64 protein-coding genes (1 of these 64 only partly in view) are annotated in these 57343 nt (G+C 38.9%); 50 read left to right on the top strand and 14 right to left on the bottom strand.

All coding sequences use genetic code 11. The annotated features are described in order from the left end of the window. Positions 1-113, top strand: the end of a protein-coding gene (locus tag IQ283_RS07510; RefSeq protein ID WP_194219465.1) for a hypothetical protein. The gene continues 334 nt to the left of window position 1, outside the view; the window shows 113 of its 447 coding nt (coding positions 335-447); its start codon lies beyond the left edge, outside the window; its stop codon occupies positions 111-113. 42 nt (positions 114-155) lie between these two features. On the opposite strand, the gene hmpA is transcribed toward IQ283_RS07510, so the two are convergent. Further along, positions 156-1370 (bottom strand): NO-inducible flavohemoprotein, encoded by a 1215-nt coding sequence (gene hmpA, locus IQ283_RS07515; RefSeq protein WP_194219466.1) that lies wholly within the window; start codon positions 1368-1370, stop codon positions 156-158. 197 nt (positions 1371-1567) lie between these two features. Between hmpA and IQ283_RS07520 the strand changes: the two genes are divergently transcribed. The 3 genes from IQ283_RS07520 (at position 1568) to sigK (ending at position 3057) form a co-directional block, all read left to right on the top strand. After that, positions 1568-2008, top strand: coding sequence for an Rrf2 family transcriptional regulator (locus IQ283_RS07520; protein ID WP_194219467.1), 441 nt, complete (start codon positions 1568-1570; stop codon positions 2006-2008). Positions 2009-2061: 53 nt separating this feature from the next. Continuing rightward, positions 2062-2220 (top strand): hypothetical protein, encoded by a 159-nt coding sequence (locus IQ283_RS07525; protein WP_194219468.1) that lies wholly within the window; start codon positions 2062-2064, stop codon positions 2218-2220. A gap of 123 nt (positions 2221-2343) precedes the next feature. Beyond that, positions 2344-3057 (top strand): RNA polymerase sporulation sigma factor SigK, encoded by a 714-nt coding sequence (gene sigK, locus IQ283_RS07530; RefSeq protein WP_194219469.1) that lies wholly within the window; start codon positions 2344-2346, stop codon positions 3055-3057. Positions 3058-3539: 482 nt separating this feature from the next. On the opposite strand, the gene IQ283_RS07535 is transcribed toward sigK, so the two are convergent. After that, positions 3540-4283, bottom strand: coding sequence for a GDSL-type esterase/lipase family protein (locus IQ283_RS07535; RefSeq protein WP_194219470.1), 744 nt, complete (start codon positions 4281-4283; stop codon positions 3540-3542). A 113-nt stretch (positions 4284-4396) separates the two neighbouring features. Beyond that, positions 4397-5515 carry a radical SAM/CxCxxxxC motif protein YfkAB gene (yfkAB, locus tag IQ283_RS07540; protein ID WP_194219471.1) on the bottom strand — a complete coding sequence of 373 codons (1119 nt, stop codon included), beginning with the start codon at positions 5513-5515 and terminating at the stop codon, positions 4397-4399. A 187-nt stretch (positions 5516-5702) separates the two neighbouring features. Between yfkAB and IQ283_RS07545 the strand changes: the two genes are divergently transcribed. Then, positions 5703-5870 (top strand): hypothetical protein, encoded by a 168-nt coding sequence (locus IQ283_RS07545; protein ID WP_194219472.1) that lies wholly within the window; start codon positions 5703-5705, stop codon positions 5868-5870. A gap of 67 nt (positions 5871-5937) precedes the next feature. Here IQ283_RS07545 and mnhG read toward each other — a convergent pair whose 3' ends face one another. The 6 genes from mnhG to IQ283_RS07575 are packed head-to-tail and all read right to left on the bottom strand — an operon-like array spanning position 5938 to position 11198. Beyond that, complete coding sequence (gene mnhG, locus IQ283_RS07550) at positions 5938-6303, bottom strand: monovalent cation/H(+) antiporter subunit G (protein WP_194219473.1); 366 nt, start codon at positions 6301-6303, stop codon at positions 5938-5940. Beyond that, a complete protein-coding gene (locus IQ283_RS07555; protein WP_194219474.1) occupies positions 6275-6565 on the bottom strand; it encodes a Na(+)/H(+) antiporter subunit F1 in 291 nt (96 codons plus the stop codon). The genes mnhG and IQ283_RS07555 overlap by 29 nt, the downstream gene beginning before the upstream one ends. Next, positions 6562-7038 carry a Na+/H+ antiporter subunit E gene (locus IQ283_RS07560; protein ID WP_194219475.1) on the bottom strand — a complete coding sequence of 159 codons (477 nt, stop codon included), beginning with the start codon at positions 7036-7038 and terminating at the stop codon, positions 6562-6564. The genes IQ283_RS07555 and IQ283_RS07560 overlap by 4 nt, the downstream gene beginning before the upstream one ends. A gap of 5 nt (positions 7039-7043) precedes the next feature. Further along, positions 7044-8525: a Na+/H+ antiporter subunit D gene (locus IQ283_RS07565; RefSeq protein WP_194219476.1), complete on the bottom strand. Its 1482-nt coding sequence runs from the start codon at positions 8523-8525 to the stop codon at positions 7044-7046. Continuing rightward, positions 8518-8856 (bottom strand): Na(+)/H(+) antiporter subunit C, encoded by a 339-nt coding sequence (locus IQ283_RS07570; RefSeq protein WP_194219477.1) that lies wholly within the window; start codon positions 8854-8856, stop codon positions 8518-8520. The genes IQ283_RS07565 and IQ283_RS07570 overlap by 8 nt, the downstream gene beginning before the upstream one ends. Next, positions 8856-11198, bottom strand: a complete 2343-nt coding sequence (locus IQ283_RS07575) for a Na+/H+ antiporter subunit A (RefSeq protein ID WP_194219478.1) — start codon at positions 11196-11198, stop codon at positions 8856-8858. The genes IQ283_RS07570 and IQ283_RS07575 overlap by 1 nt, the downstream gene beginning before the upstream one ends. 178 nt (positions 11199-11376) lie before the next feature. Between IQ283_RS07575 and IQ283_RS07580 the strand changes: the two genes are divergently transcribed. Further along, positions 11377-11835, top strand: a complete 459-nt coding sequence (locus IQ283_RS07580; protein ID WP_194219479.1) for a hypothetical protein — start codon at positions 11377-11379, stop codon at positions 11833-11835. A 42-nt stretch (positions 11836-11877) separates the two neighbouring features. On the opposite strand, the gene IQ283_RS07585 is transcribed toward IQ283_RS07580, so the two are convergent. Continuing rightward, positions 11878-12021 (bottom strand): sporulation histidine kinase inhibitor Sda, encoded by a 144-nt coding sequence (locus IQ283_RS07585; protein ID WP_194219480.1) that lies wholly within the window; start codon positions 12019-12021, stop codon positions 11878-11880. Positions 12022-12375: 354 nt separating this feature from the next. On the opposite strand from IQ283_RS07585, the gene IQ283_RS07590 reads away from it, so the two are divergent. Genes IQ283_RS07590 through IQ283_RS07625 form a run of 8 tightly spaced genes read left to right on the top strand, consistent with a single transcriptional unit; the run spans position 12376 to position 17390 of the window. Further along, complete coding sequence (locus IQ283_RS07590) at positions 12376-12891, top strand: YqeG family HAD IIIA-type phosphatase (RefSeq protein WP_194219481.1); 516 nt, start codon at positions 12376-12378, stop codon at positions 12889-12891. A gap of 2 nt (positions 12892-12893) precedes the next feature. Then, positions 12894-14003 (top strand): ribosome biogenesis GTPase YqeH, encoded by a 1110-nt coding sequence (yqeH, locus tag IQ283_RS07595; protein WP_194219482.1) that lies wholly within the window; start codon positions 12894-12896, stop codon positions 14001-14003. Between the two features lie 10 nt (positions 14004-14013). Then, on the top strand, positions 14014-14859 hold the full coding sequence (gene aroE / locus IQ283_RS07600; protein ID WP_194219483.1) for a shikimate dehydrogenase: 846 nt from the start codon (positions 14014-14016) through the stop codon (positions 14857-14859). Then, positions 14853-15143 (top strand): ribosome assembly RNA-binding protein YhbY, encoded by a 291-nt coding sequence (gene yhbY / locus IQ283_RS07605; RefSeq protein ID WP_194219484.1) that lies wholly within the window; start codon positions 14853-14855, stop codon positions 15141-15143. Before aroE ends, yhbY begins: the two co-directional genes overlap by 7 nt. Next, positions 15143-15733, top strand: coding sequence for a nicotinate-nucleotide adenylyltransferase (locus IQ283_RS07610; RefSeq protein ID WP_194219485.1), 591 nt, complete (start codon positions 15143-15145; stop codon positions 15731-15733). Before yhbY ends, IQ283_RS07610 begins: the two co-directional genes overlap by 1 nt. Further along, the gene (gene yqeK / locus IQ283_RS07615) at positions 15720-16286 is read left to right on the top strand and encodes a bis(5'-nucleosyl)-tetraphosphatase (symmetrical) YqeK (RefSeq protein WP_194219486.1); all 567 of its coding nucleotides are present in this window, start codon (positions 15720-15722) and stop codon (positions 16284-16286) included. The genes IQ283_RS07610 and yqeK overlap by 14 nt, the downstream gene beginning before the upstream one ends. A 20-nt stretch (positions 16287-16306) precedes the next feature. Further along, entirely contained in the window at positions 16307-16660 is a 354-nt protein-coding gene (gene rsfS, locus IQ283_RS07620; RefSeq protein ID WP_194219487.1) for a ribosome silencing factor, read from the top strand. Between the two features lies 1 nt (position 16661). After that, positions 16662-17390 carry a class I SAM-dependent DNA methyltransferase gene (locus tag IQ283_RS07625; protein ID WP_194219488.1) on the top strand — a complete coding sequence of 243 codons (729 nt, stop codon included), beginning with the start codon at positions 16662-16664 and terminating at the stop codon, positions 17388-17390. Positions 17391-17478: 88 nt separating this feature from the next. Here IQ283_RS07625 and comER read toward each other — a convergent pair whose 3' ends face one another. Next, the gene (gene comER, locus IQ283_RS07630) at positions 17479-18315 is read right to left on the bottom strand and encodes a late competence protein ComER (protein WP_194219489.1); all 837 of its coding nucleotides are present in this window, start codon (positions 18313-18315) and stop codon (positions 17479-17481) included. 101 nt (positions 18316-18416) lie between these two features. Here comER and IQ283_RS07635 point away from each other — a divergent pair, with 101 nt between their 5' ends. From IQ283_RS07635 to IQ283_RS07645, 3 genes are all read left to right on the top strand, one after another. After that, complete coding sequence (locus IQ283_RS07635; RefSeq protein ID WP_194219490.1) at positions 18417-19049, top strand: helix-hairpin-helix domain-containing protein; 633 nt, start codon at positions 18417-18419, stop codon at positions 19047-19049. 67 nt (positions 19050-19116) lie between these two features. Then, on the top strand, positions 19117-19680 hold the full coding sequence (locus IQ283_RS07640; protein ID WP_194219491.1) for a ComE operon protein 2: 564 nt from the start codon (positions 19117-19119) through the stop codon (positions 19678-19680). Positions 19681-19727: 47 nt separating this feature from the next. Then, positions 19728-21962, top strand: a complete 2235-nt coding sequence (locus tag IQ283_RS07645; protein ID WP_242057291.1) for a DNA internalization-related competence protein ComEC/Rec2 — start codon at positions 19728-19730, stop codon at positions 21960-21962. Positions 21963-21987: 25 nt separating this feature from the next. Here the strand turns inward: IQ283_RS07645 and IQ283_RS07650 are convergent, their stop codons facing one another. Continuing rightward, positions 21988-22119 (bottom strand): YqzM family protein, encoded by a 132-nt coding sequence (locus IQ283_RS07650; protein ID WP_194219493.1) that lies wholly within the window; start codon positions 22117-22119, stop codon positions 21988-21990. A 403-nt stretch (positions 22120-22522) separates the two neighbouring features. Here IQ283_RS07650 and holA point away from each other — a divergent pair, with 403 nt between their 5' ends. Further along, complete coding sequence (gene holA, locus IQ283_RS07655; protein ID WP_194219494.1) at positions 22523-23545, top strand: DNA polymerase III subunit delta; 1023 nt, start codon at positions 22523-22525, stop codon at positions 23543-23545. A gap of 46 nt (positions 23546-23591) precedes the next feature. Here holA and rpsT read toward each other — a convergent pair whose 3' ends face one another. Next, positions 23592-23858, bottom strand: coding sequence for a 30S ribosomal protein S20 (gene rpsT / locus IQ283_RS07660; RefSeq protein WP_194219495.1), 267 nt, complete (start codon positions 23856-23858; stop codon positions 23592-23594). 156 nt (positions 23859-24014) lie between these two features. On the opposite strand from rpsT, the gene gpr reads away from it, so the two are divergent. The 12 genes from gpr (at position 24015) to deoC (ending at position 38037) form a co-directional block, all read left to right on the top strand. After that, complete coding sequence (gene gpr / locus IQ283_RS07665; protein WP_408962571.1) at positions 24015-25133, top strand: GPR endopeptidase; 1119 nt, start codon at positions 24015-24017, stop codon at positions 25131-25133. A 67-nt stretch (positions 25134-25200) separates the two neighbouring features. Continuing rightward, positions 25201-25551 carry a DUF3679 domain-containing protein gene (locus tag IQ283_RS07670; protein ID WP_194219496.1) on the top strand — a complete coding sequence of 117 codons (351 nt, stop codon included), beginning with the start codon at positions 25201-25203 and terminating at the stop codon, positions 25549-25551. Positions 25552-25811: 260 nt separating this feature from the next. After that, positions 25812-27644 (top strand): translation elongation factor 4, encoded by a 1833-nt coding sequence (gene lepA / locus IQ283_RS07675; RefSeq protein ID WP_194219497.1) that lies wholly within the window; start codon positions 25812-25814, stop codon positions 27642-27644. 103 nt (positions 27645-27747) lie between these two features. After that, positions 27748-28890, top strand: a complete 1143-nt coding sequence (hemW, locus tag IQ283_RS07680) for a radical SAM family heme chaperone HemW (protein ID WP_194219650.1) — start codon at positions 27748-27750, stop codon at positions 28888-28890. Positions 28891-29110: 220 nt separating this feature from the next. After that, a complete protein-coding gene (hrcA, locus tag IQ283_RS07685) occupies positions 29111-30151 on the top strand; it encodes a heat-inducible transcriptional repressor HrcA (RefSeq protein ID WP_194219498.1) in 1041 nt (346 codons plus the stop codon). A gap of 92 nt (positions 30152-30243) precedes the next feature. Next, positions 30244-30816 carry a nucleotide exchange factor GrpE gene (gene grpE / locus IQ283_RS07690; protein ID WP_194219499.1) on the top strand — a complete coding sequence of 191 codons (573 nt, stop codon included), beginning with the start codon at positions 30244-30246 and terminating at the stop codon, positions 30814-30816. Positions 30817-30847: 31 nt separating this feature from the next. Beyond that, positions 30848-32680, top strand: coding sequence for a molecular chaperone DnaK (gene dnaK, locus IQ283_RS07695; protein WP_194219500.1), 1833 nt, complete (start codon positions 30848-30850; stop codon positions 32678-32680). 348 nt (positions 32681-33028) lie between these two features. Next, positions 33029-34138 (top strand): molecular chaperone DnaJ, encoded by a 1110-nt coding sequence (dnaJ, locus tag IQ283_RS07700; protein ID WP_194219501.1) that lies wholly within the window; start codon positions 33029-33031, stop codon positions 34136-34138. A gap of 98 nt (positions 34139-34236) precedes the next feature. Further along, the gene (gene prmA / locus IQ283_RS07705; RefSeq protein ID WP_194219502.1) at positions 34237-35181 is read left to right on the top strand and encodes a 50S ribosomal protein L11 methyltransferase; all 945 of its coding nucleotides are present in this window, start codon (positions 34237-34239) and stop codon (positions 35179-35181) included. Between the two features lie 12 nt (positions 35182-35193). After that, positions 35194-35946 (top strand): 16S rRNA (uracil(1498)-N(3))-methyltransferase, encoded by a 753-nt coding sequence (locus tag IQ283_RS07710; RefSeq protein ID WP_194219503.1) that lies wholly within the window; start codon positions 35194-35196, stop codon positions 35944-35946. 4 nt (positions 35947-35950) lie between these two features. Next, the gene (gene mtaB, locus IQ283_RS07715) at positions 35951-37306 is read left to right on the top strand and encodes a tRNA (N(6)-L-threonylcarbamoyladenosine(37)-C(2))-methylthiotransferase MtaB (protein WP_194219504.1); all 1356 of its coding nucleotides are present in this window, start codon (positions 35951-35953) and stop codon (positions 37304-37306) included. 59 nt (positions 37307-37365) lie between these two features. Then, a complete protein-coding gene (gene deoC / locus IQ283_RS07720; RefSeq protein ID WP_194219505.1) occupies positions 37366-38037 on the top strand; it encodes a deoxyribose-phosphate aldolase in 672 nt (223 codons plus the stop codon). Between the two features lie 143 nt (positions 38038-38180). Here deoC and IQ283_RS07725 read toward each other — a convergent pair whose 3' ends face one another. Further along, positions 38181-39116, bottom strand: coding sequence for a Na/Pi symporter (locus IQ283_RS07725; protein ID WP_242057265.1), 936 nt, complete (start codon positions 39114-39116; stop codon positions 38181-38183). Positions 39117-39426: 310 nt separating this feature from the next. Between IQ283_RS07725 and rpsU the strand changes: the two genes are divergently transcribed. The 20 genes from rpsU to rpoD all read left to right on the top strand — a co-directional run bounded on the left by rpsU (position 39427) and on the right by rpoD (position 57007). Beyond that, the gene (rpsU, locus tag IQ283_RS07730) at positions 39427-39603 is read left to right on the top strand and encodes a 30S ribosomal protein S21 (RefSeq protein WP_048312787.1); all 177 of its coding nucleotides are present in this window, start codon (positions 39427-39429) and stop codon (positions 39601-39603) included. A 17-nt stretch (positions 39604-39620) separates the two neighbouring features. After that, entirely contained in the window at positions 39621-40064 is a 444-nt protein-coding gene (locus IQ283_RS07735) for a GatB/YqeY domain-containing protein (protein WP_194219507.1), read from the top strand. Between the two features lie 410 nt (positions 40065-40474). Beyond that, positions 40475-41776 (top strand): NfeD family protein, encoded by a 1302-nt coding sequence (locus IQ283_RS07740; RefSeq protein WP_194219508.1) that lies wholly within the window; start codon positions 40475-40477, stop codon positions 41774-41776. 21 nt (positions 41777-41797) lie between these two features. Next, complete coding sequence (gene floA, locus IQ283_RS07745) at positions 41798-42787, top strand: flotillin-like protein FloA (RefSeq protein WP_194219509.1); 990 nt, start codon at positions 41798-41800, stop codon at positions 42785-42787. Between the two features lie 35 nt (positions 42788-42822). Next, positions 42823-43287, top strand: coding sequence for a hypothetical protein (locus tag IQ283_RS07750; RefSeq protein ID WP_194219510.1), 465 nt, complete (start codon positions 42823-42825; stop codon positions 43285-43287). 154 nt (positions 43288-43441) lie between these two features. Then, complete coding sequence (gene yqfC / locus IQ283_RS07755; RefSeq protein ID WP_194219511.1) at positions 43442-43732, top strand: sporulation protein YqfC; 291 nt, start codon at positions 43442-43444, stop codon at positions 43730-43732. Positions 43733-43778: 46 nt separating this feature from the next. Continuing rightward, the gene (gene yqfD / locus IQ283_RS07760) at positions 43779-44966 is read left to right on the top strand and encodes a sporulation protein YqfD (RefSeq protein ID WP_194219512.1); all 1188 of its coding nucleotides are present in this window, start codon (positions 43779-43781) and stop codon (positions 44964-44966) included. Between the two features lie 6 nt (positions 44967-44972). Beyond that, positions 44973-45935 carry a PhoH family protein gene (locus IQ283_RS07765; RefSeq protein WP_194219513.1) on the top strand — a complete coding sequence of 321 codons (963 nt, stop codon included), beginning with the start codon at positions 44973-44975 and terminating at the stop codon, positions 45933-45935. 201 nt (positions 45936-46136) lie between these two features. Then, positions 46137-48266, top strand: coding sequence for an HD family phosphohydrolase (locus IQ283_RS07770; RefSeq protein WP_194219651.1), 2130 nt, complete (start codon positions 46137-46139; stop codon positions 48264-48266). After that, entirely contained in the window at positions 48263-48736 is a 474-nt protein-coding gene (ybeY, locus tag IQ283_RS07775; protein ID WP_194219514.1) for an rRNA maturation RNase YbeY, read from the top strand. Before IQ283_RS07770 ends, ybeY begins: the two co-directional genes overlap by 4 nt. Further along, a complete protein-coding gene (locus IQ283_RS07780; protein ID WP_194219515.1) occupies positions 48720-49109 on the top strand; it encodes a diacylglycerol kinase family protein in 390 nt (129 codons plus the stop codon). The genes ybeY and IQ283_RS07780 overlap by 17 nt, the downstream gene beginning before the upstream one ends. Positions 49110-49121: 12 nt before the next feature. Then, a complete protein-coding gene (locus IQ283_RS07785) occupies positions 49122-49520 on the top strand; it encodes a cytidine deaminase (RefSeq protein WP_194219516.1) in 399 nt (132 codons plus the stop codon). Further along, entirely contained in the window at positions 49513-50421 is a 909-nt protein-coding gene (gene era / locus IQ283_RS07790) for a GTPase Era (protein ID WP_194219517.1), read from the top strand. The genes IQ283_RS07785 and era overlap by 8 nt, the downstream gene beginning before the upstream one ends. A 100-nt stretch (positions 50422-50521) precedes the next feature. Then, positions 50522-50659: a YqzL family protein gene (locus IQ283_RS07795; protein WP_194219518.1), complete on the top strand. Its 138-nt coding sequence runs from the start codon at positions 50522-50524 to the stop codon at positions 50657-50659. Between the two features lie 39 nt (positions 50660-50698). Beyond that, the gene (gene recO, locus IQ283_RS07800; RefSeq protein WP_194219652.1) at positions 50699-51448 is read left to right on the top strand and encodes a DNA repair protein RecO; all 750 of its coding nucleotides are present in this window, start codon (positions 50699-50701) and stop codon (positions 51446-51448) included. 205 nt (positions 51449-51653) lie between these two features. Continuing rightward, the gene (locus IQ283_RS07805; protein WP_276511807.1) at positions 51654-52295 is read left to right on the top strand and encodes a helix-turn-helix transcriptional regulator; all 642 of its coding nucleotides are present in this window, start codon (positions 51654-51656) and stop codon (positions 52293-52295) included. Between the two features lie 14 nt (positions 52296-52309). After that, positions 52310-53134 (top strand): pyruvate, water dikinase regulatory protein, encoded by an 825-nt coding sequence (locus IQ283_RS07810; RefSeq protein ID WP_194219519.1) that lies wholly within the window; start codon positions 52310-52312, stop codon positions 53132-53134. Between the two features lie 378 nt (positions 53135-53512). Beyond that, the gene (locus tag IQ283_RS07815) at positions 53513-54004 is read left to right on the top strand and encodes a YaiI/YqxD family protein (protein ID WP_194219520.1); all 492 of its coding nucleotides are present in this window, start codon (positions 53513-53515) and stop codon (positions 54002-54004) included. Positions 54005-54023: 19 nt separating this feature from the next. Continuing rightward, positions 54024-55844 (top strand): DNA primase, encoded by a 1821-nt coding sequence (gene dnaG, locus IQ283_RS07820; RefSeq protein WP_194219521.1) that lies wholly within the window; start codon positions 54024-54026, stop codon positions 55842-55844. A 47-nt stretch (positions 55845-55891) separates the two neighbouring features. Further along, positions 55892-57007: an RNA polymerase sigma factor RpoD gene (gene rpoD / locus IQ283_RS07825; RefSeq protein WP_194219522.1), complete on the top strand. Its 1116-nt coding sequence runs from the start codon at positions 55892-55894 to the stop codon at positions 57005-57007. The last annotated feature ends 336 nt before the right edge of the window (positions 57008-57343 follow it).

Raw genomic sequence — 57343 nt, forward strand, 5'->3', positions numbered from 1 at the left:
ACGAAAATACTCAAAAGCCTATCTTTGTCCCTTATATTCCATTTGAAAAGGACTGGGATGAAATTAGTTCTTTCATAAAGGAACGAAATCACACGGTTATTATAACAATTTAAAGAAGCGCCTATTTGGCGCTTCTTTAACGTTTAGAAGTTCGGTTATGGCATTGATGGTTCTAGAGCGACGGCTGGACCGAAAAACTCGAAATGCATTTTATCTTCATCGACTCCGAGCTTTGTTAATGCTTCTTTAACAGCCTTCATAAATGGAAGTGGTCCACAGAAATAATAATGCGTATTGCGTTCTAATGGAAGAATTTCTTTTAACCATTCGCTCGTTACAAATCCTTCTTTTTGATAACTGTTTTTCATAGAATCCTCTTTCGTAGGGGATTCGTAACATACGAAATAGTCCATAGATGGATGATTGAGAGTCTTAAGTTCCTCGTCAAAAGCATGGACATTTCCATTAAGTGCTGCATGAACAAAAGTCGTTTTTCTATTTTGATCTGCGCTGGTCTTCAGCATACTTAGCATAGGTGTTATACCTACCCCACCACTTAAGAGAACGATTGGAGATTGATCTTCCTCCAAATAAAAGTCGCCTGCAGGAGCGGTTAAGCTTAACTCATCATTTTCTTTAACATTGTCGTGTAAATAGTTGGAAACGATTCCGTCAGGTTTTGAAGGATTTTCTTCTTTTTTCACAGATATACGATAGTAAGGTTTACCAGGAACGTCAGATAAACTGTATTGACGAATATGAGTGAATTGATCTCCTGGAATATGAACTTTGACACTAATATATTGACCAGGTTTAAATGAAGCAATTGGCTCCCCGTCAGCTGGTTTTAAATAGAATGAGGTAATTACATCACTTTCTTTCTGTTTCCTGTCGACAACAAAAGTGCGTTCAAGGTCCCAACCACCCTGTTGTTTTGCTGCGTCTTCATACATCTCTTCTTCCACCTCGATGAAAACGCTAGCTATGACGCCATAGGCCTCTTCCCATGCAAGTAAAATTTCTTCTGTTGCATCTTCTTTAAGAACTTCTTTAATAGCCTTAAGCAAATATTCTCCTACAATTGGGTAATGTTCTGGTTTAACACCAAGGCTACGGTGTTTATGAGCAACTTGTTTAACAACAGGAAGAATAGTTTCTAATTGATCAATATGTTTGGCAGCTGCATAAACTGCATTTGCAAGAGCTTGTTGTTGTCTTCCTTGTTTTTGATTAGCGTGGTTAAAAATATTTAATAGTTCAGGATGGTTCTCAAATAGCATTTCATAAAAACGCTTTGTAATTTCAGTACCGTGAACTTCGAGGACAGGTACTGTTGATTTAATTGTAGTAATGGTTTTAGGTGATAACATAGATAAAACCTCCAATATTTTAAAGATGCATTTTTAATACATCTTTATAGTATCGAATTGTTATTTGAAAAGCAATATAAAATATACATCTTTAAAGAAACGTTCACATCTTATAGAAAGCATTGTAGAACACTATGTTTTAGGAGGTATGATAAAATAGACCCATGAACAATGGAGCGAAAAGAGGTTGAAGGAACATGCGTTTAACTAATTACACGGATTACTCGTTAAGAATGCTGATTTATCTTGGTAGTATGAAAGAGGATAAGTTAGCTAGCATACAAGAAATCGCTAATGCCTATCAAATTTCAAAAAATCATCTCATGAAAGTAGCACATGAGCTTGGGAAAAATGGATATATCGAAACGATTAGAGGGCGAAATGGAGGATTGCGACTCGCTCATCTCCCAGAAGATATTAATGTAGGAAAAGTTGTAAGAAGCACTGAAGAAGACTTCAATTTAGTGGAGTGCTTTGATAAGGAAAATAATAGTTGTGTGATTAGTCCTGCTTGTCGATTAAAACATGTCCTACATGATGCCTTATCAGCTTATTTTGAAGTTTTGGATGGTTATCAGCTGTCTGATTTAATTATAAACGATGAGATGCTCGTTAAACTATTCAACACTAATCTATAGCGTAGCAATCTAATTATTTATGAATATACTGTCATTAGAGGAGAGTGGCAGGTATGGAATGGTTAGAGCTGACAGGTCTTGGCGGAATCGTTGCTATCCTAACAGTTATACGTTTGAAGTATGGACGTTACTCCACCCATCATCGGTATTTAAGGGAAGAAGTTATGTCTGAGAAGTGGGCAAGAGAAAAGAATAGAGATTATAACGGTTGATAAGACGTTCCAGTCAGGGGCGTCTTATTTTTTTAATTAGAATTCCATAAGGACAGACACGTAGGGGTAGGCATTCACATAAACATAAGATATAGTAAAAGCCCATCTTTGGGAGGTGAGTATGTGTCATTACTGGCAGCACTTGCTTACGTATGTAAGGAAGTTCTTTTCTTTGTCTCGTTTGTGAAGAACAATGCTTTTCCTCAGCCTCTCTCAAGAAAGGACGAAAGAAAGTATTTAGAACTGATGGCAAAAGGTGATGAAGATGCACGAAATCGTCTGATCGAGCATAACCTCCGTCTTGTCGCTCATATTGTGAAGAAGTTTGAAAATACAGGTGAAGACCCTGAAGATCTCATTTCGATAGGGACAATCGGATTAATTAAAGCAATTGAAAGCTACTCTACTGACAAGGGTACTAAGCTAGCAACCTATGCTGCAAGATGCATTGAGAACGAAATTCTGATGCATCTCCGCGCTTTGAAGAAAACGAAAAAAGACGTATCTCTTCATGACCCGATAGGTCAGGATAAGGAAGGGAACGAAATTTCTCTGATCGATGTCTTAAAAGCAGAAACGGAAGATATTGTTGAATTAATTCAGTTAAACATGGAGAAAAAGAAGATATATGAGTACATTCATATTTTAGATGACAGAGAAAAGGAAGTTATTGTTGGGCGATTTGGTCTGAATCTTGAGAAGGAATTAACACAGCGAGAAATAGCCCGACAGCTTGGGATCTCACGAAGTTACGTATCTAGAATTGAAAAGCGAGCACTAATGAAACTGTTTCATGAATTCTATCGTAATCGAAAGGAAAGAGAGAGTGGAGCCTAAACCTGCCAACTGGCAGGTTTTTTATGTTTGTTTCATCAATTGGTCATAACGCTAATGGAAAATAACTTCTCTCTTCTCGTAAGAAGTAGTAGCGAAGAACATTTGTTCGTAATGCAATAGGGACAAACGATCGTGAATGAGGGGATGCATTATGTATCAAAAATTAAAAGGGTATCTAACTCATCATCAGTCGGTCGAAATAGTCTATTTATCTAAAGAAAATCAGATCTCTCAAAGAGTTGTAACGTTATATGTTGTAAATGAAGAAGAAACAATTGGGTTTTGTCATTTAAGAAAGAGAGTTCGAGTGCAAACCTTAGTTGTCTAACCATGTCAATTTGCCTGTAGCAAGGCATTAATGAATGACAAGCTAAAAAGAGCAAAAAAAGGACTCCGGAGGTTTTCCTCCGAAGCATTTTAAGGTTGGTCTCTTATAGTTTAACACACAAAAGCAAAAAAGCAATAACGCATTGAAGAGTTTATTATTTCTCCTCTGCGTTAGTGTTATATGTTGAGAGAACTTTTCGTGTCCATATTTTATATCCTTCTCCATTAAGATGAAGCCCATCAAATGTGAAATCTTTATTTAACTGACCAAACTCTACTAGCTCTGGATAAATATCAATAAATTGATAATCATACAGATTTGAAAGATCTTCTAGACGTTTATTTAAATCCTTAATGATTGAATTATTTAGTGGATGACCAGTTAATGCTGTGTTCACTGGAAATAAACTTTGCACATAAACTTTTGTGTTAGGTGATTGCGTTTTGAGCGTATCTAGAATTTGCTTATAATTTGTTTCAATTTTGTTTACTGACTGCCCAGCAATCATATCGTTTATACCAATTAACAAATAAATCCGGTCTGGCTTAGCTTTTACGACTTCTTCAATCCTGTTTAGAACTCCTGTAGTCGTATCGCCAGCAATACCGCGATTTAATACTTCATGGTCACTAAGAGCTTCCCCCCACTCATAATAATCAGTCAAACTATCACCAAGGAAAATGGTTTCACTTTCCTCATGTTTATAAGAGTCATAAATGCTCTTTTTAGTCTGATAATATTTAGTATAATACGTAATGTTTTTCTTCTTTGATTCTGAATCGTTCTCGGGCATTTCATTTGCATTGGTTCTTAGAAAATCTGTTTGGTTCTCAGCCAATGCAAGCAAAATAACAAGAGATCCCGCAACTAGAATCAGAATCCATGCCTTTTTCTTCACAACTATCACACTCCTATAGATTACGATAGGTATTATACCCTATCTATGTTAATGCGAAAGCTGAAAATGGTTTTTAATTTAAAAATGAGTAAAAAAACCCCCAAAATTGGAGGTTAAAGCGAGATATTTGTCTTTTTTTGTAAGAAATCAACATCCTGATAGTAAGCATCCTTTACAAGAAGGTTAGGTCCTAGACACTTTACTGCAGGGCAATGACAACTTATGCTTTGAGCCATTTTACTTTCTTGCCATTTTTCGTAAGCATCATTTAGATTAGTATCTTTAATATTTCCAAGTGGTGGCGTATCTCCAAAATCAGTTACGATAATATCGCCATCGAAAATATTCATATTTAATCTAGAACGTCCATCTGGGTCATTTCTAACAGTGACATTAGGTTCTGAATATAATCTTTCGAGAAGTCTAAGGTCTTCTTGATTGGAACTGCATGGGTAAAATGGAAGGGTACCGAATAAGAGCCAAACATCTGGATCTCGATTATCTAATAAACGGTGAATTCCTTCTCGAATTTCATCCAAAGAGGCAATATCAAGACCTGAAGCGAAGTCCGAAGGATACATCGGATGAACTTCATGACGCTGGCACCCCATGTCTGCTATTTGTTGATGAATGCTCACGATATTTGGAAGAGTTCTACGATTAATCATTGTCTCCGCTGATACGATGACACCTTTAGATGTTAAATCTTTTGCATTCTCAACCATACGATGGAAATAAGCTTCCCGCTGTTTGAGAGATGGCTTCCTTTCCATAACAGCGAATCCAATGTCAGTGAAATCGTCTATGCTTCCATAATTATGTGAAATATGTAAAACATCAAGATAGGGTATGATCAGATCATATCGCTTACGATCAAGCGTTAAATTTGAATTGATTTGTGTTCTCGCTCCGCGTTCATGAGCGTATTTAAGAAGTGGAGCTACATATTGCTTAACCGATTTCATGGAAAGCATTGGTTCACCACCCGTAATACTTAACGCCCTAAGTTTTTCTACTTGATCAAGACTACGAGTAATAAGGTCTAGAGGAAGTGGATCAGGATCCTTGGGTTGCAATGTATAACCAACTGCACAATGTTCACATCTCATATTACATAAAGTAGTCGTTGTCAGTTCTATGTTGGAAAGAATCGTATTTCCATATTCTTCAACATCCATATAAGCTTCCCATGGGTCATAGCTAGGCGTTATTGTTTTCATTGGTGTTATCATTTAAATCGACCCCTTAGTGTTAGTTCAAGGCTTACACCCTTCTATAATTGTAGAACATAAGATGAAGGATGAACAGATGTAGTAATGAATTTAGAAAACTCCGCCAATGTCCATACATCTTTGATCAACCTATCATAGACTGTAATATCTACCAACAGATTGTTTGAAGGAGAGAAGGAGGGGGAGCATGAGTTACGGTTATCCCGGTTGTGGTTATCCTTATCCGCCTTACCCATACCCATATCCAGGCTATGGCGGAGGATATTTTGCCTTAATCGTTGTTCTACTAGTTTTACTACTTGTTATTGGCGGAGGATACTATTACTACGCTAATCATTATGGAAGCTATAAGTAATTTAATAAATCTATAACAATAATTTCATGAACACTGTCAACACGTAAAAAAGCAAGTACGAAAGGGTTTAACCCTTTTTCGTACTTGCTTTTTGGTTTTGTGCTTTATCAAGATCATCTCTCGTAGTTTTATCCCAGAGCGGAACACCTTTTTGATAAGCAGCTCTAGAAATCATATGTCCAGAAACTGGAGCTGTCATCAAAATGAAAATAATACCGAGAATGAGCTTACCACTTACCATTTGTTCTTCAAAGATAAAATAAAGGAAAGCGGCAATAAGGATTCCAGCTACTCCTAGAGTAGCGCTTTTTGAAGCAGCATGTAGACGAGTGTAAACGTCAGGAAGTCGAAAAATTCCAAGCGCTCCAGAAAAAAGGAAAAACGTGCCAATGATCATAAAAATGCTAATCACGACTTCTTTCAATGATAACACCCTTTTCCAGAAATTTAGCAATAGCTACTGTTCCTATAAAAGCGAGAATTCCAATAAGAAGAATAATATCATTGAAATACGCTGTTTCCAGTTTGATTGCTAGAATACCCGCTATTGCCATAAGATTAATGCCGATTGTATCCAGTGCAACAGCACGGTCGGGATTCGAAGGTCCTTTTATTGCTCGATAGAGTAAAAATAGGGTAGAGATTGCGATGATGACGATACAAATGGTTGATACAGTAGATAAAAGAGAAGTCATCTCGTCACCTCCATAATTGCTTTCTCAAATGTGCCTTTAATTTCTTTAATAACCTCATCTGCATCAGGCGCGTCCATAGCATGGATATAAATATGCATGTTATCTGGAGCGACTGAAACCGTTAGTGTCCCTGGAGTTAATGTAATGAGATTTGCGAGCATCGTAATTTCCCAGTTTGTTCGAACATCAATGGGCACAGCGATAATGCCTGGTTCCATTTTAAGTTTGGGACTGTATACGAGCTTAACAACCTGAACATTAGCCATAATCAGCTCTTTAATAAACAAAAACAATAATTTAAGAATCGCCCAAAGACGATAAAAGTAAAAGCGGTCTGGAATGAAACGCTCCATTAATAGAAGTAATCCGATTCCAAATAAATAGCCAACAAAGAACGTACTAAAAGAGTAACTTTCAAAAAGAAACATCCAGAGAACGGCAATAATCAGGTTTATGATAATTTGTATTGGCATGCCATCTACTCCTTCATAACCGAATCAATATAATTTGATGGATCAATCATTTGATCCGCAATTGTTTGAACCGTAGGATAAATAAATTCTGCACCTAATCCAAGAAATATCGTGAAAATGAGTAAGAAAGCAGCAGGCATTATTTTACCTTTAGTAGAGTTAACTGTTGAAACATATTCCTGCTTTGCCTCTCCCCAGAATCCATTAATAAAGATGCGGATAACAGAAAGAAGAATTAAAAGACTGGTCACTAATCCTATAATCGCTAGTACATAATGTCCTTCCTCGAAAGCACCTCTTAGAATAAGGAGTTTACCGATAAATCCACTAAATGGCGGTAATCCAGCAAGCGCTAATGCTGCAATGAAAAAGAGCCATCCAAGGACTGGTTGATTTTTAATAATGCCACCCATCTTTCTCAAATCTGATGTGCCGGCGTAAGCCACCATAGCACCAACAAGGAAGAAGAGTGCTGCTTTAATAATCATATCATGAAGCAAATAATAAATTGTGCCTGCAAGAGCAGTTGCTGAGAACGTGCCAATACCAAGAATCATATAACCAACTGCTGGAATGATATTATAGGCAATAATCAATTGCACATTATTCGTCGAAAGGGCCCCAATCACACCGAAAACAAGCGTGAATCCTGCCAGTACAAGCAAAATTTGATGCGTAACTGTAAGGTTATAGACGAAGATCAGAGAGAAAACTCTTAGTATAGAATATACCCCAACTTTGGTAAGTAACGCTCCAAATAATGCTGAAATAACAGTTGGTGGAACTGTATAAGACTTAGGGAGCCAGAAATATAATGGGAAAAGCGCACCTTTCGTTGCAAAAACGATCAATAACAAAATGCCAATGGTCGTTAACACACCATCCTGTTGAACTTCACCGATCCGTTCAGCTAACTGAGCCATATTGACTGTCCCAACTACTGCATATAGAAAGGCGATCGTTGTAACAAACAGCATAGATGAAAATAGATTGATAATGATGTATTTAAAGGACTCTCTGAATTGTTCTTTGGTCCCACCAAGAACGATTAATCCGTATGAAGCAATAAGCAGTACTTCGAAGAAGACGAATAAGTTAAACAGGTCTCCTGTTAGAAACGCACCACTAACACCCGCAATGAGAAGTTGAAAAAGCGGATAAAAGTAAAAACGTTCGCGTTGTTCATCGAGCGAATTAAAAGCATAAAAAGCACATGCAACCGCAATGATATTCGCAGTGACGACTAACAACATAGCAAGCGGATCGGCGACCAGAACAATGCCATAAGGCACTGTCCAATCCCCGGCTTTTAATACGATCGTGCCGTTTTGAATCACATTAAATGCGATGACAGATACAACTGCGAGATTGACAAGCACCATAATGCGTGTAATCAATCGTACAAGTGGCAACCGTTTATTGAGGAATACAAGAATGATTCCAGTTAATAACGGTAATAAAATTGGTAGTATAGCTAGATTACTCATTTTCGTTACCCCTTAACTTCTCCATATTATCAGTACCGTTCGTTTGATATGTCCGATACGCTAGCACAAGAAGAAACGATGTCACACCGAAACTAATAACGATGGAAGTTAATATAAGTGCCTGTGGCAACGGATCAACATAACTTGTTACGCCTTCTGCAAGGATAGGAGGTTTTCCACGATTTAACTTTCCCATCGTAATAATAAAGAGGTGTGCTCCATGAGACAACAGTGCCGTACCGATAATGATTTTAAGAATTTGTTTTTGCAGCATCATGTAGACACCTGCTGTAAAAAGCAGACCTGCAAGTACAGACATGATAATTTCCATTAATCATTTCCCTCCTTCTTACTCGGACGCAATTTAATCATTGTGAAGATCCCGAGCGCAGCAAGTCCAAGTACAAGGATTTCAAGCATCGTATCAAGTCCACGGAAGTCAACAAGAATAACATTAACAACGTTGTCTCCTCCGCCCAATTTATAGGAGTTTTTAAGAAAGTACTCTGAAATTGGTTCAAACAATTTCGTACTGTGTGAAGCGATTCCTATCATAGTTACAAGAACCCCTACAGATATAGAGATGACCCAGTTAACGGCGTTTGTTCTTTTGGATTCCTTCTGTTTATCAAAATTAGGCAAGTGATAAAAACATAGAAGAAATAGTGCAACCGTTACGGTTTCTACAATAAGCTGAGTGAGCGCTAAGTCTGGTGCTCGGAAGAAGACGAATAATAGGGATAATCCATACCCTACGATTCCAAGTACTAGAATAGCGGCAATACGATTCTTCATAAAAATCGTTCCAAAAGCAGCGCCGGCCATCACAATCGCTATAAGTAACTCAGGAATAGCAATCGGGGCCAGGTCATCAAATGACATTTTGAAGCCTCCAGTAACACTTATGGTGATGGAGACAAGAGCTATGAAGAAGATTAGGATATATATCATGTAATGCCTGAGAGATCCAGTCATATAACCATTCGTTAATTTCTTAGATCCATTTATGATGCCGGTTATAATACCATCATAGGCTTTAGCTGCAGAAAGTTTACCAGGTAAAATAGTGTATATACGTTCCCATTTTGTACGGGTCAGATAGAAAGCCGTTCCTAGCAAAAGTACAGCTAAACTCATGTAAAGAGCAGGCCCCAATCCGTGCCAGAATTTAATATGCGTTTCACCAGCTGAACCGGCTATGGAATCCACCATCGGTGAAAGAAGAGAATGCCCAAAAACGTTCGGAACAAAAGCAATGACGATCACAAGAAGTACAAGAATGATTGGCGAGATAAGCATACCAATCGGTGCTTCGTGTGGTTCTTTAGGTAATTTATCCCTTTGTTTACCGGTAAATGTTCGGAAGAAAAGCATAATGGAATAAACAAAAGTGAAGATACTTCCGCCAACTGCTAAATAAGGGAAATAAGGTGAAACGGCTTCAACAATTGTAGATGCATTTTCAAAATGCAGGGACGATTCAAAGAACATTTCTTTACTCAGGAAACCGTTTAGAAAAGGTAGTGGGAATCCTGCCATTGAGAATGTGCCAAAGAATGCTAAGGTTGCAGTGATTGGCATGAACGTAAATAGGCCTCCGAGTCTTCTAATATCTCGAGTGCCTGTCTCATGATCAATAATACCTGCGACCATAAAGAGACTGCCTTTGAACGTAGCGTGGTTCAAAATGTGGAATACAGCTGCAAGAATAGCCACCTCAGTACCAAAACCTAACATAGCCATGATCATACCCAGTTGACTAATCGTCGAATAGGCGAGGATAGCTTTAAGGTCTGTTTGTCTAACAGCCATATAAGATCCCCAGCATAGCGTGAGCAATCCAAATCCACTAACAATCAAGAAAAAGAGATCGGTACCTGCGAAGATGAGGCTTAACCTCGCAACAAGGTAGATACCAGCTTTAACCATAGTAGCTGAGTGTAGGAAGGCGCTGACTGGTGTTGGTGCTTCCATTGCGTCAGGTAACCATGTATGAAATGGAAACTGAGCTGACTTCGTAAAAGCTCCCAGTAGTACGAGTACTAAGATGAATGGGAAAAGGGAAGACGTAACAATCATCTCTCCGTTTTCAATAATCCCCCTAATACTTGCCGTTCCTGTGATATCTGCCATGAGTAGAAAACCACCGAGCATGGCTAGACCGCCAAAAACAGTAATCATCATTGATTTAAGGGCACCAGATGTTGATTTCTCTCGTTGGTACCAGTATCCAATTAGCAGGAATGATGAAATGCTCGTTAATTCCCAGAATGTGTAGAGAACAAATAAATTATCCGACAACACAACCCCGAGCATGGCTCCCATAAACAATAGGAGATAGACATAAAAATGGCCAAGCTTTTCGGCTTTACTTAAATAATAAATGGAATAGAGAACAACGAGTGATCCAATTCCAGTGATCAAAAGCGCGAAAAACAGGCCAAGACCATCAATATAGAATGTAACGTTCACTCCGAGTGATGGAATCCACTCAAACGTTTTAAGTGTATGTACACCCTGCGTAACTTCTTTTATAAACGTAAGAAAATACCCAAACAACACTATCGGAACTAAAAGAACAAACCATCCTAAATGGACTTGTTTGACGCCCCGATAAAGTAACGGGATGAAAAACGCTGCCAGAAAAGGTAGCAAGACAGCTGCATGAAGCATTCTACAAAAACCTCCCCACTAATGCTCAATATGATAAAAGTTCAAATGAACTCATATTGCGATACCTCAATTGTAATCAAAAACCGACACGTTTATCAACTTTTCCTGTTTAAAAAAGCAACTTTCCCGTATAAGTTTTCCAAACATCGCCGATTCTATTTGCGAAAGGAGGATTCACGTGATAAAATCCATTTCTATTCTTATTCCTATCCTTATATTGTTAACGGCGTGTCAAACGATATATAAAAGCGAGGATCAATCTCCATTTGGTCCAAGAGAATATTTTCGCTCAATAGAAATGGCTCCCATCGGAGCCGCAATAATGAAAGATCATAAACCGTTAAGTTCATTAGAAGCTATTCGAAAAAAAATAAAAAACGAGTCTGCTATAAATGATGTCATTATTTTATCCCGTAATGACCAAACGGTGGTGGCGTTGAAACCTTTTGCATATACAAGACAAGATATTGAGCCATTGCTTACAGAGTACAAGGAATGGTTTCAAGCAGAAGGATTGGCGGTTGTCTTCTTATCAGAACCTGATCACTTTCGAAAAGCGAAGAAAATGAAGACGACTGATGAAGTAACAAGCGAAGAGTGGACTTCTTCATGGGGGAACTACTTTGAAATCGAATAAAATAAAAAGGCCAACCCTGGATACGATCAAGGTTGGCAATGTTTAAATCCCGATAAGAGAAACTTGCTTATCAAGTCTGCGCCTTTTGATCTCACGTTGAATAAGACCAATAAAGTCGCTACTTAGCTTTAATTCTTTTGCCTTATAAAAGGATTCAATCAATAAGTCATCTGATAACTTTTCCATGATTAAGCACCTCCTGAATAAGGTTCTATTCTCCGTCTAGTCCGCATATTGTGTATGTGGATCTTTTATTTGCAGTAAGCTTACCACGTAAACATACGGAGAACAACCGTTCCGTTATCCACAGTGAAGAGTGGATAATTTGTGGGTATCATGTTTATATCTTAGTCATTCACAATGATTTAATGGTTTGTTTATGTTAATAATGTTATCCACATATTTTGTGAATGACATAATGTGTCGAAAAATTTTGATTTTATTATTTTGTTTTCATTTTGTTCATTCGTAAGTTAATAGTTGTACGAGGTGAAAATATTGATACAATAGGGATGTCACTAATAGTAGGAGTGTTGCAATTTGCTAAATAAGTTTTTACCAAATGAACATGTACAAGACATCTTTCAAATAAGTCCAGAATTATTGAAAGAGCGAGGCATTAAGGGCATTATTACTGATCTCGATAACACCCTTGTGGAATGGAATAGAGCTGACGCCACACCTAAGTTGCTAAAATGGTTTAAGCAAATGAGTGATGAGGGCATTCTCGTTACCATTGTTTCGAATAATAATAAGACAAGAGTAGAAAAGTTTGCCTCACCAGTTGAGGTGCCATTTATATATGAAGCTCGAAAACCGATGACTAAAGCTTTTCGGAAAGCGTTGAAGGATATGAACCTTAGCGCAGATGATACTGTAGTTATTGGAGATCAAATTTTCACGGATGTCGTCGGAGGAAATCGCATGGGGCTTCATACAATTCTTGTCGTGCCAGTTGCAAGCACAGATGGGTTCTTTACGAAATTCAATCGAAAAATAGAAAGCATTTTCCTTACCTGGATGAAACGAAAAGGGAAGATAAATTGGGAGGAATAAGTTTGGACAACGAACAAATTATTTGCGCCGGATGCGGTGTACACATTCAAACAGAAGACAAAAACGCACTTGGCTATGCACCACCGTCTGCACTTAATCGAGACGTCATTATATGTCAGCGTTGTTTTCGTTTAAAGCACTATAATGAAATTCAAGACGTTTCTTTAACAGATGATGACTTTTTGAAAATACTAAATGAAATTAGCCAAACGGATGCTCTTATCGTCAAGATTGTCGATATCTTCGATTTTAATGGAAGTTGGCTTCCTGGTATTCAGAGATTCGCAGGAGGAAACCCTGTTTTATTAGTTGGAAACAAAGTAGATTTGTTGCCCAAGTCAGTAAACAAATCAAAGTTAGTAAAGTGGATGCAAACAAGCGCCAAAGAGAATGGACTAAAGCCTGCTGATGTCATGTTAATGAGTGCAGAAAAAGGCGATAGCGTTATGGATGTAGCAGGTGAAATTGATCGCTTGAGAGATGGAAAAGATGTTTATATAATTGGCTGTACAAATGTTGGTAAATCAACTTTTGTAAATCAACTTATACAAGAGTTTGGCGGAGATGCAGAGCAAATGATTACAACAAGTCAGTTTCCAGGTACAACACTTGACTTGATTGATATTCCGCTTGATGATGGAAAGACATTATATGACACCCCAGGTATTATTAATCATCATCAAATGGCACACTTTGTCAACGCTGAGGAATTAAAAGTAATTAGTCCAAAGAAAGAAATTAAGCCTAAAGTATTTCAGTTAAATGAAGGACAAACGCTGTTTTTCGGTGGACTTGCACGCCTTGATTTTGTCGAGGGCGGAAGGCAGTCTTTTATTTGTCATGTGTCAAATGATCTCTATATCCATCGTACAAAAATTGAGAAGGCTGATGATCTTTATGATGAGCATCTAGGAGAACTTCTTTATCCTCCGGGAGATCAGTCAAAGAAAGAGCTGCCTGCTCTAGTTGGTCATGAACTCCGCATCAAAGAGGAAAAGATGGATATCGTTTTTTCAGGTCTAGGATGGGTAACCGTATCCGGTAAAGGAACAACTGTGAAAGCATATGCACCTGAAGGAGTAGGCGTGTCTATTAGAAAATCACTCATCTAGGAGGCAGATAATGGGGAAGTTATATGGACTGATTGGTCATCCTATAGGACATTCGATGTCACCGATCATGCATAACGGTGAATTTAAAGAGCTTGGTTTATCGCATCATTACCATGCATTTGATCTATCGCCAGAACAGCTGGAAGATGGTGTGGATGCAATGAAAATGCTTGATATTCAAGGTTTCAATGTGACCATTCCACACAAAGTCGCCATTATTCCATTACTAGATGAGGTAGAGCAAGAAGCTATTGATATTGGTGCAGTTAATACGGTTTATAAGCGTGATGGTAAATATATCGGTACGAACACTGATGGATCAGGTTATTTATTTTCGTTGCTCACTTTGATTGGAGAAAAAAACTTGAGCGGCAAGAAAATTCTTGTTATTGGTGCTGGTGGCGCTGCTCGAGCAGTTGCTGTTTCTGTTTCCCAATCCGAGGTGGCATCTTTAACGATTGCCAATCGAACACTTGAGAAAGCAGAAGAGCTATCAAAATTATGTCAACATTACAGCGTGGCAAATGCTATAACGCTATCTGAAGCAGAGACTTCATTGGGACAGTTCGATATCGTTATTAATACAACGTCTATTGGTATGAGCCCTCACCTTGATCGAATGCCAATATCACTTGAACATATAAGATCAGGTACGGTTGTTAGTGATTTGATTTATAATCCACTAGAAACAAAATGGATGAAGCTTGCAAAATCAAAAGGCGCAGTCACTGATAATGGCATCTCGATGTTCGTTGAACAGGGGGCGCTTGCATTTGAAAAGTGGACAGGAGTCTCGCCTGATCGGAAACGAATGCGAAATACGGTTTTAAAAGAGCTAGGAGGATATTCATGTTAACAGGAAAACAAAAGCGTTTCTTACGCGCAAAAGCTAATCGTCTAAACCCTATTTTCCAAGTAGGAAAAGGTGGCGTGAATGAGAATATGACAAAACAAATTGAAGAAGCATTAGAGGTTAGAGAGCTTATTAAAGTAAGCATTCTTCAAAATTGTGACGAAGATCGCAATACAGTTGGGGTACAACTATCAACTGAAACAGGGGCGGAACTCGTACAAATTATTGGGAATATGGTTGTTTTGTATAAAGAATCAGAAGAGAATAAAGAAATTATTCTTCCATAATGACTGTTGAGAAAAAATTAAGAGTCGGCCTACTTGGTGGAACATTTGACCCCCCTCATCTCGGTCATCTTACCATTGCGCAAGGGGTGCTCGAAACTTGCCGAATGGATGAAATTTGGTTTATGCCAAGTCATCGACCTCCACATAAAAATGGTAGTCATATTACTGATAATCATCACCGTGTGAAGATGGTACAGTTGGCAATAGAGGGGAACCCTTACTTTAAGCTTTCTTTAATCGAATTTGAACGTAATGACCGATCCTATACAATTGATACAATTGAAATATTGAAAGAAAATTATCCTAATATCGATTTTTATTTTATCATTGGTGGAGATATGATTGAGGATCTCCCCAATTGGCATCGAATTGATGAGTTGTCTTCGATGATTTCATTTGTAGGAGTAAATCGACCTGGGTATGATCCAGATAAAGAACGTTACAATGTTTCTGTTATAGATGTTCCTCAAATCGATGTTTCTTCAAGTGAATTAAGAGACGATTTACGCCATAGAAAGAGTGGACGGTACTTGCTTCCAGAAGCTGTCCGAACTTTTATTGAAGAGAAGGGATTATATGAATCGAACTGAAGCGTTAAAGTTAGTTGAGCCTCATTTAACTGAGCATCGCTACGTTCATACTGTTGGAGTAACGGATACTGCAATTGAGCTTGCAGAAAAATATGGCGCAGATCGTCAAAAGACAGAAATTGCGGCTATTTTTCATGATTATGCTAAGTTTCGTCCAAAGGATGAAATGCGCCAGGTTATTATTGATCAAGGATTTCCTGAAGATTTGCTGGAGTATTCGCCTGAACTCTGGCACGCTCCAGTTGGAGCTTATTTAGTACGTTGTGAGATAGGGATTGAGGATGAAGAAATTCTAAATGCCATCAAATATCATACTTCAGGTCGTCCTGAAATGACATTAATGGAAAAATGTGTGTTTATAGCTGATTACATTGAACCAGGACGCTCATTTCCTGGTGTAGATGAGGTCAGAGAAATGGTTCAACAAGATCTCGATCAAGCTATTGCGTTGTCTCTCAGGAATACTGTGCAGTTTCTAATGAAGAAGAATCAACCCGTTTATCCGGCGACGTTCTTAACATATAACAGCATTGTAAAATCATTGAACGCCTGAGAAGAATTGGAGGAAACAATATGAATGAAAACCAAATGATTAACCTTGCTGCAAAAGCAGCCGATGATAAAAGAGCTGAAGATATTGTAGCCCTTAATATGAATGGAGTTTCTTTAATTGCAGATTACTTCTTGATTTGTCACGGGAATTCAGAGAAGCAAGTTCAAGCTATTGCAAAAGAGGTTAAAGACCAGGCATTAGAGCAAGGTATGGATGTGAAGAGGCTTGAGGGATATGACCAAGCGAGATGGGTTCTTGTTGATTTAGGGAACGTCATTGTCCATATTTTTCATAAAGATGAGCGCAACTATTATAATCTTGAGAAATTATGGGGCGATGCACCGCATTTAAGCCTTGAAGAAATTCTAGCATAATATGCAATCGTATGAACGCTTTTCTTATGTTTACGATCGTTTGATGGAAGAAGCTCCTTATGAGAAATGGTCTGCTCTTGTTAAAGGGGAATTGTCTCATGGTCGTATTTTGGATTTAGGATCTGGTACTGGAGAATGTTCAATTAGACTTGCGTCAGCGGGATATGATGTTACTGCAGTGGATCTTTCAGAACATATGCTTTCCGTGGCGCAAGATAAAGCACTAAAATACAATCTTCCTTTAAACCTGCTCCAACAAGATATGAGAGAACTTGATACTGGTGAAACGTACGACATAGTAACGATTTTTTGTGATTCTTTGAACTATGTCACAGATAAAAATGGTGTTCAAGATTCTTTTCGAAGCATTTATAAGCATTTAAAATCAGGTGGGGTTTTGTTATTTGATGTTCACTCTCTTCACAAAATGGAAAACCATTTTGTTGGTCATACTTTTGCGAGTAGTGAAGATGATATTTCCTATATATGGAATAGTTATGCCGGGGAAGAAGAGGGCTCTGTTGAGCATGAATTAAGCTTTTTTGTAGAAAATGAAGAAGGTCTCTATGAACGATTTGATGAGCTTCATTTTCAAAGAACGTTCCAAATGGATGATTATATAGCCTGGTTAACAGAGGTAGGCTTTTCGAATATTACAGTAACAGCTGACTTTACTGAGCTAGTTCCAACTCCTACATCTGAGCGCCTGTTTTTTAGAGCTGTGAAATGAAAAAAGAGTGATTTCAATTGAAATCACTCTTTTTTTTATTTGGTTAAAGGAAACGGCTAAGTTTTGACGAATGAACTTTAAGTAGTTATTATTTCTGTCTCGATTCTTCCTTGAATTGAATTTTAATTCCTTCGCGATCTTCATCAAATTTTTTATGAGTGCTCTGTATTAAATGACGAAACATCTCACCAGTTTCCGCTTCGAGAACTTTCAACCCTTCTCCAGTTACGCCTCCTTTTACAGTTACTTTTCTCTGCAATGTTTCAAGTGAAAAATAATCTTTTTCAAGAAGCTTCCCCATCCCGATCAGCATTTCAGTAGCCAAAATGGCAGCCTGTTCATTTGATATGTCTGTTTCAGCTACTGCTCCTTCGATGAACTGTTGGATCAAGTAACTTAGAAAAGCAGGACCACAACTGACAATATCAGATGAAACTCTAGTGATTTCCTCTTCTGTTTCGATCGGCGTTGAAATTTGTGACATGAGGTAAAGCAATTTCACTTTATTTGCTTCAGAACACTGACTGCTGAATGTTACGAGTGAAGCGCCGCTTAGTGCCCTGTTTGTAATGCTTGGGATGGCTCTTGCAACATCACATGGAACAAACGATTGAAGTTCACTCACCTTAATTGGACTTGTGATGGAAACAACAAGATGCTGGGGTTTAAGTCCAGGTCGAATTTTCTTTAAGAGTGGGAAATACTCATGTGGCTTTACACAAACAAAGATCATATCAGATTTTTTCACTACTTCTTCTGCGCTTCTCACAAGGTTTAACGAAGGGTACTGCCTTTTTAATGTTGCCGCTTTTTCGATTGATCGATTTACTATTGTGAGATGGGAAGGTATTACGGCGCACGAATCAATAAAGGAAGAAATAAGAATTGTCCCCATATTGCCGGTACCAATTACACCGATTTTCAATTTACTCCCCCTCCTTCCATACTCATTTCTCCTACAACATATGTATGAAAGTCTCAATATATGTTTAAGACCATGAAACATTAGAAAGGTATGAGAGAAGAATGAAGTATTTTCGAAATTTAACTGTTCGTGAAAAAGTAATTCTTTCTATTCTGGCCGTTTCGGTTGGTATTAGTTTCCTCCTTTATTTTAATGTATTTGCAGAAAATCAAGACAATCTCACATTTGATCATGCTCTTTTAGAAAATGAAGGTGGTGAACTCCAAGATACAAAAGAAACGGTTGTAGAGAAGCCAGATGATGTAGTTAGTGTCGTACTGGTAGACGTGAAAGGAGCTGTAGTAGCGCCAGGCGTGTATGAAATAAATAGCAATGGGCGCGTAAAGGATGTCATTAAAAAAGCTGGAGGATTTCTTGAAGATGCCGATCAGGTTCAGCTGAACTTAGCAAGCAAAGTAGTGGATGAAATGGTCATTTATGTACCAATAGTTGGGGAAGTGACATCTAGTTCAGTTAGTGAGAAGCCAAGTGTTGAATCACAGCTCGTTTCAATTAATTCAGCTGATTTAAATGAGCTTCAAGAACTGCCGGGGATAGGTCCTGCAAAGGCTGAAGCAATTGTTCAATTTCGAGAAGACAATGGTGGTTTTACTGCAATAGAAGAATTGATGAACATCAGTGGAATCGGGGAGAAAACGTTTGAGAAATTAAAGGATTTGATTACGGTTCAATGAGATAGATTGACGAGACAGTTTATTTAGATCAAACTAATAGAAGATAAAACACATTGGGGGGAGAACATTGGAACGCATTTCGTGGGATCAATATTTTATGGCGCAAAGCCATTTACTTGCACTTAGGAGCACATGCACTCGTTTAACTGTAGGGGCAACAATTGTGAGGGATAAGCGTATGATTGCTGGTGGATATAATGGATCTGTGTCAGGTGGTGTACATTGTATTGATGAAGGATGTTACGTCATTGATAATCATTGTGTTCGTACCATTCATGCTGAAATGAATGCAATTATTCAATGTGCTAAATTTGGTGTGCAAACAACTGATGCTGAGATTTATGTTACTCATTTTCCCTGTCTCAACTGCTGTAAAGCAATTATACAGGCTGGAATTAAAACGGTCATCTACGCTGAGAATTATAAAAATCATCCTTATGCGATTGAATTATTTGAGGATGCAGGAGTAAGTGTTAGACAAGTTGAGCTGGAAGAAATGATTTTGGATACAAATAGTCAAGAGAAACTTGATTTAACGGCTGATTTGTTAAGAAAAGTATCTGATGCTGGACTCGATCCAACAGAAGTAAAACCCTTATATGAGAAAGCTTCAAAATTATACGGTATGTAATGAAAGGGAATTTGTGGGTCATAGCAGCTGCTGCATTCATTGGCGTAATGAGTGTCAATTTTTCAGGCGCCTTTTTTGTATTATTTGTAGTATTACTATGGTTATGGAAGGGCAAGCGGAAGCTATTAATGCTGTTAGTTTGCCTAACCTTCATTCTTTTCTTTAGTTATACAATTATTGTAAATATTTTTAATGTAACATCTTTAAAGGAAGGGCCAAGTATTATTTTAGGAACCATTTCGTCAATACCAGAAATTGATGGCGATTTTATGTCTTTTGAACTAAAGACTGAAACAGAGAAATTGAAGGTCAATTATTACATTTCCTCTATACAAGAAAAAAATGAAGTAGAGCAATTAGAAGTTGGTTATACATGTTACCTTTCTGGATCGCTAGAGCCTCCATCCCCCCTCAGAGTTCCCTCTTTATTTGATTATGAGCGTTATCTTTATTACCAAAACATTCATTGGATTTATGAACTAAAAGCAAAGCCTGAATGTCACCAATTATCAAAGTCATTTTTTTCTTTAGTTCAGCAATCTCGTCAAAATGTTTTATCGACCATTGTTTCAGAATACCCAGCTCGCCTTCATGGATTGGCTGCTTCTTTGTTAATAGGCGAACGAAGCCTATTACCAGATGAAGTTGAGGAAGCTTATCAAGTTTTAGGATTAAGTCATGTTCTGGCTGTTTCGGGGTTACACGTTGGCGTTGTGGGAGGGGTGTTCTTTTGGTTGTTTATCCGTTTAGGACTAACCAGAGAAAAAGCGTATACTTCACTCATTGTATTTTATCCGATTTACATGACTCTAACAGGATGTGCTCCTTCTGTTATGAGAGCTTCATTAATGGCTATGCTAGTTGTCATCAGCTTGCGGCTAAAGTTAAATGTCAATCCGCTTGATGGCGTTTCATTCGCTTGTGTGGTTATTTTATCTGTAAACCCATATTACGCCTACCATATTGGATTTCAGCTTTCTTTTCTCATTGCGTTTGCTTTAATTGTTTCTTCCAAATCGATCATTAATCGATCAACTCATCCATTCGCTCAGCTTCTTTCTCTTTCTGTTCTCCCTCAAATTATTTCATTCCCCGTTGTTATTTATCACTTTCATCAAATTTCCATTCTAAGTCTTGGATTAAACCTCATCTATGTTCCAATTATTTCAGTCATTGTATTACCAGGTTTGATGCTTACCTTTCTATTGCATTTCCTCCACTTACATTTTCTTTTTCAATTTATTTCTGAAATTCTCGCTTTTTTTATAGATCATATTCATACTTTCTTTGTATTTATTGCAGGTAAGGATACGATTGTTGTATTCGGGAAAATATCAGCCGTAACGCTCATTGTCTCATTAGGCGTAAGTATTGTTATTTTGCTTTTGTGGGAGCGTGGAAATGTTCTCTTAGGCGGAACTTTGTGGAGTGTATTTTGCATCGTATTATACGTTATGCCTTATTTGAATCCATATGGAGAAGTGTCGTTTATTGACGTGGGTCAAGGAGATAGTATATTGATTACATTGCCTTTTCAAAGGCAGGTTATCTTAATTGATACAGGAGGAAGACCGATGTATGGCAATGAGGAAGAGTGGCAAAAAAGAGCTTCATCATTTGATATAGGAGGTGATGTAGTTCTTCCATATATCAAGTCTAAAGGAATTCGTGCCGTTGATTTGTTAATTTTGACACATGGGGATTATGATCATGCGGGGGGAGCCAAAGAGTTGCTGGAAGGGGTCACTGTAAGAAGGTTATTACTCGATCACAGCACAGAACAAACGGCATTAGAAAAAGAGTTGATTCATATTGCGAAAGAAGGAGGGACCACTATTTCTTTAGCGGAGGCGGGGCAATCATGGTCTCTGAATGACGCTCAATTTACAATTTTTCAGGCTTTAGAGAAAGCAGAAGAGAACGACGGTAGCATTATACTTCATGCACGACTAGGGGGATATAGTTGGCTATTTACAGGAGATCTGGAAGAAGAGGGAGAACGTCAACTGCTTTCAAGTGGTTACCTCAGAGAAATCGATGTACTAAAAGTAGGGCATCATGGAAGCCCTACATCCAGCTCTAAAGAGTTTATTGAGCATTTATCACCTAAGCTTTCGATTATTTCAGTTGGTGTAAATAATCGATATGGTCATCCAAACGAAGAAGTTTTGAAAAGGTATGAAGAACTTCATATTCCAGTCTTCAGAACAGATGAGAATGGCACGGTGAGATACATCTTTAGAAACAACAAAATTGGAAGGTGGTCTGTGATGTTAAATTGAAAATAGACTGCCTGGGGCAGTCTATTTAGCCTAGCGCTTTAATAATTACAGCCGTGAAGAAAATGATGGAAAAGAATAAAAATGGTACTGCAAAGCCAACAGCTGATTGAACAGCGTCGTTCTCCTTAGCTTGAACATCTTTTTCGAACTCGTTCATTTGCCTTCCCTCCTGCTTCCCCAATAGTATTCACTGTTAACTACCTATGTAGTCTTTATGTAGGGGTTTTCCTTTAAATGTACATTTCAAACAATATTGTATCATGTATTATTCCCTATGTCTTTATTATCCATGAACTGTTTAAGTTTTTAATGAACGTAATTTATGCGAAAAAATCACTCCCTTTCCTGTAAAGAGTTGTCACCCATACTTTAACTTTGCATAGGATATCCTATCTACTACACACCGAACATCGTTGCTTGGTAAGAGTCCTAGGCCTTACGGAGTAGCGTTTACTATAAATGGGAGGCTGGTTGTAGCAGCCGGCTTCCCTTTTCTACTTGCCAACTTTGTTGTCTGCTATTAGGATAGGAATGGACGAATAAAATCGAGGTGTACATAAATGTCCATTTCAGACTTAAAAAAGAAAATCAAACAGAACAAGTTAGATCCACTATATCTCTTAACAGGAACAGAAGCTTTCCTAATTGATGAGCTGCAAAAAATGATCATTGAACAGGCGCTACCTGAAGAGGAAAGAGAATTTGGGCTTGCTTATTATGATTTAAACGAAACACCTGTACAAGCTGCCGTAGAAGATGCTGAAACGCTGCCGTTTCTCGGGGAGAAACGGGTGATAATAGTAAAGAATCCATTGTTTTTAACAGCTGCTAGGGACAAAAGTAAAGTTGAGCATGATCTTGATTCCCTTCAACGATATGCTGAAAACCCTTCTCCTTTTACGATACTCATTATTGAAGCACCTTATGAAAAGCTGGATGAGAGAAAAAAATTGGTAAAATCAATTAAGAAAGCAGGAGCCTTTGTGAAAGCTGAGGCTTTACAAGAAAGTCATCTTGGAGACTGGCTTCAGCAACGAGCAAAAGAGAATGGTGTTACATTTGACCAGGAAGGCGAAGAGAGGCTTGTTCAATTAACAGGTAGTCATTTGATGTTATTGCAGCAGGAAATTGATAAAATGGCTCTATACGTTGGTGAGGGTGGAGTTGTCAATGCGGAGGTTGTTGATCTCCTTGTTGCAAGAACATTAGAAAATGATATTTTTGCGCTAATAGACCGGATTGTTAGAAAAGATCTAGATAAAGCCTTTCGTATTTTATATGATTTATTAAAAATAAATGAAGAACCAATCAAAATTCTTTCTTTAATCGGCAGGCAGTTTCGAATTATATACCAGGTTAGTGAACTTTCTAAGCGAGGTTATGGTCAAAAGCAAATGGCTTCGACACTTAAATTGCATCCTTACGCAGTTAAGATTGCACAGCAGCAAACTCGAAGTTTTCATGAAGAAAAGTTGCGTTTTATTATAGACCAAATCGCAGAATCGGATTATGAAATGAAAACAGGTAGAATGGATAAAAAACTTATTCTTGAATTGTTAGTTACTAAAATTAAAAACACATAAAAAAAGCTGTTGGGTTGCCCCAACAGCTTTTAACGTTTTTAAGGAATTACGCTGAAATCTCGTTGTACATTTTAGTTAGACGAGATTTTTTACGTGCTACTGTGTTTCTATGAATGATTCCTTTATCAGCAGCTTTGTCGATGCGCTTAGAAGCTTGGTTAAGAGCTGTTTTCGCAGCTTCAACGTCTTTTGCTTCAACTTTCGCTTCAAAAGTCTTGATTGCAGAACGCATTTCAGATTTGAAAGCGAGGTTATTAGCGCGACGATCAGATTGAGTTCTAACGCGTTTAACCGCAGATTTAATATTTGGCATACCTTTCACCTCCTTGCAAGGCTTAACAATTCCATGTCATATCCGTGCATAGAACAAGAAACATTCTATCAAATAGCACAATGAATTGCAATAGAGAATGAAAACCTTATTTCAGGGTTACGCTAACATGTAACAGATAGAATGAGAGGTGATCTGATGGGATTCGTTGATCTAGAAAAATATCAGGTGAGAACAGATCTTGCGGTTGAAGCGCAAGAAATGGTGAAAGAGAAAAAAGCAAAAAGCATGAAAGAAGATAAGCCTGATGGGCTTAAAGGCGTTATTGTGAAAGAAAGAAATGAAAAGGGAGTAAATATTACAACCGTTGAAGTGACAGAAGAGGGTGAGAAAGAGATAGGTAAAAAAGCAGGTCATTATCTTACCTTCGAGGTACAGGGAATTCGTCGAAAAGACTCTGCTCTTCAACAAACCGTTCAGGATGTCTTTGCTCATGAATTTGCGGCTTTCCTTAAACATCAGAATATTGCGAAAGAAGCGAGTTGTCTTATTGTTGGGCTCGGCAATTGGAATGTTACCCCAGATTCACTAGGGCCATTAGTTGTTTCAAATTTGCTCATTACAAACCACTTATTTGAGCTTCAACCAGAAACCGTTTCAGAAGGGTTTCGCCCTGTAAGCGCAATTACTCCAGGTGTCATGGGGGTAACCGGGATTGAAACGAGCGATATTATACACGGGGTTATTGAAAAAGCTAAGCCGGATTTCGTGATTGCAATTGATGCGCTTGCTTCAAGATCAATCGAGCGTGTAAATACAACTATACAAATTTCTGATACAGGAATCCATCCAGGTTCAGGTGTAGGAAATAAGCGTAAGGAGCTAAGCTTTGATACACTCGGCATACCAGTAATAGCGATTGGCATACCAACAGTTGTTGACGCTGTCTCTATAACGAGCGATACGATTGATTTTATTTTGAAACATTTTGGAAGAGAGTTGAAGGAAAAAGGAAAGCCATCGAAATCATTAGCTCCTGCGGGAATGACTTTCGGAGAAAGAAAAACATATACTGAGGATGATCTCCCGGATGCAGAGAAAAGACAAACATTTCTTGGTATGATTGGTACGCTAGAAGATGAAGAAAAACGTAATTTAATCAGAGAGGTTCTTGCTCCTATGGGACACAACTTAATGGTTACACCTAAAGAAGTAGATGTTTTTATAGAAGATATGGCGAATGTCATATCTGGAGGGCTTAATAGCTGCCTTCATGGTGAAGTAAACCAACAAAACAGTGGAATGTATACCCATTGAGTATATTTTGGTTTTTTTTGCATAGGTATTACTGAAGGACGAGCTATTTCAGGAAGGGGCCGAAGTGATGGCATCTTTTTTTCTTAAATGTTTTCTTCTTGTTTCATTGCTTTTGTTTGGTGTGCTTCTTGGAATGGAACAAGCTTCTAGAAATATGAATCATATGCAGGATCATGAGAGTACTGGAGCTTTTCAAATCAAGACTGCATCCAATGGTGTTGAAGCTGAAATTTTAGGAACATCCATTACACAAAGCGATCTCCAAAATAAACAAGAAACGTTAGAAGGTGCAAATGAATTTAATGTGCTAGGAGACCTCGGTTCAAAGCTTAGTAACTGGTTATCAGCATTAATCAAAACCCTTTTAGCGTTTGTATTCACATTAATTACGACATTTCTTTCCTTTTTTCAATCATAAAGGTCGCATTTGCGGCCTTTTTTAAATTATTGGCTATGTTAAAAATCGAGAATCGAAAGTATAAGCTAACAAAGCTAAGTTATTTTATATATTATTTGAGTCTTGAAAGGTCACAGAGTGTTATTCTTTCTTGTAAAAAAAGAGAGGAATTTCTAAGAGAAATTCATAGTCTATGTAAATGGGTGGATTCCGGATTGAATCTGGACAGCGGTATTGCTATAATCTATACTAGCGTAGTTTCGCCTTAGGAGTGATTGTAGATGAACCTTGAAGAAAAATTGAAAAGACAGTCCAGGATTCGAAATTTTTCCATTATTGCTCATATCGACCATGGAAAATCGACTCTTGCAGACCGCATATTAGAACGGACAGGTGCGTTAACTGACCGTGAAATGAAAGCTCAAACGCTCGATGCGATGGATCTCGAACGTGAAAGAGGAATTACGATTAAACTGAATTCTGTTCAGCTTACTTATACAGCGAAAGATGGAGAAGAGTACATTTTTCATTTAATCGATACACCAGGACATGTCGACTTCTCTTATGAAGTATCTAGGAGCCTGGCAGCTTGTGAAGGAGCATTATTAATTGTTGATGCAGCACAGGGAATTGAAGCTCAAACGCTAGCGAACGTTTACCTTGCTCTTGATAATGATTTAGAAATCCTTCCAGTTATTAATAAGATCGATTTACCGAGTGCTGAGCCTGAACGAGTGAGGCAAGAAGTAGAAGATGTAATTGGTTTGGATGCTTCTGACGCAGTGCTTGCTTCAGCTAAGTCTGGAATTGGTATAGAAGACATTCTAGAACAAATTGTGGAGAAAGTACCCGCGCCACAAGGAGATCCTGAAGGGCCGCTTCAAGCGCTTATCTTTGATTCTCTTTATGATCCATATAGGGGAGTAGTTGCTTATATTCGAATAACAGAGGGATCTGTTAAGGTCGGCGATAAGATCCGTATGATGGCGACAGGTAAAGAATTTGAAGTAAATGAGCTTGGCGTGTTTAATCCTAAGCCGGTATCTAAGAAAGAACTTTCTGTCGGCGATGTTGGTTTCCTTACTGCAGCGATTAAGAATGTGGGAGATTCACGTGTAGGTGATACAATTACAGCTGTGAAAAATCCTGCTGCAACTCCTCTGCCTGGTTATCGGAGAATGAATCCAATGGTATACTGTGGTCTTTATCCAGTAGACTCAGCGCAATACAATGATCTCCGTGAGGCTCTTGAACGTCTTGAGTTAAACGATTCTTCGCTTCAATACGAAGCAGAAACTTCTCAGGCCCTCGGCTTTGGTTTCCGCTGTGGTTTCCTTGGACTTCTTCATATGGAAATCGTGCAGGAGCGGATTGAACGAGAATTTAACATTGATTTGATTACGACGGCTCCGAGTGTTATTTATCAAGTTAAACTAACAGACGGAGAAGAAGTGATTATCGATAACCCTGCAATGATGCCTGATGCGCAATCTATTGCGGAAGTGCAAGAACCATATGTAAAGGCGACAATTATGTCACCTAATGATTATGTCGGTGCTATTATGGAATTATGTCAAGGTAAACGCGGTGACTTTATCGATATGCAATATATGGATGAAAGTCGTGTGAATATTGTTTATCATATTCCTCTTTCCGAAATTGTTTATGATTTCTTTGATCAATTGAAGTCAAGTACGAAAGGCTATGCGTCCTTCGACTACGAATTAATTGGTTATAGAGCTTCAAACCTTGTTAAAATGGACATTCTTCTTAATGGTGAGACAATTGATGCTCTATCCATTATCGTTCACAGAGACTTTGCCTATGATCGTGGTAAAGACATTACTGAGACATTGAAAGACCTTATCCCAAGACAGCAATTTGAAGTCCCGATTCAGGCTTCTATTGGACAGAAAATTGTTGCCCGTTCTACAATCAAGGCTATGCGTAAAAACGTACTAGCAAAATGTTACGGTGGAGATATTTCTCGTAAGCGTAAGCTTCTTGAAAAACAAAAAGAAGGTAAGAAACGAATGAAAACGGTAGGTAAAGTAGAAGTGCCTCAAGAAGCATTTATGGCTGTCCTCCGTCAGGATAACACGAAGAATAATTAAGGTGCTTTAGTTGAAGTGCTGAGTTGATTTTTATACTATGTAGGTTAGAAGACCGCAGAGCGTTTCTGCGGTCTTTACATTATGCCAGAAAGCAGTGATTGAAATGGTTAACGCTGTTTATTTACACATTCCGTTCTGTGACTATATATGCCACTATTGTGATTTTAATAAAGTTTTTATGCAAGGTCAGCCTGTGGATGACTATTTAGCTCATATGGATACTGAAATGAAAAATACATTGGAGCGATTCCCGACCAATCGAATAGACACAATATTTGTAGGTGGAGGAACACCTACAGCGTTAAATGAAGCGCAGCTTGAGCGCTTTTTAAAAGACGTTCAAGAACGCTTTGGTCCGTATGTATCCGAGCACCTCGAGTTTTCAATGGAGGCAAATCCTGGGAGTGTCACACCTGAGAAGCTTCGAATTATGAAGAAGTACGGTGTGAATCGATTAAGTATCGGAGCTCAGGCATTCCAAGATACGCTTCTAAACAAGCTTGGCAGAGGTCATTCCGTTGAAGAAATCGGAGAAATTGTTCAGATGGCTCAGAGTGAGGGCTTTGTTAACCTCTCACTGGATCTGATGTTCGGATTACCAGAACAAACTATTGAACAATTCTCAGAGTCGATTACAAAAGCAATTGAATTAGGGATTACTCATATTTCTTCTTATTCCTTGCAGGTAGAGAAGAAAACAGTGTTCTATAACAAATGGCGTAAAGGAGAATTACCTCTTCCAACGGAAGAAGCTGAAGCTGATATGTATGAGCTTCTAATGAAACGCCTTGAGGAAGCTGGTCTTTTGCAGTATGAGATTAGTAACTTCGCAAAGCCTGGATACGAGAGCCGACACAACATAACGTACTGGAAGAATAATGAGTACTATGGAATAGGTGCGGGTGCTCACAGCTATATTGATGGGGTACGACGAGCAAATGCTGGTCCGCTTAAGCAATATATGACTAAAATAGATGAGAACAAGTTTCCGTATATGGATGACAATGTTCTAACGAAAAACGAACGAATGGAAGAAGAAATGTTTATGGGCCTTCGAATGAGAGAGGGCGTTTCAAAAGAGACGTTTAAGTATAAATTTAATCAGTCGATTGAGGAAGTTTTTAGTGAGCAAATTGAAAAGTTAGTCCGAAGCGACCTCTTGAAAGATACTGGATCACATATTGCATTGACAGAGCAAGGCTTCTTTTTAGGCAATGAAGTATTTCAAGAATTTCTTGCTATCTAGTGACATCGTTGTCAATAAGGCCCTTAGGTTGTTAACTAAGGTAGTGATGGTGGTCTTCAGAGTACCCCGATAAAGCGATAATTAAGAGCCTTTCTATTGTTGGAAATGTTTAGTCACAATAATGATTAACGTAATGATTGACAACTAAAATAAGTTTCTGTTACCTTATTAATAGATTTAGCACTCAGCACATTAGAGTGCTAACAGAGGTGATGAGGAGATGTTAACAGAACGTCAACTATTCATTTTGCAGTTATTGATTAATGACTACATTCAAACGGCTGAGCCTGTTGGATCACGCACGATTTCTAAGCGTGAAGATGTGACTTTCAGTTCTGCAACCATTCGTAATGAACTTGCGGACCTTGAAGAGATGGGCTACATCGAGAAGACACATAGTTCTTCTGGAAGAGTACCTTCTGAAAAGGGATATCGTTTTTATGTTGATCATCTTCTGTCTCCACCTGTGCTTTCGAAAAAAGATGTGAATAACATTCATTCTCTTTTTGCAGAGAGAATGGTGGAAGTAGAGAAAGTGATTCAACAATCTGCTGGAATACTATCAGAGCTAACTCAATATACGTCCATTATTCTTGGACCTGAAGTATTTGAAACGAAACTTCGACAAATTCAGATCATTCCCTTGTCAAAGGATACGGCCGTTGTGATTTTGGTAGCTGACAGTGGACATGTCGAGAACCGAACATTGCAAATCCCGCCTTCGGTCAGTATGTCTGATATTGAAAAAGTTGTGAACATCATGAATGAACGCTTGAAGGACGTTCCACTAATCTCCTTGAAGTCGACAATGATGAAAGAAATGGCAACTGTCTTAAAGAAACATATTGAGAATTATAATCAGGTTAATACAATGCTTGAAAATCTTTTTCTCTATACCAATGCTGAAAAAGTGTATTACGGAGGCAAGACTAATATTCTGACCCAGCCTGAATTCAAAGATATTGATAAAGTCAGGTTGTTACTTAATACATTTGAACAAGAAGACGTTATGTATAACATACTTCGACCTGAGAAAAATGGAATTGAAGTTAAAATTGGTCAGGAAAATGATCTTGAGGCGATGCAGCATTGTAGCATCGTAACCGCCGACTATTTCATAGAAGGCAAGCGAATGGGCTCTATCGCTTTGCTTGGCCCGACTAGAATGGAATATCATCGTTCAATGAGTATTCTTGGTTTTCTAGCAAATGATCTTACTCGAACCTTGACCGATCGATATCAAAGTTTCAAACACTGGTAAATTGGTAATAGTGAAGAAGGTGGGAGAAACATTTCTTCCATCCTTTTCTATGGGAGAAAGATTTGTTATATTTCGTTAGGGAGGTGAAATTCGTGGAAAAGCAAAACAGTCATCAAGAGGAAGAAGAACTTCTAACTGAAGAGGAAGAGAATCTTGAGCAAAATGCTGAAGAGAATGATGAACCTGAAGTGATTGAAGTATCTGAAACCAATGAAAATGAAGAGCTTGAGAACTTGCAACAGCAGGTTGAAGAGCTTGAGAATAAATATATGCGCACTCAGGCAGAATACGATAACTTCCGCCGCAGAACGCGTGAAGAACGAAATGCAGATGCAAAATACCGTTCTCAAAAATTAGCTGAAGGGTTACTCCCAGCTATGGATAATTTCGAACGTGCACTAGCTGTTCAAAGCGATAGTGAGCAAGTAACGTCATTGCTTACCGGAATGGAAATGGTGTATCGTCAGTTGAAAGAGGCACTTGCTAATGAAGGTGTCGAAGAAATTGGTTCTGTAGGAGAAGCATTCAACCCGCATCTCCATCAGGCTGTCATGCAGGTTGAATCAGATGAACATGATTCAGATGTGGTTGTAGAGGTCTTACAAAAAGGCTATCAACTAAACGATCGCGTCCTTCGACCAGCAATGGTAAAGGTAAGCTCTTAACTACATATTAAGAAATAGGAGGTAGAATGTAATGAGTAAAATTATCGGTATTGACTTAGGTACAACAAACTCTTGTATTGCAGTAATGGAAGGCGGAGAAGCTACCGTTATCCCGAACCCGGAAGGTAGCCGTACAACTCCATCTGTCGTTGCATTTAAAGATGAAGAACGTCTAGTAGGTGAAGTTGCGAAGCGTCAAGCAATCACAAACCCAAACACAATTCAATCCATTAAGCGTCATATGGGTACTGATCATAAAGAAGACGTTGAGGGTAAATCATTTTCTCCTCAAGAAATTTCTGCGATCATTCTTCAGAAGCTAAAATCTTACGCTGAAGATTATCTTGGTGAAGGCGTTGAAAAAGCGGTTATTACAGTGCCTGCTTACTTTAACGATGCTGAGCGTCAAGCAACAAAAGATGCTGGTAAAATCGCTGGACTTGAAGTAGAGCGTATTGTAAACGAACCAACTGCTGCAGCGCTTGCTTACGGTCTTGATAAAGAAGATGAAGATCAAACAATCCTAGTATTTGACCTTGGTGGCGGTACTTTTGACGTATCGATCCTTGAACTTGGCGGAGGCGTATTTGAAGTTAAGTCTACTGCTGGTGATAACCGTCTTGGTGGTGACGACTTTGACCAAGTTATTATCGATCATCTAGTAGCTGAATTTAAGAAAGATACTGGTGTTGACCTAGGTCAGGATAAAATGGCACTACAACGTTTGAAAGACGCTGCTGAAAAAGCGAAGAAAGATCTTTCAGGCGTAGCACAAACGCAAATTTCTCTTCCATTTATCACAGCAGATGCTTCAGGACCTAAACACCTAGAGCTTAACCTGACTCGTGCTAAGTTCGAAGAGCTTTCTGCAAATCTTGTAGAACGTACAATGGCACCTACTCGCCAGGCTCTTAAAGATGCTGGAATGTCACCATCTGAACTTGATAAAGTTATTCTTGTTGGTGGTTCTACTCGTATTCCTGCAGTACAAGATGCTATTAAAAAAGAAACTGGACAGGATCCACATAAAGGCGTTAACCCTGATGAAGTTGTTGCTCTTGGTGCTGCAATTCAAGCTGGTGTAATTGCTGGTGATGTGAAGGACGTTGTTCTTCTTGACGTAACTCCACTTTCTCTTGGTATTGAAACAATGGGTGGCGTATTTACGAAGCTTATTGAACGTAATACAACCATTCCAACTAGTAAGTCACAGACATTCTCAACTGCTGCTGATAACCAGCCATCAGTGGACATTCATGTACTTCAAGGTGAGCGTGAAATGGCTCAGTATAACAAGACTCTTGGTCGCTTCCAGTTAACTGACATTCCTCCAGCTCCACGAGGAACTCCGCAAATCGAAGTTTCATTTGATATCGACAAAAACGGTATCGTGAACGTTCGTGCGAAGGATCTTGGTACGAATAAAGAACAGTCTATTACAATCAAATCTTCAAGCGGTCTTTCAGATGACGAAATTGAAAACATGGTGAAAGACGCTGAAGCTAACGCTGAAGAAGATAAGCAGCGTCGTGAAGAAGTTGAAACACGTAACGAAGCTGATCAGCTCGTATTCACTACTGATAAAACTCTAAAAGACCTTGAAGGTCAAGTAGAGGAAGAAGAAGTGACAAAAGCTAATGAAGCAAAAGATAAAGTGAAAGCAGCTCTTGAAAATGATGACATTGAAGCAATTCGCACTGCGAAAGATGAGCTTCAAGAAATCGTTCAAGCCTTATCAATGAAAGTCTATGAGCAGGCTGCACAAGCTCAACAGGCTCAAGCTGGCGAAGAAGGCGGAGCTGAACAAGCTGATGATAACGTCGTTGATGCTGAGTATGAAGAGGTAGACGACGACAAAAAGTAAGAAGATGATACGAAAAAAAGTCAAAGTCAGGCGTATCTTGACTTTGACTTTTTTCGTTTAAAATGAAATGCAAACCATTCAATTCTATATAATACGTATGCTAAGAATGTTGTTTGCGGTTGAACAATAACTAATCACAGATCACGTTTTCTCTATACTTGAAAAATTCTAAAAAATCGGGTGGAAGTGATAGGTTGAGGTAATATTCACCAATTAACTTTTGGGGTTATTATCCAACTTCACCCAATTTACTATTAGCGTTCACTGGTGCTTACGATAGAGTATTGCAGAGCGTATAAACTCAATGATATGATAAACGTTATGTGAAGAGAATCGGGAGTGGATACGATGAGTAAACGAGATTATTATGAAGTGCTGGGCGTTAGTAAGGATGCTTCTGATGCCGAGCTGAAAAAAGCTTATCGAAAGCTTGCTAAGCAATATCACCCAGACATCAACCAGGAGCCGGGTGCAGATGAGAAGTTTAAAGAAGTAACGGAAGCTTATGAAGTATTAAGTGACTCTCAGAAAAAAGCTCAGTACGATCAGTTTGGGCACGCAGATCCAAATCAAGGATTTGGTGGCGGAGGAGCTGACTTCGGTGGCTTTGGCGACATTTTTGATATGTTCTTTGGTGGCGGAGGTCGCCGTAATCCAAATGCTCCGAGACAGGGTGCTGACCTTCAGTATTCAATGGAACTAACTTTTGAAGAAGCGGCATTTGGTAAAGAGACGGATATCTTTATTCCGAAAGAAGAAGAATGTTCAACATGTGATGGTTCTGGGGCAAAACCAGGAACTTCACCTGAAACTTGTTCACACTGTGGTGGCGCTGGTCAGTTGAATGTGGAGCAAAATACTCCGTTTGGCCGAGTAGTTAATCGTCGCGTATGTCATCACTGTGAAGGTACAGGCAAACTTATTAAAGATAAGTGTAAGACGTGTCGCGGTAAAGGGAAAGTTGAAGTTAAAAAGAAAATTCACGTTAAACTCCCTGCAGGAATCGATGAAGGTCAACAAATCCGCATAACTGGAAAAGGGGAAGCTGGCGTTAACGGTGGACCTCCAGGAGACTTATTTGTAGTTGTTTATGTGAGATCACATGACTTTTACGAACGTAGTGGCGATGATGTGTTATGTCAGATGCCGATCACCTTCTCACAAGCCGGTCTTGGAGATGAAATTGAAGTGCCGACCCTTCATGGTAAAGTGAAGCTTAAAGTGCCAGCTGGTACACAAAGTGGAACTAATTTCCGTTTAAAAGGGAAAGGTATTCAGAACGTACGTGGTTATGGCCAGGGAGATCAACATGTTAAAATTCAAGTGATTACTCCTAAGCACTTAACTGATCGACAAAAAGAGCTTCTACGGGAGTTTAGTGAAATTTCAGGACAGGTACCTGACGAACAGCATGAGAATTTTTTCTCTAAAGTGAAAAAGGCGTTCAAAGGAGAATAAGTAAGGTGAAAGCTGGTAACAGATTGCAGGCTACTACTTCAAGTGGCCTGCCTGTTTCCTTTCCGAAAAAAAGGATCCAAAAGAGGAGTGGGCAATGAATGAAATGGTCTGAGATAAGCATTCATACGACAAACGAAGCAATTGAAGCAGTATCAAACATTCTACATGAAGCAGGTGCCAGTGGGGTAGTCATTGAAGACCCAATGGATCTTGTGAAAGTATGGGATACTACTTTCGGAGAGGTTTATCAGCTCAATCCAGATGATTATCCTGAAGAAGGCGTTATCTTGAAAGCTTACTTGCCTGTCAATAGTTTTCTTGGTGAAACGGTTGAACAAATTAAAGAAGCGATTAATGGACTACTTGTCTATGATATTGATTTAGGGCATAACACTGTTCAAATCAGTGAAGTGAATGAGGAAGAATGGGCTACAGCGTGGAAAAAATATTATAAACCTGTCAAAATATCTGAACGAATTACGATTACACCCACATGGGAAGATTACAAGCCTGTCACAACAGATGAAATTATTATTGAGCTTGATCCTGGCATGGCTTTCGGTACAGGAACACATCCGACAACGGTATTGTGTGTTCAAGCGCTTGAAAAAATCATTGAGCCGGGTCAGCGTGTGATTGACGTTGGTACGGGGTCAGGTGTTTTAAGTATCGCGGCTGCTAGTCTTGGCGCTGAATCAGTTGATGCTCTTGACCTTGATGAAATAGCTGTTAAAAGTGCTGCGTTAAATACTAAATTAAATAAAGTTCATCACAAAATTAATGTCAGTCAAAATAATCTTCTTGAGGGTATTGATGAAACTTACGATGTCATTGTCGCTAATTTACTTTCAGAAATTATTATTCGCTTTACAGACGATGTGGCTCGCGTCCTTAAACCAGGTGGTGCATTTATCACCTCGGGTATTATCTCTGCGAAAAAGCAGGAAGTAAAACAGTCGATCATTGAACAGGGTCTTATCATTGAAGAAACGCTCCAAATGGAAGATTGGGTTGCGTTTATTGCCAGAAAACCCCACGAGTAAGGAGGTAGAACGATGCAACGATATTTCATTTCTGCCTCTCAAGTTCAAGACGATCACGTTACTATTGAAGGGGAAGATGTGAAGCACATTTCGAAAGTGATGAGAATGACAGTGGGTGACAACATCATATGTTGCACTGAAGACGGTAAATCAGCCCTATGCGAATTAGAAGAAATTAATTCGGACTTAATCAAAGCTGTTCCATTAGAATGGTTGGAGGAACAAAAGAAACTCCCTGTTCATGTTACAATTGTTCAAGGACTGCCTAAAGGAGATAAATTAGAAACTGTTATACAAAAGGGCACAGAACTAGGTGCGGATCAGTTTATCCCTTTTAAAGCTGAGCGTTCTATTGTAAAATGGGATGAGCAAAAAAGCGCTAAAAAGTTGCAGAGACTAAAAAAAATTGCAAAAGAAGCGGCTGAACAATCCCATCGAACAACCATTCCATCGATTGAAATGCCTTATTCCATTTCATCACTTATTAAAGCAAGTGAGTCTTATGATTATAAATTAATTGCTTATGAAGAGGAAGCGAGAGCAGGAGAAACTGCTACGCTTGTTCAAACGCTTCACGAGGCAAATGTGAATGACCGAATAATGGTCGTATTTGGACCAGAGGGCGGACTTTCAGATAATGAAGTAGCGAGTTTAATTCAAGCTGGTTTTGCTTCATGTGGACTTGGTCCAAGGATTTTGCGAACAGAAACGGCTGCCATGTACGTGCTGGCAGCAGTTTCTTATCATTTTGAACTAATGAGGTGATTATATGCCTTCAGTTGCTTTCCATACATTAGGCTGTAAAGTAAACCATTACGAAACTGAAGCGATTTGGCAGTTGTTTAAAGATCATGATTATGAACGCGTTGAGTTCGATCATGCATCGGATGTATATGTTATTAATACGTGCACAGTAACGAATACTGGGGATAAAAAAAGCAGACAGGTTATTCGTCGTGCGATTCGTAAAAATCCTGATGCCGTCATTTGTGTAACAGGTTGTTATGCTCAAACGTCACCTGCAGAAATTATGGCTATTCCTGGAGTGGATGTTGTTGTAGGAACACAGGATCGCGTTAAAATGCTTGATTATATTGAACAGTATAAGCGCGAACGAGAGCCTGTAAATGGCGTAGGCAATATTATGAAAGCGCGTGTTTATGAAGAGCTTGAAGTTCCAGCTTTTACAGATCGCACGCGAGCTTCTCTTAAAATTCAAGAAGGTTGTAACAATTTCTGTACTTTCTGTATTATTCCTTGGGCAAGAGGGCTTCTCAGATCTCGTGAACCGGAAGCGGTCATTTCACAAGCTCAACAGCTTGTTGATGCCGGTTATAAAGAAATCGTTCTAACGGGTATCCATACAGCAGGGTATGGAGAGGATTTGAAAGATTACAACTTTGCTCAGCTTCTTCGTGACCTTGATGCTAAAGTGAAAGGTCTTAAGCGAATTCGGATTTCTTCTATTGAAGCCAGTCAGGTAACTGATGAAGTGATCGAAGTATTGAATCAATCTGAAAAAGTTGTTCCACATCTTCATATACCGCTTCAATCTGGATCCAATACAGTATTACAGCGAATGAGAAGAAAGTATACGATGGAAATGTTTGGTGAGCGCTTAGAGCGTTTGAAAAAAGCACTTCCGGGATTAGCAATTACGTCCGACGTTATTGTCGGCTTTCCTGGTGAAACAGATGAGGAATTTAAAGAGACATATGACTTTATTGCAAAGCATAAATTCTCGGAACTTCACGTTTTCCCATTTTCAAAGAGAACAGGCACGCCTGCAGCTCGGATGGAAGACCAGGTTGATGATGAAGTTAAGAACAAGCGCGTTCATCATTTAATTGAGCTTTCGAATCAACTTGCGAAAGAGTACGCGTCCCATTATGAAGGTGAAGTGCTTGAGGTAATTCCAGAAGAGAAGTACAAGGATGACCCAGAATCAAACTTATTCGTTGGTTATTCAGCGAACTATATGAAAGTAATTTTCGAAGCATCTGAAGAAATGATTGGAAAAATTGTTAAAGTGAAAATCACTAAACCAGGATATCCTTATAATGAAGGTCAATTTGTTCGCGTTATGAACGAGGACGAGCCAACTGCTGCAGTTGCTTCATTTTAAGCTAATGGGCTGAACCCTTAAATTAGCCTAACTAAAACAGAATCGGAAGGATGACTATCATGAATAAAGAACTAGCAAAAATGATTGATCACACAGCACTAAAACCAGATACTAGCAGAGCGCAGATCGAAAAGCTTTGTGAAGAAGCAAGAGAATTTAATTTTGCTTCAGTTTGCGTTAATCCTACTTGGGTTTCCCTCGCTGCGGAAATGTTGCAAGGTGCTGAAGCTAAAGTTTGTACAGTAATTGGTTTCCCTCTAGGAGCCGTTACAACAGAAACAAAAGCCTTCGAAACAAATGATGCGATTCAAAAGGGTGCTACTGAAGTAGATATGGTTATTAACATTGGTGCACTTAAAGACGGAAATAACGACCTTGTAGAGCAAGATATCAATGCTGTTGTTGAAGCGGCAAAAGGTAAGGCGCTTGTTAAGGTAATTATTGAGACTTGTCTTCTAACTGATGAAGAAAAAACACGCGCGTGTGAGCTTTCGGTAAAAGCTGGGGCTGACTATGTTAAGACATCAACTGGTTTTTCAACTGGTGGAGCTACAGTTGAAGATATTAAACTAATGAGAAATACAGTTGGGCCGAACATTGGTGTGAAAGCTTCTGGAGGAGTTCGCGACCTAGAAGGTTCTCAAGCTATGATTGATGCAGGAGCTACACGTATTGGAGCTAGTGCTGGAGTCAAAATTGTTCAAGGTGAAACAGCAGATACGGATTATTAATATAACGACCCCATGACTTCTATTAACAGAAGTGATGGGGTTTTTTAGATATTATGAAGGATAGGGATTATGGTTTTCTCAGTAGATAATAAGGTGACAGTCTATTGAACGAAACCCGAGAATTTATGCTGAAGTCGCTAGCTTTATATTAAAATGTTTCTTGAGTGTATTCTTTCAATTGATAGGGCTAACAAACCAGTTACAGGTAAAAATAGTAAAGAAGACAAGACGTTAAAGAGAATAGAAACGTGAGCAAGTTGAACGTCAGGAAAGGTAGTAAGGGTAGAAGCTATCGTGCCAAAAATCCCTATTAACGGATAGAAGATGACTACACCTATAATGTTTATCCAAACGTGAGCATAAGCAGCAAGTTTAGCTTCTGTACTGCTTCCAATACTTGCTATGACCGCTGTGATACAAGTGCCGATATTCGCTCCATAAAGGATGGCGATCGCTGAGGAAAGAGTAAGTAAGTCCTGATTAATAAAGCTCATTGTAATTCCCGTTGTTGCTGTACTTGATTGGATGACTGCAGTTAATAATGTCCCAATTCCAATACCATACATAAGATTTGAATTCGTATTATGGATAACATCTTTAATAAATGATAAAGTCGATAAAGGTATAGCAAGTGCTTCTAGCCCATGCATAGCAACGAAAATGCAACCTAAGCCGAACAGAACTGTTCCAATGCTGAAAAGCAGCTGTTTTCTAACTTGAAGCAAGATAAAGCCGCTCAGTAATAGCGGTATGACAAGTTGATCAGGATTAAGAGTCATTAATTCAGCTGTAATGGTAGTCCCAATATTCGTGCCAAGAATAATTCCAATTGACTGTCTAAAGGTAAGCAGCTTAGCCGCAATTAAGCTTATTGTAATGACCATAACAGCAGAGCTGCTTTGTAACAGGGCTGTTATAACAGCGCCGGTAATAAGTCCGCGTAAAGGCGTTGAAGCAGCCCGATAAAGCCATGTTTGTAGCCTGGAACTGGAGATGGTATTTAGTCCAACGCGGAGCACAGCCATTCCAAAAAGAAAAATACTAATGAAGACGATGAAAGATGCAATATATTGACTCAATTTAGGCACTTCCCCTTTCCAATGAAAGTTTATGGACAGGATCCGTGTTACATGCTCGTTTTTTCTCATTGCTATGGAAAAAAGTTTTCATTATAACCACCGCTCATTCTATTAGTAAAATTTTCTCTTAGTTGCGGTTTTAAAGCAATCATGAGTGAAAGACGAAAAAATCTTTAATAAGACTAAAAGAAATAAAATATACGAAAGAAATGTTGATAAACAGGACGGGATGTATTATAATTGCAGGTGACATGTCTTTGTTAGAAAGTCATGTGTTATGATTGTCTATGTTTTGGAGGGAGGGATAGAGATGGCGGAAACTCGCGTGCGTAAGAACGAGTCGATCGATGATGCTCTGCGTCGCTTCAAGAGAACGGTTTCTAAAGAAGGCACTATGGCTGAAGTAAAGAAGCGCAAGCACTATGAAAAGCCAAGTGTAAAGCGTAAAAAGAAATCTGAGGCAGCAAGGAAAAAGCGTAAGTTCTAAGAGAGGGTGTTAGGTCAGTGAGTCTAAATGACCGTTTAACAGCAGATATGAAAGTAGCGATGAAGAACAAAGAGAAGAACAAACTATCTGTTATTCGGATGGTGAAATCTTCAATTCAGAATGAATCCATTAAACTGGGTCATGATTTAACTGAAGAGGAAGAACTTACCGTTCTCACTCGCGAAGTCAAGCAACGTAAAGACTCCCTCCTTGAATTTGAAAAAGCTGGCCGAAGTGATCTTGTGCAGAATCTCGATGAAGAGCTGTCGATTTTATCTGTCTACCTGCCGAAACAACTCTCTGAAGAAGAAGTTGACCAGATTGTTCAGAAAGTTATTTCTGAAACTGGCGCGTCTTCAAAGAAAGATATGGGTATGGTAATGGGTGCGCTAATGCCTCGAGTAAAAGGCAAAGCGGACGGCGGACTTGTTAATCGTCTTGTACAAAAAAACTTATCATAAAGTGATGCTGTCACTTTAGAAGATTATATTTTTCTAAAGATGACTAGTTGAAACAATCAGACCTTAAGACTTGACTGGGGGTTCACTTCCCTGTTAAAGAGAAGATGAACTTAGTTATGTCTTAAGTGTTGGATAAATATGATCAAGCGCAAACACGCCCTGTATGAACAGGGCGTGTTTTTTTATCAACGCTCGCTCATACAAACGAAACAAATGAACAGAAATAATAGTTATGTCATATTTCAAACAATTTCGATCCATATGCCATTTCAAACTAGTATTTTCTAAATCCTTTTGTCATACTAAAGATATTCTTCTACATAAAATTGAAACTTCATGATGATCTCATTCGTATACTTAGGAAGTTGGAGGGAGGGATCACTATCGGAAAAAACATAGTCAGGTTTTTAATGTGTATTTGCTTCATGATGATGGTTTTTCTTCCGTTCTTTGGAGAGTTAGTTTTGGGTGAAGGCGAAGGAGATCTCGTTACATTTATACCTGTTGAGCAGGAAGTGGAGCGAGGGTTGGAAGCATTTCTAAAACGGTCGATCCAGGATGCGGAGGACCAGGGAGCTGATCACATTGTGTTAGAAATTAACACGCCTGGAGGGGCAGTGAATGCGGCTGATAATATTGCCAAGATTATGAAAGCATCAGACGTTCCGATTACAGCATATGTTACGAATCGAGCACTTTCAGCTGGCGCTTATATTGCTTTAAATGCGGATCAGATTATTATGGAACCAGGAGCGCTTATGGGATCGGCTGCTATCATTGATCAATCTGGCAATACGGCAGGAAAGAAAGCAGAGTCTTTCTGGCATGCGGCTATGAAATCTGCCGCAGAACTTAATGATCGAGATCCAAAGTATGCGCTAGCAATGGCTGATCCTGATGTAGACCTTCCGGATTATAATGCACCTAAAGGTGAGCTTTTAACGCTTAACGATCAGGAAGCTGTGAAAGTTGGATATGCCGAAGGGACTGCAGAAGATCGCACAGAACTACTAAGCGTTCTAAATCTTAAGGATGCCGAAGTAAGTGATGCCGAAGTTAGTATTGCAGAGAGAATTGCACGCTTTGTTACAAATCCTATTATTATTCCCATCTTATTATCTATAGGGAGTTTGGGACTTGTATTGGAACTGTATTCACCTGGATTTGGAGTACCAGGATTTATGGGAGCGGGTGCTCTTCTACTGTTCTTCTTTGGTCATATGATTGCTGGTTTTGCTGGATGGGAATCTCTTCTTCTATTGATTGTCGGAGTTGTGCTGATCATCGTCGAGATATTCATTCCTGGCTTTGGAATATTCGGCGTTCTTGGGGCGGTAGGCGTTGTGGCGAGTATTGTTCTTGCTTCAGGACAATCGATGCAATACGTTTTAATTGCGGTCCTTATTGCCGTTGCCGTTACAATTGGTGGTTCTTATCTGTTCATTCGGCTGTTCGGCTATCGTGGCTTCTTCAAAAAAATTGTTCTTTCTGATTCAACGAAGTCAGAATTTGGGTATGTCTCAAATGCTACTCGGGAAGAATTGCTTGGAATGGAAGGTGTAGCGGTGACTCCGCTTAGACCATCGGGCATAGCGGAGTTTGGAGACGAACGTCTGGACGTTGTAACGGAGGGGAGTTTCTTAACAGTTGGGACAGCAGTTAAGGTTGTAAAAACAAATGGATCTAGAGTCATTGTAAGAGAAAATAAATAGTTTAAATCAGGGAGGAAAATTATGGATACTGGAACGTTAGGTTTATTAGTTATAGTAGGGTTAGTTATTATTGGTTTAGCGATTCTTTTCACGTTTGTACCTGTTATGTTGTGGATTTCAGCATTAGCAGCTGGTGTGCGAGTTAGTATTTTTAACCTTGTGGGGATGAGATTACGTCGAGTTATTCCATCACGCGTTATTAATCCGTTAATTAAAGCTGTAAAAGCGGGACTTGAGTTAAGTACAAATCAATTAGAAAGCCACTACCTTGCTGGTGGTAACGTTGACCGTGTTGTTAATGCGTTAATTGCAGCGCACCGCGCGAATATAGAACTGAGCTTTGAACGAGGCGCGGCGATTGATCTTGCGGGTAGAGATGTATTAGAAGCTGTGCAAATGAGTGTTAACCCGAAAGTGATTGAAACCCCTTTTATCGCAGGTGTTGCGATGGATGGAATTGAAGTAAAAGCAAAAGCAAGAATTACAGTGCGTGCTAACATTGACCGCCTTGTAGGTGGAGCTGGTGAAGATACTGTTATTGCTCGAGTAGGCGAAGGTATTGTTAGTACAATTGGTTCTTCTGGAAATCATAAGAAGGTACTTGAGAACCCAGATATGATTTCTCATACGGTTCTTTCCAAAGGGTTAGATGCAGGTACGGCATTTGAGATTCTCTCAATCGATATTGCTGACATTGATATCGGTAAAAATATCGGTGCGGTTCTACAAACGGATCAAGCTGAAGCAGATAAAAATATTGCGCAAGCGAAAGCTGAAGAGCGTCGTGCGATGGCTGTTGCCCAAGAGCAAGAAATGCGCGCTCGCGTAGAGGAAATGCGTGCTAAAGTTGTTGAAGCAGAGGCTGAGGTACCGATGGCAATGGCTGAAGCCCTAAGAGCTGGTAATATTGGAGTAATGGACTATATGAATTTAAAGAACATTGAAGCAGATACAGATATGCGTGACATGATTGGGAAACCGAATCAGGAAGAAGATGAGGATGATCGCTAAACTGTTTCCTAAGTCCTGTGGTGGAGGTGATCTTGTTGGATAATCTGATTGAACTGCTTCTAAATAATTTTGTTTTTGTGTTGGTCGCTATTGGGGGAATTATTAGTTTCCTTAAGCGAATGGGCAGTGAGGAAGAAAAACAGAAATCGAAACCCGCTGCTAACAATCGCCAGCAATCACAAAGACGGAGAGAGCAGGGAAATACCGCCTCAGGCCGTTCAGAGTATAATGGGATAGGGGAAGAGGAAACTCCTCAATCTGAGACTGTCAGTGCTTATCAAGAAGCTCTAGGACGGATGGCGAAGCGGGAGAATCGATATTCAGAGAATGATATTAAAGTTCAAAAGAATGTGAAGCAAACTTCTTATAAGAATGATAAGAATCTTTCGATAAATAAGAAGAATGTAAGGGATGGTATAATCTGGTCGGAAATCCTTGGGCCGCCGCGCTCAAGAAAACCGCATCCCTCGATGATAAGCATGAAACAGATGAAGAAATAAAATGTTCAAAAGACGCCGATTGGCGTCTTTTTTTGTTGGAGCGCGATCATTCATTTTAAGTTTGCATAAGATGAGAACAGGATTTTTAATCAAATGTAAGTGGGATAGTTTTGCGATTCTTTTCATAAAGATGAAGGGAGAGGGGGGAGCATCCATGGCAAAGTGGAAGCATGGTCTAAAAAGCTGGTTAACCCGAAGGTTAGAGCTTCCTGCAGATGCAGTCATGGATTTACCACGAATAACCATGGTAGGGCAGCTGCATATCTACATAGAGAATCATCAAGGTGTTTTAAAATTCTCTAATGAAGAAGTTCGCCTCCTTCTTAAGAATGGCCAATTGTTGATTAAAGGAAAAGATTTTATGCTTAAGACAATTCTTCCAGAAGAGATACTTCTTGAGGGTAAAATTGAACATGTTTCTTACCTTGATCGACCTAATAACTGATGAGAAGCCTTATGATATCCTCAGGCTGACTATACAGGAGGCTGCTATGAAGGAATACTTACGAGAACTTTTTTCAGGATTTGTTCGAATTAAAGTAGTGGGTTCTTATTCAGAACTCTTTATTAATCGGTGTATTGAGTACAACATACCAATTTGGGATATCGTTCGTCTGGATAAAGATACTATTATTCTTTCGCTCTATACTTCTGATGTAAAGAGAATTAGGCCGCACTTAAAGAGGACAAGGTGTAGAATTCGAATTCATGAAAGAAAAGGTTTTCCATTTGTAATTAAAAGGATCATATATTCTAGAGGCTTTCTCAGTGGAGTAATTGGATGTTTAGTATTGATATTCATTTTATCGAACATGGTTTGGTCTATTACAGTAAACGGTGCTACACCTGAAGTGGAGCATAAACTAAAGCAGGCAGCAGTCGAGCTAGGAGTAAAGAAGGGTAAATTTATCTTTCAATTGCCTTCTAATCAAGAGCTTCAGCGCGAGATTACAGAGAGTTTAGAAGAAATTACGTGGGTTGGTGTTAAGCAAAGCGGGACTACCTATCATTTCGAAGTTGTGCAAAAGCAGCTTCCTGAAAAAGAACCTGCGCTAAGTCCGAGGCATATCGTTGCGAATAAGAAAGCGATCATTACAAAAATGTATGTTGAGGAAGGTCAGGCGCAGGTAGAGGAAAACACATATGTCAAACCGGGTCAATTGCTTATTTCAGGCTTTATTGGAAAAGAAGATAAGAGTGAACTTGTTCCTGCAAGAGGCGAAGTTTATGGAAAGACGTGGTATGTAACTGATGTTTCCATTCCACTTGAATCTACTTTTCAAACAAACACAGGAGAATCAGAAACGAAATACGCGATTGGATTGTTTGGCTTACGCATCCCAATATGGGGCTTCTCTAAACCAGATTTTGAACACTACGAAGAGCTCAAAAGAGAGACTGATTTTCATTTTTTGAAGTGGGAAATCCCGATAGCTTTTCAAACGACTGAGGTGCTGGCAACAAAGGAAGTGACAAGAAAATACACAGAAAAAGAAGCACTGAATGCGGCGCGTAGTGTTAGTCGGGAGGACATCCTAAATAAAACCTCCAAAGAAGCTGAAATTAAAGAGGAAAAGATTTTGCACCATGAGGTAGAGAATGGTAAAGTAAACGTAAAGATACACTATGAAGTAATAGAAGAGATCGGGAAAGACATACCGATTATTCAAGGAGATTGATGGCTATTGGCAGAATCTTATGTTGATCTTACATTGCAGTTAGAAAATTCTAATGAAGCTCAAAGCTTATTTGGTCCTGGCGATGAGCATTTAAAGATAATTGAGGAATCACTTGAAGTTTCACTTGTTACTCGTGGAGAAGGCATATCCGTAAAAGGTAATGAAGAAACCATCGCCATGGTAAAGGAAGTTGTCCACACGCTTCATACCCTTATAAAACGCGGAGCAAGTATCTCAGGGAGAGATGTCGTTTATGCTTGTCAACTTGTTCAACAGGGAATGCTAGATCAGCTTCTTGAACTTTACCAAGAAGAAATCACAACGAACGCTAAAGGGAAACCGATTAAAGTTAAGACGCTGGGACAGCGTCATTATGTGTCGGCTATGAAGAAAACCGATCTGGTATTTGGGATTGGTCCAGCTGGAACTGGTAAGACGTATCTTGCCGTTGTAATGGCGGTAACAGCTCTCAAGTACAACCAGGTGAAGAAAATTGTGCTAACTCGCCCAGCAGTTGAAGCTGGAGAGAGTCTTGGGTTTTTACCAGGGGATCTGAAGGAAAAGGTGGACCCATACTTACGCCCATTGTACGATGCGCTTCATGATGTACTTGGTGTAGAACAAACGACGCGCTTAATTGAACGTGGTACGATCGAAATTGCTCCACTTGCCTATATGAGAGGTCGGACGCTTGATGATAGCTACGTTATCTTAGATGAAGCACAAAATACAACCTCTCAGCAAATGAAAATGTTCTTAACACGATTAGGATTTGGTTCTAAAATGGTCATCACTGGAGATATAACGCAAATTGACCTTCCGAAAGGTAAAGAATCAGGCCTTGCTGCTGCCGAAAAAATCCTTAAGAGAGTAAAAGACGTTTCATTTATTTACTTACAGCAAACGGATGTGGTCCGGCACCCATTAGTTCAACGAATTATTGACGCATACGAGCATGAAACGAAATAAGCTTTCAAAGGCCCGTGAAAAACGGGTCTTTTTTTAGCCTTTAAGAATTCAACACGATACCTTTATCTTTTATGTTTTCATCAAGTTGAACTGCTTCCAATCAGTTTAACTTATTGTGAGATTCCGCTCCATTTATTAGGGAATTCTGATAAAATATGAAGAAGAGTAGTAGAGGCCAGAACTTATGAGGTGAAGAAAGCTATGGTTGCGAAGATTAAACGTCTGTTTCAGGATAATCTCCGTAATATTGAACGAATAAAAATGGTGAAATGGTCTCTTTATGGCCTGGTTGCTCTCATCATGTATTTAACGATGCTTTCAAATGTCATTCCTGAATCATTGGACGTTTCTCTTTATTCAAGAGCAGATCATGATATAGCTTCGCCTATTACGATCGAAAATAAAACAGCCACAGAAGATGAACGATCGAAAGCAGCTCAAATCGACGCAAAATATGTTTACAGAGATGAAGTTTCTCAGTCACAGGTCGATCAATTAAATGATTTGTTTTCAGGTATTGAAAAGGTTAAAAACAATGATAGTGATGACGCTGAAACGACAGAAGAGAAAATAACAGAGCTTGAATCTTTACTATCTGTGTCGATGTCAGCAGAACTTTCAAACGAAACTCTCGTCCCACTTCTTGAAGCGGAATTGTCTCAAATTAGCTTAATTAAAGAGCTGACACTATCTGAAGTAATGGAAGTCATGACTGATAGAGTGTCTATTGATAATTTAGAGCAATCTAAAACGGATGTGGAAGATCGGTTATCCCTTACTTCTCTACCTACTGAGCAGAAAAAAGCAATGATAACAGTAGCACAGCAGAGTATTGTGCCTAATTATTTTCTAGATCCAGAACAAACCGAACAAAGTCGTCAAGAAGCAATAGAAGCAGTTCAGCCGGTTATGATTCGTGAAGGCCAAATTATCGTTGAAGAAGGAGCGATGATTAACAGAGAAGTGATGGAGCAATTAAGACTAGCTGGTCTTCTTGATGAGGGGTTTGATGCAGTTCCTTATATCGGCCTTGCATTGCTAGTTGTCCTTCTTACTGGTTATTTGTATTACTTCTTTCAGGATGTAAATTCAAGAGTCCGCTCAGCCAATACAAATTTATTGATTCTCGTTCTCATTTATCTCAGCACACTGCTTGTTCTGAAACTATCGAGCTTGATGCAGGGAATTGAATTGCCGGGTATTGCTTATATTGTTCCTGTAGCGGTAGGTTCTATGCTCATCAAAATGCTCTTTAATGAACAATTAGCCATTGCATCAAGCTTCCTCTTTGGAGTGTGTGCTGGCGTGTTTTTCAACGGAGAAATAACGGGACCAATGAATGCGTCACTTGCTTTCTATGTATTGATGAGTTCATTATCGGGAGTCTTTTTCCTCGGTAAAAGAAATCATCGATCCAACATATTGAAAGCAGGATTACTAGTATCCTTAATAAACATCGTTTCAGTGGCTATATTATTAATGTTAAAGAACGGACAATACAGTGGAATCGAATTAAGCTACCATTTCTTGTTTGCTTTCGTATCAGGTTTTCTTTCATCTATGTTAACACTGGGACTTATGCCTTTCTTTGAAGCAGGTTTTAGGATCATCTCGACTACAAGATTAATCGAATTATCTAATCCAAATCATCCACTTCTGAGAAAAATTCTTGTTGAAACACCGGGAACGTATCACCATAGTGTAATGGTTGCTAACTTATCGGAGGCAGCATGTGAATCGATTGGAGCCAACGGTTTACTAGCAAGGGTGGGAGCCTATTACCACGACATTGGTAAAACAAAACGCCCCCACTTCTTCATTGAAAATCAAATGAATATGGAAAATCCGCATGATAAAATTTCTCCATATTTAAGTAAAACAATTATCGTTTCTCATGCCACTGACGGGGCGGAGATGCTTAGGATGCATCGATTGCCAAAAGAAATTGTGGATATAGCTGAACAACATCACGGAACGACACTGCTGAAGTTCTTTTATTACAAAGCAAGTGAACAATCTGATCAGCAGGTGTCTGAAGCTGAATTCCGCTATCCTGGACCAAGAGCTCAAACGAAGGAAGCCGCTGTAGTTGGAATTGCAGACTGTATCGAAGCGGCAGTGAGGTCGATGAACAAACCAAACCCTGATACCATTGAATCGCTCGTAAGAAAAATTATTACTGAAAGACTTGAAGATGGACAGTTTGACGAATGTGATTTATCTCTCAGAGAGCTCGACATTGTTGCAAAAACAATATTAGAAACATTAAATGGTATTTTTCATAGTCGAATTGAATATCCAACAGAATTAAAAAAGAAGGTGACTTCATGAATTTAACGATAGACTTTGTTGATGAGACGAACTCAATTAAAAAAGAGCAGCTTGAGATGCTCGAGAATTTATTAAACCATGCTGCAAAGGAAGAAGAGGTTAGACCGGGAAGTGAAGTGTCGGTTATGTTTGTGGATAATGAACGTATTACCGAGATCAATCGCGAATATCGTGGGAAAGATCAACCGACAGATGTCATTTCCTTCGCACTTGATGATGAGGAAGAGGGAGAAGAACCGCTTATTATTGGTGAAGAACTACCGCATTTACTCGGAGAAATTGTTATTTCCGTTCCAAAAATAGAGGATCAAGCTACTGAATATGGACATAGTTTTGAGCGGGAGCTTGGCTTTTTAAGTGTTCATGGTTTTCTTCATTTACTGGGTTATGATCATATGACCGAGGAAGATGAGAAAGAAATGTTCGGAAAACAAAAAGTGCTGTTAGAACAATATGGCCTCACGAGATAATCGGTCGAGGTTGTTACGGTTTTTACGTAGCTTTCTATATGCTTCACAAGGCTTTCGTTATTTAGTGAAAAATGAACAAAATTTTCTATTTCATCTTATTGCAGGTAGTTTCGTTCTGATAGCGGGGCTAATTCTTGAGCTATCTGTGATAAAGATGAGCATATTATTAACTGTAATCGGTATCATGTTAAGCTTAGAAGCGTTAAATACAGGGATTGAGAGATCGATTGACTTAATTACCGAAAAAGAACATCCTATAGCGAAAGTAGCAAAAGATGTTTCAGCCGCTGCAGTCTTTCTTTTTGCGGTCATTTCAGTTATAATCGGTATCCTTCTCTTTTTCGAACCGATTGTTCACTTGTTTCAGTCATAAGGAGGAATAGTAATGGATAAGCAAATGTTGATTGATGAAGCTAAAAAGGCAAGAGAAATGGCTTACGTTCCCTATTCAAAATTCAAAGTAGGTGCAGCTCTTCTTTCTGAAGATGGCACAGTATTTGGTGGATGTAATATTGAGAACGCTGCATACAGCATGTGTAACTGTGCGGAGCGTACAGCCCTATTTAAAGCCTACTCAGAAGGTCATAAAGCATATAAAGCGATTGCAGTAGTTGCAGATACTAAAAGGCCAGTCCCACCTTGTGGTGCGTGTAGACAGGTGATATCTGAACTTTGTTCTCCAGATATGCAAGTTATCTTAACAAACTTAGATGGAAAAATACATGAATTAACCGTCAGCGATTTGCTTCCTGGCGCATTTTCACCGGAGGATTTGAATGAGTAAAGAAGTATTTAAGTCAGGATTTGTATCAATTGTTGGTAGACCAAATGTAGGGAAATCAACTTTGTTAAACGAAGTGATTGGCCAAAAAATTGCGATTATGAGTGATAAAGCCCAAACAACGCGCAACAAAGTTCAAGGCGTTTATACGAGAGATGATGCACAAGTTGTCTTTATCGATACGCCAGGGATTCATAAGCCAAAACATAAACTAGGCGACTTTATGATTAAAATGGCTCAAAGTTCATTAAATGAAGTCGATTTAATATTGTTCGTTATTAATGCTGAAGAAGGTTACGGAGCTGGGGATCAGTATATTATTGATCGCTTGCAGAATGTAGAAAGTCCAGTCTTCCTAGTCATTAATAAAATTGATCAAGTTCACCCTGATCAATTGTTCCCTATGATTAATTTTTATAAAGATAAATATTCATTTGCCGAAATCGTTCCGATTTCTGCTTTGCAAGGAAATAATGTGAATACACTTTTAGAGCAGGTAGTTGGCTATCTTGAAGAAGGGCCCCAATATTACCCAAGTGATCATGTGACCGATCACCCTGAACGATTTATTGTGGCAGAGCTTGTAAGGGAGAAAGTTCTTCATTTGACAAGAGAAGAAATCCCTCACTCAGTTACAGTTGTCACAGAACAAATGGTCAAACGTGAAGGTTCTGATGTCATTGATATTCATGTCACCGTCGTCGTAGAACGCTCTTCTCAAAAAGGCATTATCATCGGAAAACAGGGGAAAATGCTAAAAGAAGTAGGAAAGCGAGCAAGGCAAGATATTGAAGCCCTTCTTGGTTCACGTGTATTTATGGAGATTTGGGTGAAGGTAGTAAAGGATTGGCGAAACAAACCATCATCATTACGTGATTATGGTTACCGGGAAGATGACTATTAAGTGAAATTTTGTTAAATATTCCATCACATAAACCGACATATGTCAGGTCAAGCTAGAGGTAAGAGAAAAACTTTTTACAAAATGAAAGGTGGGATCTAAAGTGTTAGAGTTTACCTGGAAAATATTTTGTGAAACAGGAAACATTGATACTTATCTTCTTTTGAAGGAAATGGAAACACCGAGCGATGAAGAGGGAGAATCTCTTATCGATTTGGAAGAAGTAACTCGCCTCACTTGACCTTATGGAATGTTAACAGGAAACGGTTGGTGAATGTTCTTGTTAAAAAAGGTTGAAGGAATTGTGATTCGAACCGTAGACTATGGTGAAACAAATAAAATACTAACACTTTTTTCAAGAGAGACGGGTAAGGTTGGCGTTATGGCAAGAGGCGCAAAAAAACCTAAAAGCCGTCTTTCTGCTGTTTCTCAACTTTTTGTATATGGTCAGTATCTTTACCAGCATACATCCGGTCTTGGGGGACTGAATCAGGGGGAAATCATTGATTCATTTCGTTCCATTCGCAATGATCTTTTTCTTACCTCATATGCTGCTTATGCGGCAGAGCTTGTTGACAAATTAACAGAGGAACGAAAGCCTAACCCCTATTTATTTGAGATGCTCTATCAGGTGCTGCACGCGTTAGATGAAGAAAAAGACCCTGAAGTAGTGGTGTTTATATTCGAATTGAAAATGCTACGTGTTGCTGGAATAACCCCTCAACTGGATCGTTGTGCGAACTGCGGCCTTCCTGAAGGGAAATTCCACTTTTCAATTAATGAAGGTGGATTGCTATGTCACCGTTGTCTTTCAGTCGATCCTTATCATCTTCCAATGACAAAACGAACGGCAGAGCTTCTTCACCTGTTTGCCCACATTGATCTCGGAAGATTAGGAAATATTTCACTTAAAGATGAAACAAAAAAAGAGATTAGGCACATTCTTAATTTGTATTTTGACGCTTATTCGGGTCTTTACCTAAAGTCAAAACGATTTTTGGATCAGTTAGACAAATTCAAACTTGAGTAAAAAGTCTGCGGAGAGAGAATCCGGAGGCTTTTTATTTTCAATAGAGCTAAATCAACGATGTTCCATCATATAGCTTTTATTTACTTCACAATATCACTTAAAAAGTTTTTATGGCTTGATTTTTTCAAATACAGGCTTGATGCTTTCGTTCAAATGGTATAATCGTATATAATAATGAAAATACAGTATAACATTTTTAGTAAAGGTGGTGATTCTTATCCAACTGAATAATCGACAGGAAACAATCCTTCAGATCGTAAAAAACGAAGGACCTATTACAGGCGAGCATATTGCTGAAAAGCTTAGTTTGACTCGCGCAACGCTTAGACCTGATCTTGCTATCCTTACAATGGCAGGTTATCTTGACGCACGGCCAAGAGTTGGGTATTTTTATACAGGGAAAACAGGCTCACAACTTCTTACTGAGAAAATAAGAAAAATTAAAGTTGACGATTATAAGTCTATACCAGTAGTTGTCCAAGAGAACGCAAGCGTATATGATGCGATTTGCTCGATGTTTCTTGAGGATGTAGGTACGTTGTTTGTTGTAAATGAAATGGCTCATTTAGTCGGTGTTTTATCAAGAAAAGACCTATTAAGAGCTGCGCTCGGTAAGCAAGATCTTGGTAGTATTCCAGTAACAATTATTATGACAAGAATGCCTAACATTACTGTTTGCTCACGAGAAGATCTTTTAATTGAAGTGGCAAATCAGCTAATCGAAAAGCAAATAGATGCCTTGCCGATTGTAAAAGATGTAGAGAACGGCATTGAGGTTATCGGGAGAATTACGAAAACAAATATTACCAGAGCTCTTGTAGATCTGGCTAAGGATGAAATTATTTAGCTTAGGAGGTTTATATGACAAATACAACAAATCGTGCAATTGTGTATGTTATTTCAGACTCGGTTGGTGAAACGGCAGAGCTTGTCGTAAAGGCGGCAGCAAGTCAGTTTGACCCTACCGATTTCGATGTTAGAAGAGTTCCCTATGTAGAGGACACGGCTACAATACATGAAGTGATGACACTTGCAAAAGAAACGAAAGCGATCGTAGCGTTTACCCTAGTGGTGCCTGAATTGAGAAAATTCCTTCTTGATGTCGCGTCAAAAGAAAATATTCAGGCTGTTGATATTATTGGTCCTATGATTGATCATATGCAAGAAGTTATTGGTAAAGCTCCGCGCAATGAGCCTGGACTTGTACATAAGCTCGATGAAGATTATTTTCGCCGAGTAGAAGCAATTGAGTTTGCTGTTAAATATGATGATGGGAGAGACCCACGAGGAATTGCACTGGCAGACATTGTTCTTGTGGGAGTTTCAAGAACATCGAAAACACCGCTATCTCAATACTTAGCTCATAAAAGGTTGAAGGTGGCTAATGTGCCGATTGTTCCTGAGGTCGACCCACCTGAAGAACTATTTACTGTTGGTGAAGGTAAATGCTATGCCCTTAAAATAAGCCCCGAGAAATTAAACAATATACGCAAAGAAAGACTAATTGCTCTTGGATTAAATGCCGAAGCGAGCTATGCAAATATGACGAGAATTAAAGACGAGCTTGAATATTTTGATACGATTATTAATAAGATGAATTGTCAAGTGATCGATGTTTCTAATCGAGCTGTAGAAGAAACAGCTAATTTAATTCTTAGCTTACATAAAGGGAAGCATACTTCTTAAAAAAGCTTGAATAGAATGATTGATTTCTTCTATATTTTCCGCGAAAGCTATGTTAGCTAATATTGTTGATATCTCGCCTTTCAGCTATGCTGAAAAGTCACCTTGTGATGACCTATCATGAATATAGCTTGAAAAATCAAAGAATCACACCATCATCGGATTGAATTTGGTCACGATGATGGCGTTTTTTTATCGTTTTTACCTGTTCAATTTAATATTTTTAGTATATAATCAAATATTGTCAATAAAATTTGTCTATAATCATATAAGAAGGCTTTAATAAGATTCTTAAACTATTGGGGCTTGAACTAAAATTCTGAAAGTTAAAACATAAATTTCAAAAGAAGGATAACTCAGGGAGATGTAGAATACAGAATTATGACGAAAAAGAAACTGACGCTTTTTGTCGATGCAGATGCATGTCCTGTTCTAATTAAGGAAGAAATGATGTCTTTTCAACAAGCTTTATCAGAAACCGAAATCGTTTTTGTGGCATCGTATGCTCATATGAGCACGACGTTCCGTGAAGCGAGGTGGGTTATGGTAGACTCTGAAAAGGAAGAAGCTGATCTCTACATCCATCGTCATGCTAAGAAAGGTGATTTAGCTGTAACTCAAGACTATGGACTAGCAAGTATACTCCTTCCAAAGGGTGTTTTTGTCCTTTCTCCAAGAGGAAAAAGATACACTGAAGAGAACATTTCTACTCTTCTACATACGCGTTATTTAGCATCGAAAAGTAGAAGAGCGGGTAAGCATACAAAAGGTCCGCGAAAGTTTACGAGTGAAGATCGAGATGAGTTTCGGAAAGAATTAATTAAAATTTTGTCGAATTATGAAGGAGTTTATTTCTATTTGTCGAAATTATAGAACCTGTTGGTGATAATTAATGAGTGGCAGAATCCCGGAAGAGAAAATTGAAGCGATTCGCAAATCCACCGATATCGTTGATGTGATTAGTGATTATGTCCAACTGAAGAAACAAGGAAGGAATTTCTTCGGTCTTTGCCCTTTTCATGGAGAGAGTACTCCTTCATTTTCAGTAGCTCCCGATAAGCAAATATATCATTGTTTTGGTTGTGGCGCTGGTGGTAATGCATTTTCATTTTTAATGGAAATAGAAGGATACAACTTCATAGAAGCTGTTGAAGCACTTGGACAGAAATCAGGGATAGAACTACCTGAAGTTCAAGACAATCAAAATAGTAATCCAAAGACAACATCTGAGAATGAGGTCATCTATAAGGCTCATGATTTTCTAGCTAAGCTTTATAATCATTGCATGGTTAAGACGCCAGAAGGTGAAAAAGCTCGTGATTACCTGAGCGAGCGAGGCTTTACAAATGAAATGATTGAGAAGTTCCAACTTGGCTTTGCCCCTGATTCGTGGGATTATGCAACGGGATATTTGGAGAAGAGAAACTATCCTATAGCAAAAATTGCAAATGCTGGACTTCTTGCAAAAAGGGAGTTTGATGGGAAATATTTTGATCGTTTTCGCAATCGTATTATGTTCCCAATATGGGATCCAAAAGGAAGACCGGTCGCATTTGGAGGCAGAATATTAGGTGAAGGTGAACCGAAATATTTGAATAGCCCTGAAACAAAATTGTTTCAGAAAGGGAAGTTTTTGTATGGTTTTCATCTTACCCGCTCTTCTATCCGCTTAAAAGACCAGGCTATCCTTTTAGAAGGTTACGTGGATGTGATTACAGCGTACGGGAATGGGGTACAAAACGTTGTAGCGAGTCTAGGGACAGCATTAACCAAAGATCAGGCTAAACTTCTACGAAGACAGACAGAATCAGTGGTGATTTGTTATGACTCAGATAAGGCGGGGATTAATGCTGCTACAAGAGCAGCGGATGAATTAGTCGAAGCCGGTTGCTATGTAAGAATCGCAAAAATGCCAAACGGACTTGATCCCGATGACTATATCCGAACATACGGTGCAGAACGGTTTGAAAAGGATGTAATAGGGGCAGCGTCAACAGTAATGGCTTTTAAAATGGAAGTTTTTCGATCAGGAAAAAACCTATCGGATGAAGGAGAACGAATCCGCTACATCGAAGAAGTACTTAAAGAAATTAGCGGACTTTCAAACGCTGTCGAAAGAGACCATTATCTTAGACAACTATCGGAAGAATTCTCACTTTCACTCGATGCTCTAAAGCAGCAAGTTACCCAGTTTTATAAAGAGGGCAAGAAAAGTAAGGATAATGCTCCTCCTAAAAGGGATAATAATGCTAGGAAAAATTTCTATGTGAAGAAAAAGCTCCTACCTGCTTTCCAGAATTCAGAGCGAATCTTACTTGCATATATGATGCGAGATCTGGATGTTGCAGAAAAAGTGCAGGAAGAGGTTGGCGGTTCGTTTAATATTGACGAGCATAGTGCGATCGCTGCATATCTGTATAGCTTTTATGCTAACGGCCATGAGGCGGACATTAGTCAATTCATGGAGCAGCTTACTGATCCTAACCTTGTCAAAATTGCTTCTGAACTGGCCATGATGGATTTAAATGAAGACGTGTCGGATAAAGAACTTCATGATTATATTCGGCAGGTGTTAAATTATCCAGAATGGATAAAGATAGAAGAGAGAGAAAAAGAGAAAAAAGAAGCGGAAATGAAGCAAGACTTTGTCCAGGCAGCTAAGATCGCTATGGAAATTCTTGAAATGAAGAAGAACTTAAAAAATTCATTTTAAGAAATTAACTATTTTTATTGTTGAGATGTATGGAAGGAGGGGATCGAATGGCTGAAAAACCAACTCGCCAGCCGGCGGAAGGTGAATTAACCATCGATCAAGTGAAAGAGCAGTTAGTAGAGCTTGGAAAGAAAACAAGCTTAATTACTTACTCTACGATCGTAGAACGGTTGTCCCCGTTTGAACAGGATTCCGATCAAATGGATGAATTCTTTGAATATCTAGAGGAACAAGGTGTAGAAGTCATCGAAGATAGTACTGAAAACCCTTCGCCTCAAGAAGTGAATAAGGAAGAAGAATTTGATCTTAATGACTTAAGTGTTCCTCCGGGTGTCAAAATAAATGATCCCGTTCGTATGTACCTTAAAGAGATTGGCCGAGTAGACCTTCTTTCTGCAAAGGAAGAGATTAGTCTAGCACAACGTATTGAAGAAGGTGACGAAGAAGCAAAACGTCGTCTTGCTGAAGCAAACCTTCGACTTGTTGTTAGTATTGCGAAGCGTTACGTTGGTCGTGGGATGCTTTTCCTTGATTTAATCCAGGAAGGAAATATGGGCCTTATTAAAGCAGTTGAGAAATTTGATTACCGTAAAGGTTACAAATTTAGTACTTATGCCACGTGGTGGATCCGTCAAGCTATCACTCGCGCAATTGCAGACCAGGCTAGAACGATTCGTATTCCAGTTCATATGGTTGAAACAATCAATAAATTGATTCGTGTGCAGCGCCAGCTTCTTCAGGATCTTGGCCGTGAACCTGCTCCTGAAGAAATTGGTAAGGAAATGGACCTTTCTCCTGAAAAAGTCCGTGAAATTCTTAAGATAGCTCAAGAACCAGTATCTTTAGAAACGCCTATTGGGGAAGAAGACGATTCCCACCTCGGAGACTTTATTGAAGATCAAGATGCATTGGCACCATCCGATGCTGCAGCTTATGAACTACTCAAGGAACAGCTTGAAGACGTACTAGATACGCTGACTGATCGAGAGGAAAATGTTCTTAGACTGCGTTTCGGACTTGATGATGGACGTACAAGAACCCTAGAAGAAGTAGGTCGCGTCTTTGGAGTTACACGTGAGCGAATTCGCCAAATCGAAGCGAAAGCACTTCGCAAGCTCCGTCATCCAAGTAGAAGCAAACGACTCAAAGATTTTCTTGAATAGAATGGATCACTCTCTGTCTGCTCATGCAGTCAGAGAGTTTTTTTATGGCTTAATGAATCACATTCTTACCATATGTGAAAACGGTTTAGTTAAAAACTCTTTTTTATCGTTAGTGGAACGGATTAATAAAGAATACAATTCCTGTCATTTATTTTACTGATTTTTCTTTCGTTTTGCAAATGCCGCTTTTTGTAAAAAAAGCGTTAACGCCCGTTGTAGTAGGCTTCTCAAAATAGTTTGGCAAAAAAATAATATATAAAATTATTTTTATATTCTAAAATGTTGAAAAAGTAGCAATCAAAGGAGATAATGAAATGTAAGCGCATTCACATTATT

The organism is Pseudalkalibacillus hwajinpoensis (assembly GCF_015234585.1).
Classification (GTDB): domain Bacteria; phylum Bacillota; class Bacilli; order Bacillales; family Guptibacillaceae; genus Guptibacillus; species Guptibacillus hwajinpoensis_B.

What these genes read in the sequence shown, in the direction of transcription:
- hmpA (WP_194219466.1), bottom strand. Translation starts at nt 1,370, where the DNA reads ATGTTATCACCTAAAACCATTACTACAATTAAATCAACAGTACCTGTC.
- IQ283_RS07520 (WP_194219467.1), top strand. Translation starts at nt 1,568, where the DNA reads ATGCGTTTAACTAATTACACGGATTACTCGTTAAGAATGCTGATTTAT.
- IQ283_RS07525 (WP_194219468.1), top strand. Translation starts at nt 2,062, where the DNA reads ATGGAATGGTTAGAGCTGACAGGTCTTGGCGGAATCGTTGCTATCCTA.
- yfkAB (WP_194219471.1), bottom strand. Translation starts at nt 5,515, where the DNA reads ATGATAACACCAATGAAAACAATAACGCCTAGCTATGACCCATGGGAA.
- IQ283_RS07545 (WP_194219472.1), top strand. Translation starts at nt 5,703, where the DNA reads ATGAGTTACGGTTATCCCGGTTGTGGTTATCCTTATCCGCCTTACCCA.
- IQ283_RS07555 (WP_194219474.1), bottom strand. Translation starts at nt 6,565, where the DNA reads ATGACTTCTCTTTTATCTACTGTATCAACCATTTGTATCGTCATCATC.
- IQ283_RS07560 (WP_194219475.1), bottom strand. Translation starts at nt 7,038, where the DNA reads ATGCCAATACAAATTATCATAAACCTGATTATTGCCGTTCTCTGGATG.
- IQ283_RS07565 (WP_194219476.1), bottom strand. Translation starts at nt 8,525, where the DNA reads ATGAGTAATCTAGCTATACTACCAATTTTATTACCGTTATTAACTGGA.
- IQ283_RS07570 (WP_194219477.1), bottom strand. Translation starts at nt 8,856, where the DNA reads ATGGAAATTATCATGTCTGTACTTGCAGGTCTGCTTTTTACAGCAGGT.
- IQ283_RS07575 (WP_194219478.1), bottom strand. Translation starts at nt 11,198, where the DNA reads ATGCTTCATGCAGCTGTCTTGCTACCTTTTCTGGCAGCGTTTTTCATC.
- IQ283_RS07585 (WP_194219480.1), bottom strand. Translation starts at nt 12,021, where the DNA reads ATGGAAAAGTTATCAGATGACTTATTGATTGAATCCTTTTATAAGGCA.
- aroE (WP_194219483.1), top strand. Translation starts at nt 14,014, where the DNA reads ATGGGGAAGTTATATGGACTGATTGGTCATCCTATAGGACATTCGATG.
- yhbY (WP_194219484.1), top strand. Translation starts at nt 14,853, where the DNA reads ATGTTAACAGGAAAACAAAAGCGTTTCTTACGCGCAAAAGCTAATCGT.
- IQ283_RS07610 (WP_194219485.1), top strand. Translation starts at nt 15,143, where the DNA reads ATGACTGTTGAGAAAAAATTAAGAGTCGGCCTACTTGGTGGAACATTT.
- yqeK (WP_194219486.1), top strand. Translation starts at nt 15,720, where the DNA reads ATGAATCGAACTGAAGCGTTAAAGTTAGTTGAGCCTCATTTAACTGAG.
- rsfS (WP_194219487.1), top strand. Translation starts at nt 16,307, where the DNA reads ATGAATGAAAACCAAATGATTAACCTTGCTGCAAAAGCAGCCGATGAT.
- IQ283_RS07625 (WP_194219488.1), top strand. Translation starts at nt 16,662, where the DNA reads ATGCAATCGTATGAACGCTTTTCTTATGTTTACGATCGTTTGATGGAA.
- IQ283_RS07635 (WP_194219490.1), top strand. Translation starts at nt 18,417, where the DNA reads ATGAAGTATTTTCGAAATTTAACTGTTCGTGAAAAAGTAATTCTTTCT.
- IQ283_RS07645 (WP_242057291.1), top strand. Translation starts at nt 19,728, where the DNA reads ATGAGTGTCAATTTTTCAGGCGCCTTTTTTGTATTATTTGTAGTATTA.
- IQ283_RS07650 (WP_194219493.1), bottom strand. Translation starts at nt 22,119, where the DNA reads ATGAACGAGTTCGAAAAAGATGTTCAAGCTAAGGAGAACGACGCTGTT.
- holA (WP_194219494.1), top strand. Translation starts at nt 22,523, where the DNA reads ATGTCCATTTCAGACTTAAAAAAGAAAATCAAACAGAACAAGTTAGAT.
- rpsT (WP_194219495.1), bottom strand. Translation starts at nt 23,858, where the DNA reads ATGCCAAATATTAAATCTGCGGTTAAACGCGTTAGAACTCAATCTGAT.
- gpr (WP_408962571.1), top strand. Translation starts at nt 24,015, where the DNA reads ATGGGATTCGTTGATCTAGAAAAATATCAGGTGAGAACAGATCTTGCG.
- IQ283_RS07670 (WP_194219496.1), top strand. Translation starts at nt 25,201, where the DNA reads ATGGCATCTTTTTTTCTTAAATGTTTTCTTCTTGTTTCATTGCTTTTG.
- lepA (WP_194219497.1), top strand. Translation starts at nt 25,812, where the DNA reads ATGAACCTTGAAGAAAAATTGAAAAGACAGTCCAGGATTCGAAATTTT.
- hemW (WP_194219650.1), top strand. Translation starts at nt 27,748, where the DNA reads ATGGTTAACGCTGTTTATTTACACATTCCGTTCTGTGACTATATATGC.
- hrcA (WP_194219498.1), top strand. Translation starts at nt 29,111, where the DNA reads ATGTTAACAGAACGTCAACTATTCATTTTGCAGTTATTGATTAATGAC.
- dnaK (WP_194219500.1), top strand. Translation starts at nt 30,848, where the DNA reads ATGAGTAAAATTATCGGTATTGACTTAGGTACAACAAACTCTTGTATT.
- dnaJ (WP_194219501.1), top strand. Translation starts at nt 33,029, where the DNA reads ATGAGTAAACGAGATTATTATGAAGTGCTGGGCGTTAGTAAGGATGCT.
- prmA (WP_194219502.1), top strand. Translation starts at nt 34,237, where the DNA reads ATGAAATGGTCTGAGATAAGCATTCATACGACAAACGAAGCAATTGAA.
- IQ283_RS07710 (WP_194219503.1), top strand. Translation starts at nt 35,194, where the DNA reads ATGCAACGATATTTCATTTCTGCCTCTCAAGTTCAAGACGATCACGTT.
- mtaB (WP_194219504.1), top strand. Translation starts at nt 35,951, where the DNA reads ATGCCTTCAGTTGCTTTCCATACATTAGGCTGTAAAGTAAACCATTAC.
- deoC (WP_194219505.1), top strand. Translation starts at nt 37,366, where the DNA reads ATGAATAAAGAACTAGCAAAAATGATTGATCACACAGCACTAAAACCA.
- rpsU (WP_048312787.1), top strand. Translation starts at nt 39,427, where the DNA reads ATGGCGGAAACTCGCGTGCGTAAGAACGAGTCGATCGATGATGCTCTG.
- IQ283_RS07740 (WP_194219508.1), top strand. Translation starts at nt 40,475, where the DNA reads ATGTGTATTTGCTTCATGATGATGGTTTTTCTTCCGTTCTTTGGAGAG.
- floA (WP_194219509.1), top strand. Translation starts at nt 41,798, where the DNA reads ATGGATACTGGAACGTTAGGTTTATTAGTTATAGTAGGGTTAGTTATT.
- yqfC (WP_194219511.1), top strand. Translation starts at nt 43,442, where the DNA reads ATGGCAAAGTGGAAGCATGGTCTAAAAAGCTGGTTAACCCGAAGGTTA.
- yqfD (WP_194219512.1), top strand. Translation starts at nt 43,779, where the DNA reads ATGAAGGAATACTTACGAGAACTTTTTTCAGGATTTGTTCGAATTAAA.
- IQ283_RS07770 (WP_194219651.1), top strand. Translation starts at nt 46,137, where the DNA reads ATGGTTGCGAAGATTAAACGTCTGTTTCAGGATAATCTCCGTAATATT.
- ybeY (WP_194219514.1), top strand. Translation starts at nt 48,263, where the DNA reads ATGAATTTAACGATAGACTTTGTTGATGAGACGAACTCAATTAAAAAA.
- IQ283_RS07780 (WP_194219515.1), top strand. Translation starts at nt 48,720, where the DNA reads ATGGCCTCACGAGATAATCGGTCGAGGTTGTTACGGTTTTTACGTAGC.
- IQ283_RS07785 (WP_194219516.1), top strand. Translation starts at nt 49,122, where the DNA reads ATGGATAAGCAAATGTTGATTGATGAAGCTAAAAAGGCAAGAGAAATG.
- era (WP_194219517.1), top strand. Translation starts at nt 49,513, where the DNA reads ATGAGTAAAGAAGTATTTAAGTCAGGATTTGTATCAATTGTTGGTAGA.
- IQ283_RS07810 (WP_194219519.1), top strand. Translation starts at nt 52,310, where the DNA reads ATGACAAATACAACAAATCGTGCAATTGTGTATGTTATTTCAGACTCG.
- IQ283_RS07815 (WP_194219520.1), top strand. Translation starts at nt 53,513, where the DNA reads ATGACGAAAAAGAAACTGACGCTTTTTGTCGATGCAGATGCATGTCCT.
- dnaG (WP_194219521.1), top strand. Translation starts at nt 54,024, where the DNA reads ATGAGTGGCAGAATCCCGGAAGAGAAAATTGAAGCGATTCGCAAATCC.
- rpoD (WP_194219522.1), top strand. Translation starts at nt 55,892, where the DNA reads ATGGCTGAAAAACCAACTCGCCAGCCGGCGGAAGGTGAATTAACCATC.